55 protein-coding genes and 1 pseudogene (1 of these 56 only partly in view) are annotated in these 56,658 nt (G+C 72.0%); 23 read left to right on the forward strand and 33 right to left on the reverse strand.

Annotation, left to right across the window (positions count from 1 at the left end):
* Positions 1–324 precede the first annotated feature (324 nt).
* Positions 325–951 (reverse strand): CHAP domain-containing protein, encoded by a 627-nt coding sequence (locus tag AB0K14_RS38440; RefSeq protein WP_360460599.1) that lies wholly within the window; start codon positions 949–951, stop codon positions 325–327.
* An 82-nt stretch (positions 952–1,033) separates the two neighbouring features.
* Positions 1,034–2,713, reverse strand: coding sequence for a DUF885 domain-containing protein (locus AB0K14_RS38445; protein ID WP_360460602.1), 1,680 nt, complete (start codon positions 2,711–2,713; stop codon positions 1,034–1,036).
* 105 nt (positions 2,714–2,818) lie between these two features.
* Between AB0K14_RS38445 and AB0K14_RS38450 the strand changes: the two genes are divergently transcribed.
* Positions 2,819–3,469, forward strand: coding sequence for a DUF3153 domain-containing protein (locus AB0K14_RS38450; protein WP_360460605.1), 651 nt, complete (start codon positions 2,819–2,821; stop codon positions 3,467–3,469).
* A gap of 78 nt (positions 3,470–3,547) precedes the next feature.
* On the opposite strand, the gene AB0K14_RS38455 is transcribed toward AB0K14_RS38450, so the two are convergent.
* Together AB0K14_RS38455 and AB0K14_RS38460 are read right to left on the reverse strand one after the other, a co-directional pair.
* Positions 3,548–3,940: a VOC family protein gene (locus AB0K14_RS38455; protein WP_360460608.1), complete on the reverse strand. Its 393-nt coding sequence runs from the start codon at positions 3,938–3,940 to the stop codon at positions 3,548–3,550.
* A gap of 9 nt (positions 3,941–3,949) precedes the next feature.
* Positions 3,950–4,834 (reverse strand): methylenetetrahydrofolate reductase, encoded by an 885-nt coding sequence (locus tag AB0K14_RS38460; protein ID WP_360460611.1) that lies wholly within the window; start codon positions 4,832–4,834, stop codon positions 3,950–3,952.
* Positions 4,835–4,939: 105 nt separating this feature from the next.
* Here AB0K14_RS38460 and AB0K14_RS38465 point away from each other — a divergent pair, with 105 nt between their 5' ends.
* From AB0K14_RS38465 to AB0K14_RS38480, 4 genes are all read left to right on the forward strand, one after another.
* Positions 4,940–6,007, forward strand: a complete 1,068-nt coding sequence (locus AB0K14_RS38465) for a polyprenyl synthetase family protein (RefSeq protein WP_360460614.1) — start codon at positions 4,940–4,942, stop codon at positions 6,005–6,007.
* Between the two features lie 2 nt (positions 6,008–6,009).
* Positions 6,010–7,503 carry a phytoene desaturase family protein gene (gene crtI, locus AB0K14_RS38470; RefSeq protein WP_360460617.1) on the forward strand — a complete coding sequence of 498 codons (1,494 nt, stop codon included), beginning with the start codon at positions 6,010–6,012 and terminating at the stop codon, positions 7,501–7,503.
* Positions 7,504–7,812: 309 nt separating this feature from the next.
* Entirely contained in the window at positions 7,813–9,303 is a 1,491-nt protein-coding gene (gene mptB / locus AB0K14_RS38475; RefSeq protein ID WP_360460620.1) for a polyprenol phosphomannose-dependent alpha 1,6 mannosyltransferase MptB, read from the forward strand.
* The gene (locus AB0K14_RS38480; RefSeq protein ID WP_360460623.1) at positions 9,300–10,202 is read left to right on the forward strand and encodes a phytoene/squalene synthase family protein; all 903 of its coding nucleotides are present in this window, start codon (positions 9,300–9,302) and stop codon (positions 10,200–10,202) included. Before mptB ends, AB0K14_RS38480 begins: the two co-directional genes overlap by 4 nt.
* A 105-nt stretch (positions 10,203–10,307) precedes the next feature.
* Here the strand turns inward: AB0K14_RS38480 and AB0K14_RS38485 are convergent, their stop codons facing one another.
* The gene (locus AB0K14_RS38485) at positions 10,308–10,673 is read right to left on the reverse strand and encodes an Rv2175c family DNA-binding protein (RefSeq protein ID WP_360460626.1); all 366 of its coding nucleotides are present in this window, start codon (positions 10,671–10,673) and stop codon (positions 10,308–10,310) included.
* Between the two features lie 185 nt (positions 10,674–10,858).
* On the opposite strand from AB0K14_RS38485, the gene AB0K14_RS38490 reads away from it, so the two are divergent.
* Positions 10,859–12,907 carry a PASTA domain-containing protein gene (locus AB0K14_RS38490; protein WP_360460629.1) on the forward strand — a complete coding sequence of 683 codons (2,049 nt, stop codon included), beginning with the start codon at positions 10,859–10,861 and terminating at the stop codon, positions 12,905–12,907.
* A gap of 103 nt (positions 12,908–13,010) precedes the next feature.
* On the opposite strand, the gene AB0K14_RS38495 is transcribed toward AB0K14_RS38490, so the two are convergent.
* Complete coding sequence (locus AB0K14_RS38495) at positions 13,011–14,399, reverse strand: class II 3-deoxy-7-phosphoheptulonate synthase (protein WP_360460632.1); 1,389 nt, start codon at positions 14,397–14,399, stop codon at positions 13,011–13,013.
* Positions 14,400–14,462: 63 nt separating this feature from the next.
* Between AB0K14_RS38495 and AB0K14_RS38500 the strand changes: the two genes are divergently transcribed.
* Positions 14,463–15,482, forward strand: a complete 1,020-nt coding sequence (locus tag AB0K14_RS38500) for a DUF2891 domain-containing protein (protein ID WP_360460634.1) — start codon at positions 14,463–14,465, stop codon at positions 15,480–15,482.
* On the opposite strand, the gene AB0K14_RS38505 is transcribed toward AB0K14_RS38500, so the two are convergent.
* Positions 15,469–17,199 carry a BTAD domain-containing putative transcriptional regulator gene (locus AB0K14_RS38505; RefSeq protein WP_360460637.1) on the reverse strand — a complete coding sequence of 577 codons (1,731 nt, stop codon included), beginning with the start codon at positions 17,197–17,199 and terminating at the stop codon, positions 15,469–15,471. The two genes, AB0K14_RS38500 and AB0K14_RS38505, sit on opposite strands and share 14 nt — an antisense overlap.
* Positions 17,200–17,335: 136 nt before the next feature.
* Between AB0K14_RS38505 and AB0K14_RS38510 the strand changes: the two genes are divergently transcribed.
* Positions 17,336–17,584 (forward strand): DUF4242 domain-containing protein, encoded by a 249-nt coding sequence (locus AB0K14_RS38510; protein ID WP_360460640.1) that lies wholly within the window; start codon positions 17,336–17,338, stop codon positions 17,582–17,584.
* A gap of 22 nt (positions 17,585–17,606) precedes the next feature.
* Positions 17,607–17,963 (forward strand): cupin domain-containing protein, encoded by a 357-nt coding sequence (locus AB0K14_RS38515; protein ID WP_360460643.1) that lies wholly within the window; start codon positions 17,607–17,609, stop codon positions 17,961–17,963.
* A gap of 53 nt (positions 17,964–18,016) precedes the next feature.
* Here the strand turns inward: AB0K14_RS38515 and AB0K14_RS38520 are convergent, their stop codons facing one another.
* From AB0K14_RS38520 to AB0K14_RS38530, 3 genes are all read right to left on the reverse strand, one after another.
* A complete protein-coding gene (locus AB0K14_RS38520; RefSeq protein ID WP_360460645.1) occupies positions 18,017–19,042 on the reverse strand; it encodes a 6-phosphofructokinase in 1,026 nt (341 codons plus the stop codon).
* A gap of 80 nt (positions 19,043–19,122) precedes the next feature.
* Positions 19,123–19,635, reverse strand: a complete 513-nt coding sequence (locus AB0K14_RS38525; RefSeq protein WP_360460648.1) for a polyadenylate-specific 3'-exoribonuclease AS — start codon at positions 19,633–19,635, stop codon at positions 19,123–19,125.
* Between the two features lie 22 nt (positions 19,636–19,657).
* Positions 19,658–20,389, reverse strand: coding sequence for a lysophospholipid acyltransferase family protein (locus AB0K14_RS38530; RefSeq protein ID WP_360460651.1), 732 nt, complete (start codon positions 20,387–20,389; stop codon positions 19,658–19,660).
* A 201-nt stretch (positions 20,390–20,590) separates the two neighbouring features.
* Between AB0K14_RS38530 and AB0K14_RS38535 the strand changes: the two genes are divergently transcribed.
* Entirely contained in the window at positions 20,591–21,073 is a 483-nt protein-coding gene (locus tag AB0K14_RS38535) for a hypothetical protein (protein ID WP_360460654.1), read from the forward strand.
* A gap of 278 nt (positions 21,074–21,351) precedes the next feature.
* On the opposite strand, the gene AB0K14_RS38540 is transcribed toward AB0K14_RS38535, so the two are convergent.
* The 7 genes from AB0K14_RS38540 to AB0K14_RS38570 all read right to left on the reverse strand — a co-directional run bounded on the left by AB0K14_RS38540 (position 21,352) and on the right by AB0K14_RS38570 (position 26,586).
* Positions 21,352–22,284 (reverse strand): sensor histidine kinase, encoded by a 933-nt coding sequence (locus AB0K14_RS38540; protein WP_360460657.1) that lies wholly within the window; start codon positions 22,282–22,284, stop codon positions 21,352–21,354.
* Positions 22,285–22,396: 112 nt separating this feature from the next.
* Positions 22,397–23,368: an ROK family glucokinase gene (locus AB0K14_RS38545; protein ID WP_360460660.1), complete on the reverse strand. Its 972-nt coding sequence runs from the start codon at positions 23,366–23,368 to the stop codon at positions 22,397–22,399.
* Positions 23,362–23,730, reverse strand: a complete 369-nt coding sequence (locus AB0K14_RS38550) for a hypothetical protein (RefSeq protein WP_360460662.1) — start codon at positions 23,728–23,730, stop codon at positions 23,362–23,364. Before AB0K14_RS38550 ends, AB0K14_RS38545 begins: the two co-directional genes overlap by 7 nt.
* A gap of 5 nt (positions 23,731–23,735) precedes the next feature.
* Positions 23,736–24,944, reverse strand: a complete 1,209-nt coding sequence (locus AB0K14_RS38555) for an ArsA family ATPase (RefSeq protein ID WP_360460665.1) — start codon at positions 24,942–24,944, stop codon at positions 23,736–23,738.
* Positions 24,941–25,378 (reverse strand): SRPBCC family protein, encoded by a 438-nt coding sequence (locus tag AB0K14_RS38560; RefSeq protein ID WP_360460668.1) that lies wholly within the window; start codon positions 25,376–25,378, stop codon positions 24,941–24,943. Before AB0K14_RS38560 ends, AB0K14_RS38555 begins: the two co-directional genes overlap by 4 nt.
* A gap of 27 nt (positions 25,379–25,405) precedes the next feature.
* Positions 25,406–26,194: a metallophosphoesterase gene (locus tag AB0K14_RS38565; protein WP_360460670.1), complete on the reverse strand. Its 789-nt coding sequence runs from the start codon at positions 26,192–26,194 to the stop codon at positions 25,406–25,408.
* 11 nt (positions 26,195–26,205) lie between these two features.
* Entirely contained in the window at positions 26,206–26,586 is a 381-nt protein-coding gene (locus tag AB0K14_RS38570; protein WP_360460673.1) for a polyketide cyclase / dehydrase and lipid transport, read from the reverse strand.
* A gap of 112 nt (positions 26,587–26,698) precedes the next feature.
* Between AB0K14_RS38570 and AB0K14_RS38575 the strand changes: the two genes are divergently transcribed.
* Complete coding sequence (locus tag AB0K14_RS38575) at positions 26,699–28,507, forward strand: long-chain fatty acid--CoA ligase (RefSeq protein ID WP_360460675.1); 1,809 nt, start codon at positions 26,699–26,701, stop codon at positions 28,505–28,507.
* 323 nt (positions 28,508–28,830) lie between these two features.
* Positions 28,831–31,782, forward strand: a complete 2,952-nt coding sequence (locus AB0K14_RS38580; protein WP_360460678.1) for a BTAD domain-containing putative transcriptional regulator — start codon at positions 28,831–28,833, stop codon at positions 31,780–31,782.
* A gap of 144 nt (positions 31,783–31,926) precedes the next feature.
* On the opposite strand, the gene AB0K14_RS38585 is transcribed toward AB0K14_RS38580, so the two are convergent.
* The 4 genes from AB0K14_RS38585 to AB0K14_RS38600 form a co-directional block, all read right to left on the reverse strand.
* A complete protein-coding gene (locus AB0K14_RS38585; RefSeq protein ID WP_360460680.1) occupies positions 31,927–33,057 on the reverse strand; it encodes a glycosyltransferase family 4 protein in 1,131 nt (376 codons plus the stop codon).
* A 9-nt stretch (positions 33,058–33,066) separates the two neighbouring features.
* Positions 33,067–34,338, reverse strand: a complete 1,272-nt coding sequence (locus tag AB0K14_RS38590) for a hypothetical protein (RefSeq protein ID WP_360460683.1) — start codon at positions 34,336–34,338, stop codon at positions 33,067–33,069.
* 61 nt (positions 34,339–34,399) lie between these two features.
* A complete protein-coding gene (locus tag AB0K14_RS38595) occupies positions 34,400–35,440 on the reverse strand; it encodes an NlpC/P60 family protein (protein WP_360460686.1) in 1,041 nt (346 codons plus the stop codon).
* Between the two features lie 298 nt (positions 35,441–35,738).
* Positions 35,739–37,049 (reverse strand): NYN domain-containing protein, encoded by a 1,311-nt coding sequence (locus tag AB0K14_RS38600; RefSeq protein WP_360460765.1) that lies wholly within the window; start codon positions 37,047–37,049, stop codon positions 35,739–35,741.
* A 206-nt stretch (positions 37,050–37,255) separates the two neighbouring features.
* Here AB0K14_RS38600 and AB0K14_RS38605 point away from each other — a divergent pair, with 206 nt between their 5' ends.
* Both AB0K14_RS38605 and AB0K14_RS38610 read left to right on the forward strand, forming a co-directional pair.
* Positions 37,256–38,959, forward strand: a complete 1,704-nt coding sequence (locus AB0K14_RS38605; RefSeq protein ID WP_360460689.1) for a DEDD exonuclease domain-containing protein — start codon at positions 37,256–37,258, stop codon at positions 38,957–38,959.
* Between the two features lie 42 nt (positions 38,960–39,001).
* The gene (locus tag AB0K14_RS38610) at positions 39,002–39,286 is read left to right on the forward strand and encodes an Lrp/AsnC ligand binding domain-containing protein (protein ID WP_360460692.1); all 285 of its coding nucleotides are present in this window, start codon (positions 39,002–39,004) and stop codon (positions 39,284–39,286) included.
* Positions 39,287–39,326: 40 nt separating this feature from the next.
* Here AB0K14_RS38610 and AB0K14_RS38615 read toward each other — a convergent pair whose 3' ends face one another.
* From AB0K14_RS38615 to AB0K14_RS38635, 5 genes are all read right to left on the reverse strand, one after another.
* Positions 39,327–39,869, reverse strand: coding sequence for an HAD domain-containing protein (locus AB0K14_RS38615; protein ID WP_360460695.1), 543 nt, complete (start codon positions 39,867–39,869; stop codon positions 39,327–39,329).
* Positions 39,870–39,942: 73 nt separating this feature from the next.
* Positions 39,943–41,613, reverse strand: a complete 1,671-nt coding sequence (locus AB0K14_RS38620; RefSeq protein WP_360460698.1) for a cytochrome bc complex cytochrome b subunit — start codon at positions 41,611–41,613, stop codon at positions 39,943–39,945.
* Positions 41,610–42,734 (reverse strand): ubiquinol-cytochrome c reductase iron-sulfur subunit, encoded by a 1,125-nt coding sequence (locus tag AB0K14_RS38625; protein ID WP_360460701.1) that lies wholly within the window; start codon positions 42,732–42,734, stop codon positions 41,610–41,612. Before AB0K14_RS38625 ends, AB0K14_RS38620 begins: the two co-directional genes overlap by 4 nt.
* On the reverse strand, positions 42,731–43,540 hold the full coding sequence (locus AB0K14_RS38630) for a cytochrome c (RefSeq protein ID WP_360460704.1): 810 nt from the start codon (positions 43,538–43,540) through the stop codon (positions 42,731–42,733). Before AB0K14_RS38630 ends, AB0K14_RS38625 begins: the two co-directional genes overlap by 4 nt.
* A gap of 44 nt (positions 43,541–43,584) precedes the next feature.
* On the reverse strand, positions 43,585–44,193 hold the full coding sequence (locus tag AB0K14_RS38635; protein WP_360460707.1) for a heme-copper oxidase subunit III: 609 nt from the start codon (positions 44,191–44,193) through the stop codon (positions 43,585–43,587).
* 83 nt (positions 44,194–44,276) lie between these two features.
* Between AB0K14_RS38635 and AB0K14_RS38640 the strand changes: the two are divergent.
* The 3 genes and pseudogenes from AB0K14_RS38640 to trpD form a co-directional block, all read left to right on the forward strand.
* Positions 44,277–44,654 (forward strand): annotated as a pseudogene (locus AB0K14_RS38640) (hypothetical protein); the annotation flags it as partial.
* 67 nt (positions 44,655–44,721) lie between these two features.
* Complete coding sequence (locus AB0K14_RS38645; RefSeq protein ID WP_360460710.1) at positions 44,722–45,132, forward strand: hypothetical protein; 411 nt, start codon at positions 44,722–44,724, stop codon at positions 45,130–45,132.
* 7 nt (positions 45,133–45,139) lie between these two features.
* The gene (gene trpD / locus AB0K14_RS38650) at positions 45,140–46,192 is read left to right on the forward strand and encodes an anthranilate phosphoribosyltransferase (RefSeq protein WP_360460713.1); all 1,053 of its coding nucleotides are present in this window, start codon (positions 45,140–45,142) and stop codon (positions 46,190–46,192) included.
* A 26-nt stretch (positions 46,193–46,218) separates the two neighbouring features.
* Here trpD and AB0K14_RS38655 read toward each other — a convergent pair whose 3' ends face one another.
* Positions 46,219–47,088 (reverse strand): LysR family transcriptional regulator, encoded by an 870-nt coding sequence (locus AB0K14_RS38655; protein ID WP_360460714.1) that lies wholly within the window; start codon positions 47,086–47,088, stop codon positions 46,219–46,221.
* A 226-nt stretch (positions 47,089–47,314) separates the two neighbouring features.
* On the opposite strand from AB0K14_RS38655, the gene AB0K14_RS38660 reads away from it, so the two are divergent.
* On the forward strand, positions 47,315–48,238 hold the full coding sequence (locus tag AB0K14_RS38660; RefSeq protein WP_360460717.1) for an MBL fold metallo-hydrolase: 924 nt from the start codon (positions 47,315–47,317) through the stop codon (positions 48,236–48,238).
* A 73-nt stretch (positions 48,239–48,311) separates the two neighbouring features.
* The gene (locus AB0K14_RS38665) at positions 48,312–48,980 is read left to right on the forward strand and encodes a lysophospholipid acyltransferase family protein (protein WP_360460719.1); all 669 of its coding nucleotides are present in this window, start codon (positions 48,312–48,314) and stop codon (positions 48,978–48,980) included.
* Between the two features lie 66 nt (positions 48,981–49,046).
* On the opposite strand, the gene AB0K14_RS38670 is transcribed toward AB0K14_RS38665, so the two are convergent.
* Together AB0K14_RS38670 and coxB are read right to left on the reverse strand one after the other, a co-directional pair.
* The gene (locus AB0K14_RS38670) at positions 49,047–49,463 is read right to left on the reverse strand and encodes a cytochrome c oxidase subunit 4 (protein WP_360460722.1); all 417 of its coding nucleotides are present in this window, start codon (positions 49,461–49,463) and stop codon (positions 49,047–49,049) included.
* A gap of 12 nt (positions 49,464–49,475) precedes the next feature.
* Positions 49,476–50,408 carry a cytochrome c oxidase subunit II gene (gene coxB, locus AB0K14_RS38675; RefSeq protein ID WP_360460725.1) on the reverse strand — a complete coding sequence of 311 codons (933 nt, stop codon included), beginning with the start codon at positions 50,406–50,408 and terminating at the stop codon, positions 49,476–49,478.
* Positions 50,409–50,614: 206 nt separating this feature from the next.
* Here coxB and asnB point away from each other — a divergent pair, with 206 nt between their 5' ends.
* A complete protein-coding gene (asnB, locus tag AB0K14_RS38680; protein ID WP_360460728.1) occupies positions 50,615–52,543 on the forward strand; it encodes an asparagine synthase (glutamine-hydrolyzing) in 1,929 nt (642 codons plus the stop codon).
* Positions 52,544–52,610: 67 nt separating this feature from the next.
* On the opposite strand, the gene AB0K14_RS38685 is transcribed toward asnB, so the two are convergent.
* Positions 52,611–53,042 carry a MerR family transcriptional regulator gene (locus AB0K14_RS38685; RefSeq protein ID WP_360460730.1) on the reverse strand — a complete coding sequence of 144 codons (432 nt, stop codon included), beginning with the start codon at positions 53,040–53,042 and terminating at the stop codon, positions 52,611–52,613.
* A gap of 81 nt (positions 53,043–53,123) precedes the next feature.
* On the opposite strand from AB0K14_RS38685, the gene AB0K14_RS38690 reads away from it, so the two are divergent.
* Both AB0K14_RS38690 and AB0K14_RS38695 read left to right on the forward strand, forming a co-directional pair.
* Positions 53,124–54,299, forward strand: a complete 1,176-nt coding sequence (locus tag AB0K14_RS38690) for an MFS transporter (protein WP_360460733.1) — start codon at positions 53,124–53,126, stop codon at positions 54,297–54,299.
* Between the two features lie 76 nt (positions 54,300–54,375).
* Complete coding sequence (locus AB0K14_RS38695; protein WP_360460736.1) at positions 54,376–54,549, forward strand: hypothetical protein; 174 nt, start codon at positions 54,376–54,378, stop codon at positions 54,547–54,549.
* 16 nt (positions 54,550–54,565) lie between these two features.
* Here AB0K14_RS38695 and AB0K14_RS38700 read toward each other — a convergent pair whose 3' ends face one another.
* From AB0K14_RS38700 to AB0K14_RS38710, 3 genes are all read right to left on the reverse strand, one after another.
* Positions 54,566–54,880 (reverse strand): PASTA domain-containing protein, encoded by a 315-nt coding sequence (locus AB0K14_RS38700; RefSeq protein WP_360460739.1) that lies wholly within the window; start codon positions 54,878–54,880, stop codon positions 54,566–54,568.
* Positions 54,881–54,959: 79 nt separating this feature from the next.
* The gene (locus AB0K14_RS38705; RefSeq protein ID WP_360460741.1) at positions 54,960–55,334 is read right to left on the reverse strand and encodes an iron-sulfur cluster assembly accessory protein; all 375 of its coding nucleotides are present in this window, start codon (positions 55,332–55,334) and stop codon (positions 54,960–54,962) included.
* A 101-nt stretch (positions 55,335–55,435) separates the two neighbouring features.
* Positions 55,436–56,455 (reverse strand): glycerate kinase, encoded by a 1,020-nt coding sequence (locus AB0K14_RS38710; RefSeq protein ID WP_360460744.1) that lies wholly within the window; start codon positions 56,453–56,455, stop codon positions 55,436–55,438.
* Positions 56,456–56,497: 42 nt separating this feature from the next.
* On the opposite strand from AB0K14_RS38710, the gene AB0K14_RS38715 reads away from it, so the two are divergent.
* Positions 56,498–56,658, forward strand: partial view of a DUF3043 domain-containing protein gene (locus tag AB0K14_RS38715; protein WP_360460747.1) — the beginning only. 472 nt of this gene lie beyond the right edge of the window; 161 of the gene's 633 nt are visible here — the first part of the coding sequence; its start codon is at positions 56,498–56,500; its stop codon lies off the right edge, out of view.

The following is a 56,658-nucleotide window of genomic DNA, read 5'->3' on the forward strand; positions in this document are numbered from 1 at the left end:
CCGATGGTCCACTGGCAGGTCTTCCCTCAAAGGAGGGGTTCGTGTCATCCCGCCGACCTGGCAACGCCCAACCGCGCGTGTCAAGGGGGCACTCGGAGCCAGACCGCACCTGACGCTGGAACGGCCCCCTTGACACGTGTGGTTGCCCTTGTGGAGGTCGGCGGGATGACACGGACCCCGGCACCCGCTGGAACAGGAGCCGACCCGCAGACCCCGTCATCCTGCTGATCTGCCCGTCCGGCGAGGACGCTCTTGATCTTTAGAGCTTGGCGCTTCGCCCAGGCCCGCCCACGGCGCCACACCGTCAGGCAATCAGAAGGGCAATCAGAAGGGCGAGACGAAGCCCGACGCCTGGAGGTACCTGCCCGCGTTCAGGCCCTCGATCTTGCGCAGCTTCGAGTACACGACCCGGTCGCCGAAGTTGCCCTCGACGGTCCGAACGTGAGTGGCCTTCAGGCCGGTTCGGTCGTACTTGACCTCGACCACCAGACCGACGTGCGCGTGCATGTCCGGGTAGTTGCCGTAGACCACGGCGTCACCGGGCTCGACGTCGCGCTCCGCGATGTCCTTCCACCGGCCGTTGGCCCGGCCCCACTTCTGCCAGTACGTCGCCCAGTGCCCCTGATCCAGCACGGACGCCCCCGGTGCCGGGCGCATCGACGGCCTGTCCGGCACGCCGGCGGTCGTCCACGCCCAGTTGACGAACACGCCGCACCACTCGGCGGGCCGCAGCACGCCCTGGCCCGCCACCTGGTACTGCGGCGGGTAGAGGTTGCCGGTCCTCTCGCGCTGACCGACCTGGCGCAGGGCGTGGTCCACGATCTCCTGCCGGACGCGCCACTCTGCCTGGTCGCCGAGAGGCTGCGCCTGCGCGTGCGCCGGCGATCCGCCGACGAGCAGCGCGCCGGCCAGCACCGCACCGACCGCGGCTCGCACCGCACGTCCGGTCATCAGTTCCCCCTACGGTCGTCCGCTCACCCATCCAACACCGAAACGGGTGACCTCGGCGTGAGGCCGAGGTCACCGGATCAGGTCAGAGTTCCGCGAGCCGTTCACGAAGAGTGTCCAACCCCATGGCGCCCATCTCCAAGGCCTCCTTGTGGAAACCCTTGAGGTCGAACGCGGAACCGTGCCGGGCACGGGCGTCGTCACGGGCCGCCAGCCACAGCCGCTCGCCCAGCTTGTAGGACGGCGCCTGGCCGGGCCAGCCCAGGTAGCGGTCGATCTCGTCGTGGACGTGCGCCGGGTCGGTGATGGTCCGGGTGAGCATGAACTCCAGGCCCAGGTCCGGGGTCCACCGCTCACCCTCGTGGAAGCCGGTGCCCTTGGGGATCTCCAGCTCCAGGTGCATGCCGATGTCGATGATCACCCGCGCCGCGCGGAACAGGTGCGCGTCGAGCATGCCCAGCAGGTCGCCGTCGTCCTCGAGGTAGCCGAGCTCGCGCATCAGCCGCTCCGCGTAGAGCGCCCAGCCCTCGCCGTGCCCCGACACCCAGCACATCAGGCGCTGGAACTCGTTGAGCTTCTCCGCCTGGTACACGGCGGTGGCGACCTGGAGGTGGTGGCCCGGTACGCCCTCGTGGTAGACGGTCGAGACCTCGCGCCAGGTGGGGAACTCCTCCTTGCCGTCCGGCACGGACCACCACATGCGACCGGGGCGGGAGAAGTCCGGGGTGGGGCCGCTGTAGTAGGCGCCGACGCCACCGCCGGGCGGCGCGATGCGGCACTCCAGCTTCATCAGCTCGTCCGGCAGGTCGAAGTGCACGCCGCGCACGTCCTGCAACGCCTTGTCCGACAGCCCCTGCATCCACGACCGCAGGCCGTCCTTGCCGTGCACCAGGTAGCGCGGGTCGGCGTCCAGCGCGGCGGCGGCCTCGGCGAGGGTCGCGCCCGGCTTGATCCGGTTCGCGACCTGCTTCATCTCGGTCTCGATGCGGGTGAACTCCGCCCAGCCCCACTCGTAGGCCTCGCCCAGGTCGAGGCGGGAGCCGGTGAAGTAGCGGGACTGCAGGCGGTAGACGTCTTCGCCGACGGCGTCCTTCTTCGGCGCCTTGGGCGCGAGGTCGTCGCGCAGGAACGCGGCCAGGTCGCCGTAGGCCTCGGCGGCGGCCCTCGCGCCCGTCTCCAGCTCGGTGCGCAGCGCGCCGTCCGCGGGCGCGTCGGCGATCAGGGCGGCGAAGAACGACTTGCCGCCGGTCCGGCCCGACCACGTGTCGCACTGCTCGGCGACCTTGCCGACCTGCCGCAACGCGGCCACGTGGCCCTGGTCGGCGGCGTGGGCCAGGCCCGCGCGCAGGTTCGCCACCGCCTCCGGCACGGCGGTGAGCCGCTTGGCGATCACGGCCCAGTCGTCGGCGGTGTCGGTGGGCATCTGGTCGAACACCTCGCGCATCGACTGCACGGGGCTCGCGATGACGTTGAGGTGGCCCTCCATCTGGCCCGCCTCGTGGAGTTCGACCTCCAGGCCCACCCGCTCCAGGAACACGGCCTTCGCGTCGGCCTCCGACTTGTCCGCGGGCTCGGCGGCGTTGATCGCGGCGAGCGCGTTGCGCGCCAGTTCCTCGCGGGCGGCGTGGCCCTCCGGCGAGTAGTCGGTGAGCCGGTCGTCGTGGCCGGGCTTGCCGATGAACGTCGCGGCCAGCGGGTCCGCCGCCGCGTAATCGGCTACGAACTGGTTGCTGATGCCGTGCACGCCGGCGGTGGAGGGTGACATGAGCCGCACGTTACCTGCGGGCCGTGTCCCTCCAACAGGTAATTAGCCACGCTCACGATCGTGTACCTCCGGTCAACTTTTGACCGCGGCCGGCAGGATGGCCGCGTGCCCAGGGCCTCCGCGCTCCTCCTCCCGGTCTTCCTCCTCGCGCTGTTGTCGCTGACGGGGTGCGTTCGGCTGCACGCCGCGATGGCGCTGTCCTCCGACGACCGGGTGTCCGGCGAGATCACCGCCGCCACTCCGCCGACCAAGGACAACGACCCCGGCCCGCAGTTGAAGGTGCCGCACGAGCTGGCGGGCAAGGTCACCACCAAGCCGTACAAGGTGGACGACTACGTCGGCACGCAGCTGTCGTTCAGCGGGTTGACGTTCGACGAGGTGCAGGCGCTGTCTGCGGCGACCAGCGCCTCGTCCAGCCGGTACCAGCTGGCGTTCCGGCGGTCCGGCGACCTGGTGACGCTGTCGGGGTCGGTCGACCTCACGCAGGTGCCGCCGGAACGCGCCGACATCCAGGTGAAGATCAGCTTCCCGGGTGAAATTGTCGACACGAACGGGCGAGAGGAAGACAACGCGACCATCTCGTGGGCCCCGAAGCCCGGTCAGGCGTCGATGTTGACCGCGACGGTCCGGTACGCCGGCGCGAACTCGGTGTCGTACTTCGGCTGGACCATGCTGGTCGCCGGGCTGACCGGCGGGGCGGCGCTGATCGTGGTGGTGCTGGCCATCGTCGCCCACCGCCGCCACCGCGTCGCCTGACCACACCCAACCCGCACACGCACCACCCCGGCGAGGTCGCGTCAGGCGACCGAGCCGCCGCCTGCGGAGCAGCGGCCGTCAGACGCAGTTCAGCTGCCAGGAGACGCCGAAGCGGTCGTTGGTCCAGCCGAACTTGCGGCTGAAGCCGTAGTCGCCGAGCGGCATCAGCGGTCGGCCCCCGTCGGACAGGGCCGCGTACAGGCGGTCGATCTCGTCCTCGGTGTCGCAGTTCACGTACAACGACACCGCCGGCGTGAACGTGAAGTCGTGCTTCTGCGAGCTGTCCATGCACCCGTACGTCCGCCCGGCCAGCGTGAACGTCGCGTGCACCACGGAACCCTCCGCCCCGGGCCCGTCGGGCCCGTAGCGCGAGATGGTCAGCACCTCCGAGTCGGCGAAGAGCGACGTGTACAGCGTCATCGCCTCTTCGGCCCGGCCTTCGAACATCAACAGGGTGGTGATCTCCGACATGGCCGCAGCCTAGGCTCGGGCGGGCACCAGACCCAGGCGGCCGACGATCTCCCGAGTCGCCTTCGACCGGTTGAACGTGTAGAAGTGCAGGCACGGCACGCCTTCGGCGAGCAGCCGCTCCCCCACCTCGGTCACCAGGTCGATCCCGGCCGCGCGGAAACCCGCCGGGTCGTCGACGTACGGGTCGAGTCGGCGGGCCACCGAGTCCGGCACCGACGAGCCCGACAGCTCCACCGTCTTGGCCAACGTCCGGGGCGTGGTCAGCGGCATGAGGCCCGGGATCAGCACCGTGTCGCAGCCCAGCGCCGCCACCCGGTCGCGCAGGCGCAGGAAGTCCTCCGGCTGGAAGAACAGCTGCGCGATCGCGAAGTCCGCGCCGGCCCGCAGCTTGCGCACCAGGTACTTGGTGTCCTCGTCCAGGTCCGTTGACCGCGGGTGGCCGTACGGGGATGCCGCCACGCCGACGCAGAAGTCGCCGAGCTCGCGGCACAGCCGGACCAGCTCCTCGGCGTAGGTCAGCCCCTCCGGGTGGGGCAACCACTCGCCGTTCGGGTCGCCGGGCGGGTCGCCGCGCACGGCGAGGATGTTGCGCACGCCGACGGCCGCGTACCAGCCGATCACGTTGCGCAGCTCGGCCACGGAGTGGTTGACCAGGGTGAGGTGCGCCATCGGCAGCAGGGTCGTCTCCTGCGCCACCCGGCCGGTGGTGCGGATGGTCCGGTCGCGCGACGACCCGCCCGCGCCGTAGGTGATGGACACGAACGCCGGGTCGAGGGCTTCGAGTTCGCGGATCGCGCGCCAGAGGATGGTCTCCTCGGCCTCGTCTCGCGGCGGGAAGAACTCGACGGAGAACACGGGGGACCCCCCGCGCAGGCGCTCGACCACCGACGTCATGCCGGCCAGCCTAGAGGTACGTCCGGACAGTGGGAGATTCCTTTCACTGGATGGGACCAGCCCCCCGGTTGGGCACCCGGCGGGAGCAGAGGTGACCATAGACGGGTGCCGCCCCACCCGTTGGACCTCGAACTGCCCAAGCACGTCGACGAAGCGTTGGCAGGCTACCTCGCCGACCGCCGGGCACTGGGTGCGCGCATGGAGGAGAACTTCACCGGCGCCGTGGACGCCCTGGCCGACTTCGTCCTCGGCGGCGGCAAGCGGGTCCGGCCCACGTTCGCGTGGTGGGGCTGGCGCGCCGCCGGTGGCGACCCGGAGGGCGAGCTGGCCGGAGCCGTGCTCACGGCGGTCAGCTCGCTGGAGCTGATCCAGGCGTGCGCGCTGGTGCACGACGACCTGATGGACGCCTCCGAGACCCGCCGCGGGATGCCGACCGTGCACGTCCGGTTCGCCCGCGAGCACCGCGCCGAGGGCTGGCTGGGCGAACCCGAGCGGTTCGGGCTGGCCGCGGCGGTGCTGATCGGGGACGTGGCGCTGGCCTGGGCGGACGACATGCTGTTCGCGGCCGGCCTGCCGACCGACGCCCTCCAGCGGCTGAGCCTGCCGTGGCGGGACATGCGCACCGAGATGCTGGCGGGCCAGTACCTCGACGTGCTCACGCAGGCGCGCGGCGACAGCTCGCCGGGCGCCGCGCTGCGCATCGACCGGCTCAAGACCGCCGCGTACACCGTGGAACGGCCGCTGCACATGGGTGCGGCGATCGGCGGGGCGTCACCGGAGCTGGTGGACGGCCTGCGCTCGTTCGGCACGGACATCGGCGTGGCGTTCCAGCTGCGCGACGACCTGCTCGGCGTGTTCGGCGACCCGGCGGTGACCGGCAAGCCCGCGGGCGACGACCTGCGCGAGGGCAAGCGGACGCTGCTGGTGGCGCTGGGCATGGAGTTCGGCGCGGACGTGCTGCACGAGGCGCTGGGCAAGCCCGACCTGGACGTCGCCCTGGTGGACCAGGTGCGCGCGCGGCTGCGCGAGGTCGGCGCGGTGGACGCGGTCGAGGAGCGGATCGCCGAGCTGACCGAGTCCGCGCTGCGCGCCCTCGACCGGTCGCCGATCGCCGAACCGGCCGGTGAGCGGCTCGCGGAGCTGGCCATCAGCGCCACGAAGCGGACCTCCTGACGATGCGCACGGTCACCGGCCGCACGGACCACGTCGTCGTGGTCGGCGCGGGGCTGGCGGGGCTGTCCGCGGCGCTGCACCTGCTCGGCGCGGGCCGCCGGGTCACCGTGGTGGAGCGCGACGCCGTGCCCGGCGGCCGGGCGGGGAGGCTGGACCTGGGCGGCTACCGGTTCGACACCGGGCCGACCGTGCTGACCATGCCGGAACTGGTGGACGAGGCGCTGAACGCGGTGGGCGACTCGGTGCGCGACCGGCTGGACCTGCGCCCCGTGCACCCCGCCTACCGGGCCCGCTTCGCCGACGGCAGCACGCTGGACGTGCACTCCGACGCCGAGGCGATGGAGGCCGAGGTGCGCCGGTTCGCCGGTCCGCGCGAGGCGCAGGGGTACCGGGCGCTGCGCCGCTGGCTGACCGAGCTGTACCGGGTGGAGCGCGAGCGGTTCATCGGCTCGAACTTCGACTCGCCGCTGTCGCTGCTCACCCCGCAGCTGGCGAAGCTGGCCGCGTTGCGCGGGTTCGGGCGGCTGGGGCCGTCGGTGGCGCGGTTCCTGCACGACGAGCGGTTGCAGCGGGTGTTCTCGTTCCAGTCGCTGTACGCGGGCGTGCCGCCGCGCAAGGCCCTCGCCGCGTACGCCGTGATCGCCTACATGGACACGATCGCGGGCGTCCACTACCCCGAGGGCGGGATGCGGGCGCTGCCGGACGCGTTGGCCGCGGCGGCCCGGGACGCGGGCGCGGACCTGCGCTTCCAGACCCCGGTGGCCTGGCTGGAGCGCATCGGCGGCCGGGTCACCGCCGTGCGCACCGCGCACGGTGAGCGCATCCCGTGCGACGCGGTGGTGCTCACACCGGACCTGCCGATGTCCTACCGCCTGCTGGGCCACCGCCCGCGCCGGCCCGTGCCGATCACGTGGTCGCCGTCCGCGGTCGTGCTGCACGCGGGCGTGGACCGGACGTGGCCGGAACTGGCCCACCACACGCTGCTCTTCGGCGGGGCGTGGGAGCGCACGTTCGACGAGCTGACCCGCCGCGGCACGCTGATGAGCGACCCGTCGTTGCTGGTCACCGCGCCGCCGGGGCAGGGCATGTTCGTGCTGGCGCCCGCGCCGAACCTGCGCACCGGCCCGATCGACTGGGACCGCGTCGGCCCGGCCTACCGCGACGAGCTGGTCGGCGTGCTGGAGGCGCGCGGGCTCACCGGTTTCGGCGCCGCGATCGAGGTCGAGCACCTGGTCACGCCCCGGGACTGGGCCGCGATGGGCCTGGCCGCCGGCACCCCGTTCTCGGCCGCGCACACGTTCGCCCAGACCGGCCCGTTCCGGCCGCGCAACCTGGTGCTGGACAACGCGGTGCTGGCCGGGTGCGGCACCACGCCGGGCGTCGGCGTGCCGCCGGTGCTGATCTCGGGCCGGCTCGCCGCCCAGCGGATCACGGGCGCCACCGCCGCGAGGTCCCGGCGACCGGTGACGACGCGGCGGGCGCACACCCGGCGATGACCGGCGTCGGACGTGACGTCGCGCACGCCGCGCGGCGCCGTCCACCGCGGACAAGTGTTGAACAGTGAACCCCGACGGGGGACCCGGCGGTACTCGGCGCAGGTCGGACCGATCCCGATCAGGTGATCGAATACTCCATGTGGTCACTCCCCCGGGTGACCCGCCCGTGCGAGGATCGCTCCGGGTGTTACGAGCGTGTCACCAGACAGCGCCATCACGTGCCGGCGCGTCTTGACGTTGTGCGACGATGTTGCCGCGATGGCCGCGACCCCGTCCTTCCCACGATCGAGCGCCGCACCTGTCGGGCCGGTGCGGTCGTCGGCTACCCGGGATCGGGACGACGGGGGTCGATCGGACCGGCCGGATCCGGGCGGCATCCCCATCCGCACCATCCTGCTCGGCGTCGGCGGCGTCATGCTGATCGCCCTGGGCGGCACCGGTGCCGGCGCGATCCTCAAGCACGACCCGCTGATCGCCGACACCTCGCTGAGCTTCATCCGGTACGGCCACGGCCACGACCTGGCCACCGCGGTGCTCTACGTCGGGCTCGGCATGGTGATCTGGTCGTGGATCCGGCTGGGCCGGATGGTGCGCAACCGGCACGTCGGCAGCGCCGCGGTGCTCACCGCGATCGTGGCCTGGACGCTGCCGCTGCTGTTCGCGCCGCCGTTGTTCAGCAAGGACATCTACAGCTACCTGGCACAGGGCCAGATCGCGCTCAACGGCCTCGACCCGTACTCCGTGGGTCCCGCGGTGCTGCAGAGCCCGCTGTCGGACAACGTGAGCTGGGTCTGGCAGAACACCCCGGCGCCGTACGGGCCGCTGTTCCTGATGCTCGCCGAGGGCGTGGTGTGGGCGACCGCGGGCAGCGTCATCGGCGGCGTGGTGGCCATGCGGATGGTGCTGGCCATCGGCCTGGTGCTGCTGTGCTGGGCGTTGCCCGGGCTGACCCGCCACCTCGGCGGCCGGCCCGCGGTCGCGCTGTGGGTGGCCGTGGCGAACCCGCTGATGCTCGTGCACCTCATCGGCGGCGCGCACAACGACCTGCTGATGGTCGGCCTGCTGGCCGCCGGCGTGCTGCTGGTGCTCGACCGCAGGCACGTGCTGGGCATCGCGCTGGTGACGCTGGCGTTCGCGGTGAAGGCGACCGCCGTGGTCGCGCTGCCGTTCCTGGTGCTGGTCTGGGCGGGCAGGCTGGGCGGCACGCGGGCGGCACGGCTCGGCAAGGCCATCGCGGGCGGCCTGGTCACGTTCGTCGCCGTGTTCGCCGCGGCCACCGTGGTGTCCGGTCTCGACCTGGGCTGGATCCCGGCGCTCAGCTCGTCGTCCACGATCGTGAACTGGCTGTCGCTGCCCAGCGCGGTCGGCGACTTCGCGCACACCGTGGTCAACGCGTTCGTCCGGGTCGAGCCGGGCTGGTTCATGACCATCGCCCGCGGCCTCGGTTCGCTGCTGCTGGTCTACATCGCGTGGCGGCAGTGGCGGGCCGCGCAGGACGGCGGTCCGGAGGCGGTGCGCCGCGCCGCGATCACCATGCTGGCCGTGGCCCTGCTCTCCCCCGCCACCCTGCCCTGGTACTTCAGCTGGCCGCTGGTGATGGCCGCGGCGCTGCCGTGGACCACGACCGGGCTGAAGGCGGCGGCGTTCTTCTCCACCTGGCTGCTGCTGGTGACCTTCCCCAACGGGGACACGGCGCTGTACTCGTGGGTGTACCTGGCGATGGTCGCGGCGGTGTCGGCGCTGGCGTGCGTGTCGCTGACCAGGCCGGACCCGCTGCGGCTGTCCGGCAGGTACGGGTGACGGACCTCGCCGGACCGGACGTGGCCGCCGCCTACGCCCGGTGCCGCGAGCTGAACGCCCGGCACGGCCGCACGTTCTACCTCGCCACCCGCCTGCTCACGCCCGCGCAGCGACCCGCCGTGCACGCCCTGTACGGCTTCGCGCGGTTGGCCGACGAGATCGTGGACAGCGGCGGGTCGGCCGACCCGGCGGCCGAGTTGGAGCTGCTGGAGTCGCAGCTGCTCGACGAGCTGGCGGGACGTGCCACGGGACACCCGGTGCTCGTCGCCCTGGTGGACGCGGTGCGCCGCCACTCGATCGACCCGGCCCTGTTCACCGAGTTCCTGACGTCGATGCGGATGGACCTCACCGTCACGTCCTACCCGGACTTCCCGGCGCTGGAGCGGTACGTGCACGGCTCGGCGGCGGTGATCGGGCTGCAGCTGCTGCCCGTGTTCGGGACGGTGGTGCCGCGCGCCCTGGCCGAGCCGCCCGCCGCCGCGCTGGGCCGGGCGTTCCAGCTGACGAACTTCCTGCGCGACGTCGGGGAGGACCTCGACCGGGGCCGGGTCTACCTGCCCCAGGACGTGCTGGCGGCCCACGGCGTCGACCGGGAGCTGCTGGTGTGGTGCCGGCGGACCGGGCGGTCCGACCAGCGGGTGCGGCGGGTGATGCGGCACCTGGTCGCGCACACGTTGGCCGAGTACCGGGAGGCCGAGGTGGGTGTGCCGATGCTGCGGCCCGTGTCGCGGCCGTGCGTGCGGACCGCGCTCACGCTGTACCGGGAGATCCTGGACGAGATCGCGGCGGCCGACTACCAGGTGCTGGACCGGCGGGTGGTGGTGCCGAACGCGCGCCGGCTGGCGGTGGCCGGGCCCGGTCTCGCGCGGGCGCTGGTGGCCAGGGTCACCGGGCGTTGACCCGGAGACACGACGTCCGGACGACTCCCCGGTAGGGGAGCCACCCGGACGTCGATCGGTCGTCTGACGGTGAACGGTCGTCGGGAGGAGTGGTGCGTCGGCTCGTCAGAACGCCAGGGCCTGTGCCCTCCGCTTCACCTCACGGCCGCGGTCGCCGCGCAACGCCTCGACGGGCGTGCCGGGCAGGGTGTCGTCCTCGGTGAACAGCCACCGGAGGATCTCTTCGGTCGAGAAGCCGGAGTCGCGCAGCACCGTGATGGTGCCGGGCAGCCCCTTCACCACGCCTCCGGCGGCGAGGAACTGGGCGGGGACGACGAGGACGCCGTTCCGGCGCTCCGCGAGCAGCTGACCGTCGCGCAGCAACTGGTGGACTCGGTTGATCGGCAGGTCAAGACGCTCAGCGACCTCGGGGAGGGGCAGGACCTCCAGGTCGGGAGCCAGCACATCCGCAGCGGCAGGAATCGCACTCACCTGCGTCACGATGCCACAACGACGTGAACGACGCCCTGCGCCAACCGGGTGGTGGCGGTACACCCTCGGGTCCCCTTGCGGACACCCCCTGTTTCGCCCCGCTTTGACGCGGATCCCACAAGCGCGCGTGGGATGCTCCAGCGCACAGCGATCGGTCGGCACCACCCACCGTACGATCCACGGCTGTGGAAAGGTCGGCGACGAACGTGATCGGCGGGCTGCTCGAACAACGCTACCGGGTAGGCACCCTGGTCGCGCGGGGCGGCATGTCCACCGTGTACCGCGGTGTGGACACCCGGCTGGAGCGGACCGTGGCCATCAAGGTCATGGACCCCAGGTTCTCCGCCGACCCGCAGTTCGTGGCGCGGTTCGAGCGCGAGGCGCGGGCCGCGGCGAAGCTGCACCACCCCGGCGTGGTGCAGGTGCACGACCAGGGCGTGGACGAGGACCGGGTCTACCTGGTCATGGAGCTGGTCGAGGGCGGCACGCTGCGCGACCTGCTCAACGCGCGCGGCAAGCTGGACGTGGCGCTGGCGCTCACCGTGATCGAGAAGGTGCTCTCGCCGCTGGCCGCCGCGCACCGGGCCGACCTCGTGCACCGGGACGTGAAGCCGGAGAACGTGCTCATCGGGCCCGGCGGCACGGTGAAGGTCGCCGATTTCGGGCTGGTCCGGGCGGTCTCCACGGTCGGTGTGACCAGCGACACCATGATCCTGGGCACGGTCGCCTACCTGTCACCCGAACAGGTCACCACCGGTACCACGGACGCGCGCAGTGACGTCTACTCGGCAGGCGTGCTGCTGTACGAGATGCTGACCGGCACGCCGCCGTACGTGGGCGACAACGCCATCTCGGTGGCCTACCGGCACGTGAACGACGACGTGCCCGCGGTGCCGGACGTGCCCGCGGAGGTCGCGGAGCTGGTGCGGCGGGCGACCCGCAAGGAGCCGTTCCTGCGGCCCGCGGACGCCGAGTCGTTCCTGTCCGAGGTGGAGACCGCGCGGGCGAAGCTGGGCCTGGCCACCGTGGACGTGCCGGTGCCCGTCGCCGCCGCGCCCGCCGAGGAGGCCACCGAGCACGTGCCGCTGAGCCTGGCCGAGCAGACGTTGCGGGTGGAGCCGGTGCGGGTGGGCGCGGGCGCGCCGTTCGCCGACCCGACCGTGCCGGTGCGCCGGCCGAACCCGCTCGTGCCGCCGTCGGCGGGCCCGCAGGGCACCAGGGCGATCTCCCGGGCGGAGCTGCTCGCGCCGCCCGTGCCGGCCGTGCCGTCGCCCCCGGCGGTCCGCGCGCGCCCGAAGAGACCTCCGAAGAAGAAGACGCCCGAGCAGCTGTACGAGGAGATGCGGGCGCGCAGCAAGCGGCAGTTCATCACGTGGATCAGCGTCGTGGCGGTGGCCGCGCTCATCATCGGCATCACCAGCTGGTGGCTGGTGGTCGGCCGGGTCACCACCGTGCCGGACCTGGTCGGCAAGGACGAGACCACCGCCACCGCGCTGCTGGACGAGGCGTCGTTGAAGAGGTCGCTGCGGACCGAGAACAGCGACACCGTGCCCAGCGGCCAGGTGATCAGCACCGACCCGCCCGCCGGCACCAAGGCCAACCAGGGCGACCTGGTGCGGCTCGTGGTGTCCGCGGGCAAGCCGGTCGTGCCGCAGGTCAACGCGGGCGTCGAGGTGGCCGCGGCCGAGCAGGAGATCGCCTCGGTCGGGCTGAAGTCCCAGCTCAACCCGGCCAAGGACGCGTTCAGCGACCGCGTGCCCAAGGGCAAGGTGGTCACCCTGGAGCCCGCGCCCGGCACGCCGGTGCCGATCGGCTCCACGGTGACGATCGTGCTCAGCAAGGGCTCCCAGCCCAGGCCGGTGCCCAGCGTGACCGGCAAGACCAAGGACGAGGCGTTCGCCGAGCTGAGCGCGGCCGGGTTCGACCCGGTCGAGGGGCCGACGGAGTTCTCCGACAAGGTCGACGGGGGCAAGGTGATCCGCACCGACCCGCCGGCGGGCACGAACCTGCCACCGAACAACCGGCAGGTGACCGTCATCGTGTCGGCCGACTCGGTGACCGTGCCGCAGGTCGAGGGCAAGACGGTCAAGGAAGCGAAGAAGATCCTGGAGGACGCGGGCCTCAAGGTCGACGTCCAGTTCAACAACCGCGACCGTGCCCGCGTGGTCAACCAGTCCATCCGCGCAGGCGAGCGCGTCCCGAAGGACACAAAAATCACCATCATCGCTGTCTGACACGGCTGTGGCCCCCGACTCCGCGGAGTTGGGGGCCACTGCCGTCTTGCGCTTGCTCTGCCGCCGACCAGACCACCACGCGAGGTCGCGGAGCAGCGGCCAATTAACTCCGCAGCATCTCGGCGACGAGGAAGGCCAGTTCCAGCGACTGCTGGGTGTTCAGGCGCGGGTCGCAGGCGGTCTCGTAGCGGCCCGCCAGGTCCAGGTCGGAGATCTCCTGGGCGCCGCCCAGGCACTCGGTGACGTCCTCGCCGGTCAGCTCGATGTGGATGCCGCCGGGGTGAGTGCCCAGGCGCCGGTGCACCTCGAAGAAGCCCTGCACCTCGTCGACGATCCGGTCGAAGTGCCGGGTCTTGTAACCGGTGGACGACTCGTGCGTGTTGCCGTGCATCGGGTCGCACTGCCAGATGACCTGGTGGCCCGACGCGGTGACCTTCTCGATGATCGGCGGCAGCACGTCGCGCACCTTGCCGTTGCCCATCCGGCTGATCAGGGTCAACCGACCGGCCTGGTTGTGCGGGTCGAGGCGCTCGACGTACTCGACGGCCATCTCCGGCGTCGTCGACGGCCCGATCTTCAACCCGATCGGGTTGGACAGCAGCTCGGCGAACGCGATGTGCGCGCCGTCCAGCTGCCGGGTCCGCTCGCCGATCCACAGGAAGTGCGACGACAGGTCGTACAGCTTCGGCTGGTCACCGCTGGTGTCCAGGCGCAGCAGCGCCCGCTCGTAGTCCAGCAGCAACGCCTCGTGGGAGGCGAAGATCTCGGTGGTGTGCAGCGACGCGTCGTTCACGCCGCACGCCGACATGAACCGCAGGCCGCGGTCGATCTCGCCGGCCAGGGCCTCGTACCGCTCACCGGCGGGTGACTGGCGGACGAAGTCCTTGTTCCAGTCGTGCAGCCGGTGCAGGTCGGCCATGCCCGCGCTGGTCACCGCGCGCAGCAGATTCATCGCCGCGCCCGCGTTGGCGTAGGCGCGGATCATCCGGGACGGGTCCGGCACGCGTGCCTCGGGCGTGGCGACCAGCGAGTTGACGATGTCGCCGCGGTAGGACGGCAGGCCGAGCGCGTCGATGCCGGACGAGCGCGGCTTGGCGTACTGGCCGGCGATGCGGCCGATCTTCACCACCGGCAGGCTCGCGCCGTAGGTGAGCACGACGGCCATCTGCAGCAGGGTCCGGATGTTCGCGCGGATGTGCGGCTCGGTGTTGTCCGCGAACGTCTCCGCGCAGTCGCCGCCCTGCAGCAGGAACGCCTCGCCGCGGGCGACCTCGGCCAGGTTGTCGCGCAGCCGGTCGATCTCGGCCGGCACGGTGATCGGCGGCACGCTCTCCAGCACGGCGCGCACCCGGCGCACCTGCTCGGCGTCCGGCCACTCCGGCTGCTGGGAGGCGGGCCTGCCCAGCGCGTCGTGGAGCCGGTCGCGCAGCTCGGGCGGTAGGGGCGGAAGCTCGGGAAGCGTGTCCACGGGCACGTCCACGGTCCAGTTCACACGTTAAAGATAGCCGTCCACACTCAGAGACGGACGCGGGTCCGCCTGTGCATCATGTGGGCCATGCCTGACACCCGACTGGATGACGACACGGCGGCCAGGCTGCTGTCGACCGCGGTGGACAACCTCCAGCGCGACTACCCGGCGCACTGGTCGCACGTCGTCACCGGCGACGCCGACCTGGTGCCGCAGCGGGTGCTGCACCCGATCTTCGCGGGCTCCTTCGACTGGCACTCCTGCGTGCATCAGACCTGGTTGACGGTCCGCCTGCTGCGGTTGCGGCCCGGCGTCGAGGGTGCGGAGCAGGCCCGCCGGGTGCTGGATTCGCTGATCACCGAGGAGCACGCGCGGACCGAGGCGGCGTTCTTCGACGGCCCCAACGGCGGGTTCTGGGAGCGCCCCTACGGGTGGGCGTGGCTGCTCGTGCTCGATGCGGAACTCCGCACCTGGGACGCGCCGTGGGCGACCGCGCTGCGGCCGTTGAGCGCGGTGCTGCGTGACCGGTATCTCGCCAAGGTGGCGGGCGCGCGGCTGCCGATCCGGACCGGCACGCACGGCAACACCGCGTTCGCGACCGGGCTGGTGCTCGACGCGGCACGTGCGGTGGGTGACGAGGAGCTGGCCTCGGCGTGCGCGGCGGCGGCGCTGCGGTGGCACCGCGAGGACGTCGGGTACGGCGGGTTCGAGCCGGACGCGGCCGACTTCCTCTCCCCCGCGCTGACCGAGGCGGACCTGGTGCGCCGGGTGCTGCCCGCGGACGCGTTCACCGCCTGGTTCGAGGCGTTCCTGCCGCACCTGGAGGACTCGCGCTGGAAGGTGCTGCGCGAGCCGACGCCGGTGGACGACCCCGGTGACGCGTACGGCTCGCACCTGGTCGGCCTGGCGCTGTCGCGGGCGTGGCAGTGGGGCGCCATCGCCGACGCGCTGCCCGCGGACCACCGGTACGCCGACCTCGCCCGCACGGCCGCCGAGGAGCACCGGGAGACCGGCCTGCGGCACGTGTTCGGGCACGGCTACTACGCCGAGCACTGGCTGGGCACCTTCGCCGCCTACCTGGACCTCGGCGCGTTCACGGACCGCTGAGGCCGGTCGGCGGGCAGCCGGCCGCGGCGGCACGGCACCTGCGCTCCTCCAGGGGACGGCGCATCGCCGCGAACCGCTCGGCCGCCTCCAGGAACAACGCCGCCGCCTGCGTGCGCTGGCCCTGGGCACGCCGGACCTGCGCGCGCACCTCCCACAGGGCGGCCGACCACTGGCCGCCCTGCCACAGCCCGCTGATCCGCTCCGCCTCCACCAGGTGCGGTCGGGCCCGGCTGGGGCTGCCCGCGCACGCGCACGCCGTCGCCGCCGCGATCCGGAAGCCCATGGAGCACGGGTCGCACACGTGCGGGGCTTCGGTGAGCCACCGCTCCGCCTCCCGGATCGCGCTGAGCGCGCCGCCGAGGCTGTCGGCGGCCTGCACGCGGACCCCGTGCACGCGGATCACCAGGTGCGACGGGATGCCCGACGACCGGGCCAGCGGCAACGCGCGGTCGAGGTCGGCGCGGGCGGCGGCGCGGTTCCCGCGGCGGGACGCGGCCTCGGCGAGCCGTTCCAGCGCCAGCGACTGCGCCGAGACGCACCCGGCGCGTTCGGCCTCGCACAGGGACTCGCGCAGGGTGGCCACGGCGGTGTCGAGGTGGCCGGACAGCAGCGCGAACTCGCCCAGCAGCAGGAGGGCCAGTGCCCGGCCCGCCGCGGAACCCGCCCGTGACGCGATGTCCAGCAGGTCGCGGCCGAACGCCTCCGCGCCGTCGTGCCCCTCCGGCCCGTACAGGTAGATCTCCTGGAAGCACAGGTGGGCGTCGTAGACCTCCGGCCGCGTCGGGTGCCGCACGGAGTCGGCGAACTCCTCCCGGAACAGCCGGTGCCACGTGCCGCGGGCGTGCGCGACGAGGGCCAGCAGGGTCGAGGCCTCACCCAGCTCGTGCCCGAGGTCGGCGTCCAGCGCCAGCACCCGCACCTGCCTGGCCAGCCGCTCGGCCTCGGCGAGGTGGCGCCGCCCGAACGCGACCAGGCCGTTGGCCAGCGCCACCGCCGCCCGCTGCGACGGCGACGGCGGCTCGGCCGCGTCCACGGCCAGCGCCGACTCGTACAGCGCGATGGTCTCCGCGTCCGGCCCGACCCCGATCCGCTCCCGCAGCGTGCGGCGCAGCCGGTCGAACTGGCGCAACGCCTCCCGGCGGTTGCCCGCGGCGAGGTGCCGCCGCATCACCGCGCGGTGGGCCTGTTCGTCTGTTTCGTCCAGTTCGAGCAGCCGTGCCCAGTCGCCGGCGGCCCTGAGCAGCGCGACGTACCGGCCCTCGACCTTCTCGTGCGGCTCGGCCACCCAGCACTCGTAGCGGTCGTCGGCGAGCAGGCCGCCGCGGTACTCGGCGGCGGCGAGCGCGCAGCGGGTGGCATCCCCCGAGGCCAGCGCCGCGTCGGCGGCCCGCTCGAACCGGTCCAGGTCCACGTCGAGCACGCCGACCGGCCACAGCGTCAGCAGCCGCCCCTCGCACCGGACCGCGTCGGCCCGTCCCAGCGCACGTCGCGCGTAGTAGAGCGCCTTGCGCAGGTTCGCCCCGGCCGCGTCGACGGGCAGGTCGGGCCACAGCCGGTCCATGACCTGCTCGCGGTGCAGCCGGTGGTCCGGCTCCACCGCGAGGAGCTTCACCACGTCGGCCGCCCGGCGGTTGCGCCACACGTTGCCGGGGACGGGTCTGCCGTCGACGGAGACGGAGAACCTGCCCAGAACGCGCACCTGGCAGGTGGCCGGCATGGCGGCACCCTACGTCCGCCTTCGCCGGAGCGCCCGTGGAAAACCGGGGTGCGCCCGTGGGAACGGTTTGGGAACGCACCGCCGGCTAGCGTGGCCCGACCAACCAGGGCAGGACCGATCAGGACAGGAGGACGCGATGTTGTTCATGGACGTGCACAACAACCTCCCGGAGGGCGCCGGCGCGAAGGACGTGGCCGACGCCCACTCCGCCGACCTCCGCACCCAGGACCAGTACGGCGTCCGGTACCTCCACTACTGGGTCGACGAGAAGGACGGCAAGGCCTTCTGCCTGGTCGACGCGCCGGACGCGGAGGCGGCGCACCGGGTCCACCGGGAGGCGCACGGCCTCGTGGCGGACGAGATCTACCCCGTTGTCCAGGGCTGAGACACGACGAGAGGTGATGGAGATGTCTGTGCTTGCGTCGAAGAGCTTCACGGAGCCGGAAGAGGTCCGTGAGTTCCCGCACGGCCACGTCGACCTGGTCACCGTCGGTGGCACGACGGTCGGCAGAGCGGAGTTCGAGCCGGGCTGGCGGTGGTCGAAGGACGTGCAGCCGATCGCGGGCACGCACTCCTGCCAGGCCGCCCACACCGGCTACATCCTGTCCGGCCGGATGCACGTCGTCATGGACGACGGCGAGGAAGGCGAGGCGGGGGCCGGCGAGGCGATCATGGTGGAGCCGGGGCACGACGCCTGGATCGTCGGCGACGAACCGTGCGTGATGGTCGACTTCACCGGCCTGACCGACTACGCCAGGAAGTGACGAGGAGCCCCTGGCGTCCGGGGACACCAGGGGCTCTCACCGGAGGTCCGATCTCAGCCGAAGAAGACCTCGGCCTCGGCGTAGCGGTGCACCGGGACGGTCTTGAGCTCCGCCGTCGCCTCGGCCAGCTTCACCCGGACGATCTCCGTGCCGCGCAGCGCGACCATGACGCCGAAGTCGCCCTCGGCGACCGCGTCCACCGCGTGCAGGCCGAACCGGGTGGCGAGCACGCGGTCGTAGGCGGTGGGGATGCCGCCGCGCTGGACGTGGCCCAGCACGACCGCGCGGGACTCCTTGCCGGTCCGCTCGGCGATCTCCTCGGCCAGCCAGGTGCCGATGCCGCCCAGCCGGACGTGGCCGAACGCGTCCTTCTCACCGGAGTGCAGCACCTCGGCGCCGCCCTCGGGCATCGCGCCCTCGGCGACCACGATGATCGGGGCGAACTGGCGCTCGAAGCGCCGCTCCACCCACTCGACCACCTTGTCGACGTTGAACTGACGCTCGGGCACCAGGATCACGTTCGCGCCGCCGGCCAGGCCGGAGTGCAGCGCGATCCACCCCGCGTGGCGGCCCATGACCTCGACCACCAGCGCGCGGTGGTGCGACTCGGCCGTCGTGCGCAGCCGGTCGATCGCCTCGGTGGCGATGTGCACGGCGGTGTCGAAGCCGAACGTGTAGTCGGTCGCGCCCAGGTCGTTGTCGATGGTCTTCGGCACGCCGACGACGCCGATGCCGTCGTCGGTCAGCCGCTTCGCGACGCCGAGGGTGTCCTCACCGCCGATCGCGATCAGCGCGTCGACCTTGTTCGCGGCCAGCGTCTCGCGGATGCGGTCGACACCACCGTCGATCTTGTACGGGTTGGTGCGCGACGAGCCGAGGATGGTGCCGCCCCTGGTGAGGATGTCCTCGACGTCATCGAGCCCGATCGGCTTGGTCAGGTTCTCGATCGGTCCCTGCCACCCGTTGCGGAACCCCACGATCTCCCAACCGTGGGCCTCGATGCCCTTGCGGGCCACACCGCGGATGACCGCGTTGAGGCCGGGGCAGTCGCCACCGCCGGTGAGCACACCAATGCGCATTTGCTTAGCCAATCTCTTCTCGTGGCGTGGGTCACCCAAGACTGACACGCCCTGGATCGGTGCAGCAAGCGAGGGTCCACCTACCGGACGGAGAAGCCCCTGCGCTGCCGCTCGCTCTCGATCACCTTCCAGCGCGCGAGGTTGTGCCTGGCGTCGGCCAACGCGTCGTGCGCGTCGGCCGGAGCCTGGGGCAGCCGCGGTTTGCCCACGTCCTCCCAGCGCTGGCGCAGGTCGCGGGTGAACCGGGGCAGGCAGCGCGGCAGAGCCGGCATCGGGCCCCACAGCTGCGCCAGCGCCACGTGGTCGTAGGCCGCGAACCACGCCCACAGCTCGATGTCGTCCCGGTTGGCCTTGGGCCCGCCGACGAAGTCGAGCAGGTCGGCGCGGATCCGCTCCCGGCTGCGCCACGCCTGGTCGGCGGGCGGCGGCAGCTGGGTGAGCACGTTGGCGCGCACCCACGGACCCGCCTTGGCCGGGTCGAACTCGGTCGACACGGCGTAGAACTCACGGCCTTCCTCGTCGACCACCCCGATGGAGACGAGGTCGATCGTGACCCCGTCTTCGATGAACTCACAGTCGTAGAAGAACCGCACCCCACCAGCCTAGGGGTGCCGATCAGCCGGCCTTCGTCTCGGGCAGCCGATCGGCCGCCAACGCCTGCTTGGCCTCGCCCTGTCCCTCCTTGGCCTTGGCCGCGTAGACGTCGACGTACTCCTGGCCGGACAGCTCCATCAGGGCGTACATGATCTCGTCGGTGATGGACCGCAGCACGAACCGGTCGCCGGACAGACCCGCGTAGCGGGAGAAGTCCAACGGCTTGCCGATCTTGATCCGGATCGGGTACGGCCGCCACATCTTCGAGCCGATGGGGTTGGCCTTGTCGGTGCCGAACATCGCGATGGGGATGACCGGCGCGCCGGACTCCAGCGCGATCCACGCGACGCCGACCTTGCCCTTGTAGAGGCGTCCGTCGGGCGACCGCGTGCCCTCCGGGTAGATGCCGAGCAGCTTGCCCTCGCGCACGATCCGCACGCCGGTGTCGAGCGCGCCCTGGGCGGCCGACGCGCTGGACCGGTCGATCGGCACCTGGCCGACGCCGGAGAAGAACCAGCGCTGGAAGGCGCCCTTGAGCCCCTTGCCGGTGAAGTACTCGATCTTGGCCGGGAAGGTGACCCGGCGGGACAGCTTCAACGGGAGGAAGAACGAGTCGGAGACCGCGAGGTGGTTGCTCGCCAGGATGGCACCGCCCTCCTTGGGGATGTTCTCCGCGCCCTCGATGATCCGCGGGCGGAAGAACAGCTTCAGGAGCGGCCCGAGAAAGATGTGTTTCATCAACCAGTAGAGCACCGCTGGGAGCGCCTCCTCGACGTGCTTGATCCCCGCCGCCAGCCTACGGAGCCGATGGCGAAAGACACAACGAACACCCGCGCGGAGGCGGTACGGTCCCAAGGTCCACCGGCTGCCGTAATCCGCAACACAACGGGCTCGTGGGACGATGGAAGCTGGCAGAGGGTTGGTCTTCACGACCCGGAGGGCTGGAGCACGCCGATGAACTCGCGACGCGACTCGACCGACGGCCCGGAGGACGTGGACGCGACCTTCGCCGAGATCGTGGCGGGCCTGGAACGCGAAGGCGTGGGCAGCCAGGCCTTCCCCGACGAGGTCGAACCGGACGAAGGCGACGAGGCGGAGCCCGTGCGCCCGGTGCGGCCCGAGGGCCAACCCGCCGTGGCCACGGCCGACGACGACCCCGACGCGTACCCGGACTCGGACTCCGACGACCCGGACGACCACTACGTGCCGCCGGAGCCGCCGCCGCTGCCCGCGTTGCGGCCGGGCACGATCGCGGCGCTGCTGGTGATCGCCCTGGGCGTGGTGCTCCTGCTGGTGCCGGGCCTGTTCGGCCTGACCGGCGTGATCGGCACCCCGCTGGCGCTGATCGTGATGTGCTCGGGCGCCGGCTGGCTGATCCTGCGCATGCGCAACAACAACCCCCCGGACTCCGGCTGGGACGACGGCGCCGTCCTCTGACCTCGCGCGAGTCGAACCCCCAACCCTCGCGAGTCGAACCTCCAGGCCCCGCGTGTCCTACGTTCAGAACGCGCGTGTCCTACGTTCAGAACGCGCGTGTCCTACGTTCGCGTACCCCGAGTTCAACGCTCAGAACAGTCGATCTTGTTCGGAGCGTCCAACTCGGGGGTTCTGAGCGTTGAACTCGGGGGTCCTGAACGTAGGACACGCGCGACGCGAACGTAGGACACGCGCGGTCCGAAGGTTCGACTCGCGCGGTTTGGAGGTTCGACTCGCGGTCAGGCGGTGGCGGTCAGGCGGATGGTGTAGCCCTCGGCGTCGCGGGTCATGCTGACGTCGCTGCACGTCCGGTGGGTCAGCCAGAGGCCGACGCCGGCCGTGGCGGTGCGGTCGGTCGGGACCAGGCCCGCCGCGGGTGACGACGGGCCGTCGCCGCCGTCCGTCACCGCCACCAGCACGTGCGCCGCACCCGCCCACGCACGCAGCCGCACGGGGGGCAGCCCGTGGCACTGGGCGTTGGTCACGGCCTCACTCGCCGCGTACACGATGTCGTCCACCTGGTCGCGGCCCAGTCGGGTGGTCGCGCACGCCGTGGTCACCGCGCGCCGCGCCTCGGCCGGTGTGGGGTCGGTCAGCTCGACCATCGGCGGCCCGGCCTCGAACCCGGTGGGCCCGGCCGACGGCAGCACCCACGACGACCGGTAACGCGGGTTCGGCAGGTGCGACCCGTCCGTCCCGGCCACGTGCGGGTGCGTGCGCACCACGTCCGCCAACACCCGCGCCGGCGTGGTCCGCAGGTCGTACGGGCACAGGCTCCACAGCGGCACCTCGGCGAACACCTCGTTCACCGCCGCCTCGTAGCGCCCCCACCAGTCCCACGTCGCCCCGACACCGGGGTGCGGCACGTCGCCCACCACCCGGATCTGCGCCGCGCCCGCGTACTCGGCGAAGAGCTTCCGGTAGGCCAGGATCGCCTCGGTGGGCCGGTCGTACTGGTCGCCGCCGGACAGGAACACGATCCCGGACGCGTCGCCCACCGCGTCGCGGACCAGCCGCTCGTTGGCGGGCCGGCACGCCAGCAGCACCGGCTCACCCGCCGACACGCCCTCGTCGACGAACGGCACCACGATCGACCTGAAGTCGTCGTCGCTGCCGTAGAACGCGATCTCGTGGAAGTAGCCGACGTGCCCGCTCGCCGCACCGGTCCTCATCGGCGCACCACGGTATCGACGCGGGACACGCGGACGTCGTGGTCGCGCGGTCCCCGGATGGCGGTCACGGCGCCGGAGGTGCGCATTCCGCGATGCTACGCGGACCGGCAGATCAACGGTGGCGACCGTTGCGGGCTGTGCTCGGCGCCACGTCCCGGGCCAGGGTCGCCACCCCGACGATCCCGGCGTCGTCACCGAGCTGCGCGGTGCGGATGCGGGCCAGCGGCCGGTGCCCGGCCCCGGTCAGCACGGTCGCGTAGTGCTCACGGGCGTCGTCCAGGAACAGCGGCGCGGACTCCGACACACCGCCCCCGATCACCACGACCTCGGGGTCGTACACGTCGGCGACCAGCGCCAACCCCTCCCCCAGCCACCGGGCCAGGTCCGCCATCGCACGCTGCGCCAACGGGTCGCCGTCCCGCGCCGCGCCCGCCACCCGACGCCCGGTCACCGCCCGCGAGTCGCCCAACGCCTCACGGGCCAGCACGGTCGACTGGCCGGGGTAGCGGGCCAGCAGCTCGACCGCCGTGGTGCTCAACGCGGTACCGCTGCAGTACCGCTCCCAACAGCCGTTCTTGCCGCACGGGCACGGCCGCCCGTCGGGCACGAGCCGCAGGTGGCCCAGCTCCGGCGCCACGCCGTGCGCGCCGCGGAACACCTGGCCGTCGATGAGCAGCGCACCGCCGATACCGGTGCCGAGCGCGACCAGGGCGGCGATCTTCGCGCCACGCGCCGCGCCGAACCGGTGCTCGGCCAGCGCCGCCGCGTTCGCGTCGTGCTCCAGCACCACCGGCATGCCGACCCGCCGCGAGATCCGCTCCGCCACCGGTGCCTGCCGCCACGCCAGGTGCGGTGCGAACCGCACGGTCTGCCGGTCGGAGGCCACGAACCCGGCCACGGCCAGGCCGACGCCCGTGACGCGGTGCCGGGACGCCAGTTCGGCGACGGCCGTGCCGATCGCCTCCTCCAACGCCTCCTCGCCGCTGGGCGTGGCCGCGCGCGCCGTGTCGAGCACCGCGCCGTCGCCGTCGACCACACCCGCGCGCACGCTCGTCCCGCCGACGTCGACGCCGACAGTCAGCACTGCGACCCCTGGTCACGCCGCACAACGGGGATGTGCTGGACGCGCGGCTTCTCCGGCCGCTCCGGCTCCTCGTCCGGACCGGAACCAGGACCGGAAGCGCCGGGAGCCGACGCCGAACCCGCTGCGGGCTCGCCCAGCGCCGCCCGCAGCACCGCGATCAGCCCGGTCACGTGCTCGGCGGCCTTGGCGACCAGCTCCGACCGGTCACCGCGGGCCAGCGCCACCGCGTTGCACAACGGGCACCAGCCGCACGTCCGCGTGTCGTGCTCGCCCTCGGCGGCCATCCGGTGCAGCCACGGCTGCGCCCGCTCGGCGGCCGCGTCGAGCAGCAGGCGCAGCTCTTCGGTGAGCTTCGAGTCCACGTACCTCACCGCATCCACAGGTCGGGGTCGGGTGCGAACCGCACCGCCAACCCGGTGTCGTCCAACTCCGCACCGGTCACCAGGCAGCGCTTGAGCAGCGACGGCAGCGCGACGAGCCGGCGCCTGCCGTCCACGGTGACGGCCAGGTCGTCGCCCACCCGCGCCAGGTCGAGCGACGAGTCGCCGACCGGCAGCGCGATGCGCAACGTGTACTCCCGCTCGCCGGTCCGCTCCACTTCGAGCAGCTGCCCGTCGCCCGACTCGCCGTCCAGCGGGTCGCGGCCCTGGTAGAGGCTGTCGGCGAGGTCGAGCAACGCGGTCGTGCCGACCGGTTCGGCGGCCCGGTGCTCCACAGCGCGCACCGACCCGAGGTCGGCCAGGTCGGCGAGCACCGCGTCCTGCTCGGCCCGGCGGGTGCGCAGCCACGCGGCGGCCGCACCGCTGTCCGCGCCGGGGTCCGGCACCACCCGGTTGGCCACCACGCCGTCGACCCGGATGCCCTGCAGCGCCAGCGCCGTCACGGTCCGCCTGGTCTCCGCCGCGACCACCCGTTCGGGGGTCAGCACCAGCCGCACGCTGGTCGTCGGCGAGGTCAGCAGGCCGCGCAGCTGCTCCAGGTTCTCCGCGAGCCTGCCCAGCGCGTCGGCGGTGGCGTCCCACTTCTCCACCGTGCCGCTGCCGGCGACACCGGCCAGCAGCCCGCGCACCACCCGGCGGTGGGTGGGGAACAGCCGTTCCAGGTAGGAGGCGAACGCCTCGGGCAGCGCCAGCAGGCGCAGCGTCTCGGCGGTCGGACCGCAGTCCACGACCACCACGTCCCACGGCCCGCCGCTCGCCAGCCGCCGCACCTCCGACAGCGCCAGCAGCTCCTCGACGCCGGGCAGGACGGTCAGCTCCTCCGCGTCGAGCTCGTCCACGCCCGCGCCGGCGAGCACGGTCCGCAGGTGTCCTCGCAGGTCGCGCCACGCGTCGTCGACGAGCGCGCGGGGGTCGACCTGGGCCGCGTGCAGGCCGCCGAACGAACCGCCGGCGTCGACCTCGGCGACGTCGCCGGACAGCGGCACGCCGAACGCGTCGCCCAGTGAGTGCGCGGGATCGGTGGACACGACCAGCGCCTTGCGACCGCCGGCGGCGAGCGCGGTGGCGGTGGCGGCGGCCAGGGTCGTCTTGCCGACCCCGCCCTTACCGGTGAAGAGCAGCAGGCGGGCGCTCATCCAGCGTTTTCCACCCGCCGCTTGAGCTCCTTGAGCGCGGTATCCATGATCATCTTTTCGGCCTTGCGCCGGAACAGGCCGATCATGGGCACGACGAGCTGCACCGACAGGGTGTAGGTGACCTCGGTCGAGCCGCCCTTGGGCGTCAGCGCGTAGCTGCCCTCCTGCGACTTCTGCATCTGCCCCTTGACCAGGTGCCACGAGATCCGGCTCGGCGACCACTCGTCGTAGGCGAGCACGTACTCGTCCTTGATCGGGCCCTGGTCGATGTTGAACTTGACCTGCGCCGCGCGCCCGTCCGCCCCGGTCTCCAGCACCTCGGCGCGCTTGACCCCGTTGGCCCACTCGGGGTAGGCGTCGAAGTCGGCGATGACCGCCGCGATCTCCTCGGGCGTCGCGTCGATGACGATGGACTGGGTGGACTCGTCGGCCATGCCCGGGAGGCTACCCGGTGGTTCTGCTCACCAGCGCAACACGTGGGGCGTGCCGGTCCGCTGGAAGTGGCCGACGTTGACGCACTCGGTCCAGCCGACCCGCACCCGCCGGGCCATCGGCTGGTGCACGTGCCCGAACACCGACCAGCGCGGCCGGTCGCGCTCGATCACCTTCAGCAACGACGTCGAGCCCAGCTCCGGTCGGCGGGCGACCACGTCGTAGGTCAGCTCGGCCACCGCGGGCGGCACGTGCGTGCACAGCACGTCGACCTCGCCCAGCCCGGCCAGCGCTGCGCCGAACTCCGACTCCGTGCGCAGGTAGGGCCGCCACGGCCCGCGCCGGTTCGGCACGAAGCCGGGGTGCAGCAGCGCGCCGCCCGCGAAGCCGAACCGCAGCCCGCCGATCTCGGCGACCTGCCCGTCGAGAACGTGCACGCCGTCGCGGGCGAACATCGGCCACAGCTCGGGGCTGTCGACGTTGCCCGGCGTGGCGTAGGTGGGCGCGCTCATCACCGCGAACATCGCGGTGTACTGCTCCATGATCGCCTCTTGGACGACGTCCGCGGCGTTGTCCAGGCCCTCCCACAGCGAGCGCATGTAGCGGACCGTCTCGGCGCCGAACCGGCCGCGCCGCAGCCGGGCGAACACCTCGACCTTCTCCGCGCCGAACACCCGGCCGAGGATGCCCTTGCCGTGGTCGTAGTAGTCGACGAAGTCGACCAGGTCGCCGAGCACCACGAGCGCGTCGGCACCGTCACCGGCGCGGGCCAAGGCCTCCGCGTTGCCGTGGACATCCGAGACGACGTGAACCCGCACGAGAGCCAAATCTACGGCAGAACGGGCGGCACACCGGGCGGCCGACCGTCCTCCAAGATCATTTTGAGGCCGAGTGACACCTGCTTGGCGGCCAACTGGCGGCGGCGCACCTCCCGGCGTATCCGCTTGTCGGACGCATCGCCCGGCAAGTCGGCACGCAGGAAGTAATGCATGAGGGTGCCGTCCAGGACCGGCTCCAGCCACACCTCCATCGTTCCGACCAGCGCGCCGCCGACCGTCCAGCGCAACCCCTGGGTACCCCGATCGGCGTAGACGTCCAGGGTGAGGTCGGGCCAGAACCCGACCCACGCGGCGGGCGGGGCGAAAGCGGCGGCGACCACCGCCGGAGGCACTGCGAGGAACGTCTCGTCCACCACGTCGACACTGGGCACGGGAGGGAAGAGTGCCACGACACGGTCACGGAAACACCGCCCGGCCTGGTGTATCGCCGGAATCACAGGCTAGGTTTCCCCACCGGTAACAAACAATCGTCCGGAGGTCGACGTGCGCGAGTTCAGCGTCCCCGCCACCGCCACTGTGGCTGCCGAGGAGAACCTCACCGACATGGTGTGGGCGAACGCGGAGCGCTTCGGCAACGCCGTCAGCTTCCGCCGCCGCGTGGACGGCACGTGGGTGGACGTCACCGCCCGCGACTTCGCCGCGCAGGTCCTCGCGGTCGCCAAGGGGTTGGTCGCGGCGGGGTTGCAGCCAGGCGAACGGGTGGGGCTGATGTCCAAGACCCGCTACGAGTGGACCCTGCTCGACTTCGCCATCTGGCAGGCGGGCGGTGTCGTGGTCCCGATCTACGAGACCTCGTCGACCGAGCAGGTCGAGTGGATCCTGTCCGACTCCTCGGCCAAGGCCGTGTTCGTGGAGACCGCCGAGCACCGCGCGGCCGTGGACTCCGTGGTGGCGGGCCTGCCCGAGGTGCGGCACGTGTGGCAGATCGACGGTCCCTCCGGTGACGCGGCGGGCGCGATCGACGAGCTCACCGCGCTCGGCGCGTCGGTGTCCGACGACGACGCGCGCGCCCGGCGCAAGATGGTCGGCGCGGACGACACCGCGACCATCGTCTACACCTCCGGCACCACCGGCCGGCCCAAGGGCTGCGAGCTGACCCACCGCAACCTGCTGTCGGAGGTGCGCGGCGGCATCACCGCGTTCCCGCAGCTCATGCAGGCGGGCAACTCGCTGCTGGTGTTCCTGCCGCTGGCGCACATCCTGGCCCGCGCCCTGTCCGTGTGCGGCGTGTACACGCGGGTCACCATGGGTCACACCGCCGACGTGAAGAACCTGGTGGACGACCTCCAGTCGTTCCGGCCCACGTTCGTGGTGGCCGTGCCGCGGGTGTTCGAGAAGGTCTACAACGGCGCGAAGCAGAAGGCGCACGCGGCGGGCAAGGGCAAGATCTTCGACGCGGCCGAGGCGACCGCGGTGGCCTACAGCCAGGCGCTGGACACCGGCGGCCCGGGTCTCGGGCTCAAGCTCAAGCACGCGCTGTTCGCCAAGCTCGTCTACAGCAAGCTCCAGGCGGCGCTCGGCGGCCGCTGCACCAACGCGGTGTCCGGCGGCGCGCCGCTGGGCGAGCGGCTGGCGCACTTCTTCCGCGGCATCGGCGTGCCGGTGCTGGAGGGCTACGGCCTCACCGAGACCAGCGCGGCGGCGTGCGTGAACACGGCGGCGGCGTTCCGGGTCGGCACGGTGGGACGTCCGGTGATCGGCACGGCCATCCGCATCGCCGAGGACGGCGAGATCCTGATCAAGGGCGACATCGTGTTCCGCAGCTACTGGAACAACGACCAGGCGACGGCCGAGGCGCTGGAGGACGGCTGGTTCCACTCCGGCGACATCGGCGAGCTCGACGCCGACGGCTTCCTGAGGATCACCGGCCGCAAGAAGGAGATCATCGTCACCGCCGGCGGCAAGAACGTCTCGCCGGCCGTGCTGGAGGACCGCCTGCGCGCCCACCCGCTGATCAGCCAGTGCATGGTGGTCGGCGACGCGCAGCCGTTCATCGGCGCGCTGATCACGGTCGACCCGGAGTTCTTCCCGGCGTGGAAGGAGCAGAACGGCAAGCCCGCGTCCGCGACCGTGGCCGACCTGATCGACGACGAGACCCTGCGCGGCGAGATCCAGGCCGCCGTGGACGAGGCCAACCAGGCCGTGTCCAAGGCCGAGGCGATCAAGAAGTTCCGCATCCTGCCGGTCGACTTCACCGAGGCCGGCGGCGAGATGACCCCGAGCCTGAAGCTGCGCCGCTCCGTGGTCGCCTCGACCTACAAGCAGGACATCGAGGCCATCTACGCGGGCTGAGGGCGGGGCCGATGTTTCGGCTCCGGCGATTGTGGACAGAGTAAGACGAGTGGCCCGCACCGACGGTGCGGGCCACTCGACCCCCAGTGATCGCGTATCCGCTGACGCGGACCCGAGAAGTTTGTTGTCCCGGTCCCCCAACCGGGACGTTCATAGAGTGCCTGAGCGCGCTGTCGTATCGCTGACGCGGCGGTGACTCGTGCCGTCAGCGCCCGCCCTAGGCTGTGTGACGGGGAGGCGGAACGAGGGGACGCAAACGGATGGGCGCTGGGCCGTGGTTCGGTCTTCTCGGCCCGCTTGAAGTGCGCATACAGGGTGAACCGGTGCCCGTTCGGGCGGGCAAGCACCGGGCGCTGCTGGCTGCCCTCTCACTGCGCGCGGGTCGGGCCGTCTCAATTGGTGAACTGGTGTCCTTCCTGTGGGGAGGTGACCCACCGGCCCGCACCAGGGGCACGTTGCAGACCTACGTCATGCGCCTGAGGCAGCTGCTGGGCGACCCGTCGCTGATCCGGACCACGTCGGACGGCTACCGGTTGGTGGTGCCGCCGGAGCAGGTGGACGTGCACCGGTTCGCCACGACGGCGGGTCTGGCGCGGCAAGCGGCGCAGTCCGGGCACCTGGCGGACGCGGCCGAGCTGTACTCCGAGGCGTTGGGCCTGTGGCGCGGCCCGGCGTTGTCGGACGTGCCGTCGGAGTCGTTGCGCGACGAAGAGGTGCCGCGGCTGGCCGAACGGCTGCTGGTGGTGCACGAGGAGCGCAACGACGTCGAGCTGGCGTTGGGCAACCACGAGCGGCTGGTGCCGGTGCTGCGGTCGCTGACCACCGACCACCCGCTGCGGGAGCGGTTCTGGGCGCAGCTGATGGTGGCGCTGTACCGGGGCAGCAGGCAGGCCGAGGCGCTGGAGGCGTTCCGGCTGGTCGACCGCGAGCTGGGCGACCAGCTGGGCATCGAGCCCGGCGCGGCGCTGCGCGAGCTGCACCAGGCGATCCTGGTGGGTGACCCGAGCCTGGCCGCGCCCGCCGAACGGGTCGACCCGGACGTGCCCGACCAGCTGCCGCCGGACGTGCCGGGGTTCGTCGGGCGGGCCGAGCTGGTGGACCGGATCGCCAAGCTGATCGCGCCGGACGGACCGCGCACCGCGGTGCCGATCGTGGCGCTGACCGGCGTGCCCGGGGTGGGCAAGACGGCGTTGGCGGTGCACGTGGCGCACCGGCTGCGGGAGCGCTTCCCGGACGGCCGGCTGTACGTGGACCTGCGCGGGTACGCGTCGGGACCGGCCACGCCGGTGGTGGAGGTGCTGACCCGGTTCCTGCGGGCGCTCGGCGTGCCGCCGGAGCAGATCCCGGTGGACTCCGACGAGCAGAGCACCCTGTTCCGGTCGCTGCTGACCGGACGGCGGATGCTGCTCGTGCTGGACAACGCCGCCGCGCCGGACCAGGTGCGCCCGCTGCTGCCCGGCGCGGCCAGCTGCCCGGTGCTGGTGACCAGCCGGGACGACCTGCGCGGGCTGATCGCCGTCGACGGTGCCCGGCGGGTCGGGCTGGACGTGCTCGAACCGCACGAGTCGCTCGCCCTGCTGCACCGGTCGGGGCAGGCCGCGGCGGCACTGGCACGGCGGTGCGGGCACCTGCCGCTGACGTTGCACATCGCGGCCGCGTCGGTGGCGGGCGGTTCGGTGGCGCGGTACCTGGAGCAGCTGGGCGACCGCCGTCCGCTCGACCTGGCGCACGCCACCCTCACTCCGGGCGCACGGCGGCTGTTCGCGTTGCTGAGCGTGGTGCCGGGGCCGGACTTCACCACCGAGGCGGCGGCGAACGCGGCCGACCTGACCGTGCCGGAGGCGACCGCGCTGCTGGGCCAGTTGACCAGGGCGCGGCTGGTGGGCTCCGACGGCGGCCGGTACGCGTTCCACGACGAGCTGGCGCGGTACGCCGCGGAGATGGCCGAAGCCGGCAACGCGGACGTGGGCGCGGCGCGCGTGCGGCTGCTGGAGTTCTACGTGCGGGCGGTGGACCACTGCGCGGAGCTGCTGTACCCGGACCTGATGCGGTTGCCCGCGACCACCGGGCGGGCGGTGCGGCTGCCGCGGATCGACACGGCGGCGCAGGCGCGGGCGTGGCTGGACGCGGAGCGGGCGAACCTGACCGCGGCGATCCGGTCGGCGGCCGAACGGGGGCCGGCCGCGATGTCGTGGCGGCTGGCCGACGGGCTGCGCGGCTACCTGTGGATCGGCAAGCACGTGACCGAGTGGCTGTCGACCGCCCAGTACGGCCTGGACGCCGCGCACGAGCAGCGCGACGTGGCGGGCGAGGCGGCGATGCACCAGAACCTGGGCGCGCTGCACTGGCGGCTCGGCGACTTCGACACGTCGATGACGCACTACACGCGTGCTGTCGAGCTGCACCGGATGTCCGGTGACCTGGCGTCGGAGGCGGAGGTGCGCGGGCACCTCGGCGTGGTGCGGCTGGAGTCAGGCGACCTGACGTCGGCGCGCAACGACCTGGAGACGTGCCTGGCGTTGAAGCGCGAGTCCGGTGGGCCGCGGTCGGGTGAGACGGGCGTGCTGACCGGGTTGGGCGTCCTGGCGATCGAGACCGGTGAGCTGGCCGAGGCGGTGGACCTGCTGGGCGAGGCGCTGGCGATCAGCGTGGAGCACGGTCTGCGCGGCAGTGAGATCACCACGTTGACGCTCCTGGGTGTGGCGTCACAGCTCATGGGTGAGCCGCAGCGCGCGCTCACCCACCTCGCCGACGCGTTGCGGCTGTCGACGGAGGCGGGTTCCCACGAGGCCACCGCCCGGGTGTTGGAGAGCATCGCGTCCGTGCGCGTCGACCTGGGCGAATACGCCGAGGCGCTGGAGCTGGCCGACCGCGCGTTGGCCGCGCTGCGAGAGGACGGCGACCAGCGGATCACCACGAACGTGCTGGTGGTGATGGCGTCGGCGAACCGGGGCCTCGGCTCGCTGCGGACCGCCGACGAGCAGGTCCAGCAGGCCCTGACCAAGGCGCGTCGGATCGGCTACCTGCCGGGCGAGGCGCGTGCCCTGGTGGGCCTGGCGGGCGTTCGCAGGCTCCTGGGGCAGCCCGCCGAGGCGAAGGCGCTGGCCAGCCAGGCCGTGACGCTCACCGCCCGGCTGGGCCTGCGGATCACCGAACGCGCCGCCCGCACCGAGTTGGCCGCCGTCCACCGCGCGTTGGGCGACGAAGCCGCGGCCGCCACCGAAACCACCCGCGCCGCCGACCTCCAGGACCAGATCGGCCACCCCTCGCCCTGACCCCGAACTCTCACCCCACCCGTTCCGAACGCAGGACACGGTCGTTCCGAACGTAGGACACGCGCGCGAGTCCTACGCTCAGGTCGCGCGTGTCGTACGTTCAGGACCACCGTGTCCTACGTTCAGGTACCCCGAGTTCAACGCTCAGGTGTTGATCAAGGCGGCCAGGCGGTCGGCCAGGTCGTCCCAGCGCCAGTTCGCGGTGACCCACTCCCGGCCCGCCGCGCCCATCTTGGCCGCCGTGCCGGGATCGGCGAGCAGGGCGGCGACGGCGTCGGCGACCTCCGCCACCTCACGCCCGTCCACCACGCGCCCGGTCACGCCGTCGCGCACGGTCTCCGGCGCACCGCCCGAACGCCCCGCCACGACCGGCAGGCCGGTGGCCGACGCCTCCAGGTACACGATGCCCAAGCCCTCGACGTCCAGCCCACGCCCCCGCGTGCGGCACGGCATGGCGAACACGTCACCGGCGTTGTAGTGCGCGGGCAGCTCCTCCCACGGCACGGACCCGGTCAGCACCACGTGCTCGGACACGCCGACCGACGCGGCCAGCCGCTCCACCGTGCCGCGGTACGGCCCACCGCCCACCAGCAGCAACGCCGCGTCGGGCACCTGCCGCCGGATCTCCGGCAACGCCCGCACCAGCACGTCCTGCCCCTTGCGCGGCACGAGCCGCGACACGCACACCACCACCGGCCGGTCGCCCAGCCCGTACCGCGCGCGCACCTCCGCCCGTGCCGCCGCCGACGGCGCGAACACCGACGTGTCCACCCCGGACGGCAGGTGCTCCAACGCCGCCATCGGACCGAACGCCGCCGCGAACCGCGACCGCGTGTACCGGCTCACGAACGTCACCACGTCCGCGTCCGACCCGATGCGCCGCAACGCCTGCCGCGCGCCCGGCAGCATCGACCACCCGACCTCGTGCCCGTGCGTCGACGCGACCACCCGCGAAGCACCGGCGGCACGCAGCCGTGACGTCATCAACGCCAACGGCGCCGCCGCCCCGAACCACACGGCGTCACAGCGCGCTCCACGCAGGATGTCCGACGCACGACGCACGACGTCCGGTGTCGGCAGCATCAACGTCCCGGGGTGCCGCACCACCTCGAACGGCTGCGCCGCGTCGAACTCCGGGTGCGAGCCCGCGGCCGACTCCCACGACGGGGCGTACACCACCAACTCGGGCAACCGCACGGCCAACGCGTGCAGGTAGGCCTGGATGCCGCCGGGCCGTGGCGGGAAGTCATTGGTCACCAACAGGGTCCGACGCACGCGACCACGTTACGGGAACGACCGCCGCAGGAAGTCCTGCCACCCGCGCACCAGCGCCGCGGTGTCCTCACCGGTCACCTCGACCAGCACGGCGTCCACTTCGGACGTCCGAACCCGCGCCAACCGCCGGTACAGCCGCACCAGCCCCGGCTCGCCCAGCGACGACGCCAGGTACAGGTTCAGCGACCACGCCTGCTGGTAGGCCGACTCCATCGCGCCGCCGCGGAAGTCGGCGTCCGACGGCAACGCCGTGGGCAACCCCTCCCGCACCCGCGCGGCCAACAGCGGCGCGGCCTTGCGCAGCGGCACGTCACTGCGCCGGTAGCCCACGTAGTCCGCGAACCCCTCCAGCACCCACATCGGCGCGCCGTCCACGGTTTCCCCGCGCGCGGCGACGTGCGTGATCTCGTGCCGCAACAGCACCCGCAACGACAACGGCGACAACGCGCCCGCGCTGTCCGGGTTCAGCACCACCCGTTGGCCGCGCACCGAGCGCGTGTCCGGGTCCACCCGGTCGGCCACCGCGACGCCCGCGATCGCCCCGGTGGCGAAGCCGGGTCCGACCAGGGCGACCATCTCTTCCGCGCTCGCCGGGATCAGCACGGCCACCTGGCGCGACCACGCCTCGCCCCACACCTCGGTCACCGCCGCCACCGCGCCGTCCAGCTCCGCCAGCACCCGGGCGGCGAGCGCCTCGCCGCCGGGGTGGCTCAGCACGAACCCGCCGGTCCCGGCGAGCACCTGGCACGGTCCGAAGTCCCAGGGCCCGCGCCAGGTGCGCTTGCCCAGCGGTTCCAGCGCGGTGTCCGAGTTGAGGTACCAGCGGTCACCACGCCGGGTGAACAGGTAGGCCATGCCCTGGCTGCTCGGCTCCACGTCCACGCCGCTGAGCCGGTACGACAGCCGCACGTCCGGCGCCCACGCCTCGTCCGCGGCGGGCAGGTCCAAGCCGGAGAGGTCGGTTCCGCCGGCACTCCACTCGGCCGAGTACGCCCACTCGGCCAGCGGCACGGCGGCGAGGTTGCGGAACAGGTCGCGCTGCCGTTGCCGGAACCCGGCGTCGGCCACCGGGTCGAGGTCCGCGGTGAACGCCGTCTCGTCACGCTCCAGCAGCGCCCTCGCCCGCCGGTCCAGCAACGACCGGACGGCGTCCGCGCGGGACGAGGCGGGGTCGGCCGACGCGGACGGGCCTGACGGCGGGACCGTGACCACGGCCGTGGTCAGCCCGGCCAGGAAGGTCACGGCCACCAACGCGGCCAGCACGACCCGAAAGCGGCTCACGAGCCTCCAAAGTCATCGGCAGGGCCACCCAGTCCAGGATGGCCCTGCCGGACGACGGCTGTCAGCCCGCGATGCGGCGCATCGCGTAGATCGAGCCGGGCGCCTCCAGCGACACGACCTTGACCGGGACGCCGTCGGTGGACGCGTGCACGACCCGCGCGTTGTCCACCGCCATGCCCACGTGGTTGCCGCCGTTGTAGATGATCAGGTCACCGGCCCTGACCTCGCCGCGGCTGACCGGACGCCCGGCGCCCGCCTGGCCGCCCGAGGTGCGCGGGATGACCACGCCGGCGTGCGCGTAGGCCTTCGACGTCAGACCGGAGCAGTCCCAGACGTCCGGGCCGGTCGCGCCGTACCGGTACATGTCACCCTGCTGGTCCAGCGCGAACTGCAGGGCCACACCCGCGGCGCCCTCGGGCACGTTGGTGGTGACCTTCGGACCGGCGCTGGTCAGCGTCGTCCGCTCCTGCTGGTTGAGCTGGTTGAGCTGGTTGCGGACCTGGGTCATCTGGCCCTGCAGCTCACCCTGGCGCTTCTTGATGTCGTCGGCGATCCGGGTCGCCTCGTCGGTCGCGGCCTGCGCGCGGCCCTGGGCGTCGGCCGCCTTCTGCCGCGCGTCCTCGGCGGCGTCGACCGCACCGGAGAGCCGGACGAGGGCTTCGTTGTTGTCCGACGCGAGCACGCCGAGCGCCGACATCCGGTTCAGGAAGTCCTGCTGGGAGTCCGACACCAGCAAGGCCGACAGCTGGTTGAACCGAGCGCCCTCGAACGACGCCTCGGTCAGCTTGTCGACCTGGACGCGGAAGGTCTCCTCGTCCGACTTCGCCTGGTCGCCCGCCTGGGTCGCCTGCGCCAGGTCGGCGTTGGCCTTGTCCAGCTCGGTCTGGTTGGCGTTGCGCTGCTCTTCGGCGCGCAGCAGTTCCTCGTTGAGCTTGGTGGCCTGCTCGGCCAGCTCGTTGTACTTCTTCAGCGCCTCGGAGGCGTTCGCGGGGGTGTTCGGCTGAGCTCCGGCGGGTACGGGCAGAACGCCCACCGCGGCAGCGGCCACCGCCGTGGCCGCCATCGCCCCGCGCAGGCCGCGCTTGAGTCGTTGCGACGCCACAGTCGCGTGTGTCTCCTCACGTCTGAACCGCCTACCGACCGGGCGCATGACGCGACCCGGCAGAACCCTGCTGAGAGTGTTCCGGCTCGGCTCCCCGACAGGCCGATTCGGCGGTGAACCCGCGTCGCGGCCCAGGATGGACCACTGCCCGCCGCGAGATCTCGGCTAGGTTACGAAAAGTGAGGTCAGGAGTCCACTGGCGGGGCATGGATTTCGCCTCAGGTTCGCCGGTGTTCACGAACGGTCTAGCTGTGACCTGGTCGTGTGACCCCCGGTGGTGTTAAAAACACGATCTGTGTCACACCCGGCCCAGCCGGGCCAGGAGCACCGCGGACGGCACCGGGTGCGCACCCCGCCGACGGACGGAATCGGCCACCGCCCGATCGGACGTCACCACGACCACCGGACGCCCCTCGGGCTCGGCCGTCACCAACGCCCGGATCACGTCGTCGGCCAGCACGCCGGGATCGCTGAACAGCACCCGGACCCCGCGCGGCGCGGTCGTCGGCACGGCCACCACACCCGCGCCGTCGAACACCAGCGTCACCTCGGCACCGGTGCGCGCCGCCAGCACGGCCAACTGGTGCACCAGCCGGTCCCGCTGGTTCGACAACGAAAGCTCCGGATAACCGGTCTTCGTGACGTTGTAGCCGTCCACGATCAAGTGAACGGCGGGCAGCGCCAACAGCCGGTCCAACGCCGCCGGGTCCTCCACCCGGCCGACCGCGCCCTGCGCCGCGCTCGCGCCGCGCACGAGGTCTGCGGGTCGGGGGCCCGCGCCGCCCAGGGCCAACTCCCGACGCAGGCCGTTCACCGCGCCGTCCAGGGTGTCCACGAGCAGGGCCAACCGCACCTCGTCGGCCTGGCGGGCCTCCTTGGCGGACTGGCGCGCCACCTCCGCGTCCGACTCCGCCCGCTGCGCCTTGGCGCGCTCGTGCTCGGCGCGTTCGCGCTCACGGTCCCGTTCGGCGGTCAACCGGCGCAGGTCGGCCTCCGCCTGCACGCGCACCCGTTCGGACTCGGCCGCCGCCGACTCGGCCCGGTCCTTGGCCTCGCGCAGCCGCACGCCCTGCTCGCGCAACCGTTTGCGCAGCCGTTCGAGCTCGGCGTCGGCGTCCTGGCGGATCTTGTCCACCGCGCCGCCCGCCTCGGCCCGCTCGGCCTTCAGCCGCTCCAGCTCGACCTCAAGCCGCTGGGCCCGGTGCACGGCCAGGTCGCGCTCGGAGCGCAGCGCCGCGTCCGCCGCACGCCTGCCGACCAGCTCGATGAAGTGGGCCGCGACCTCCTCGCCCTGCAGGATCGCCGCCGCGCCCGCCGCCACCGGGTCGGGCGAGGTCACCTCCAGCACCGCCGGCCGGTTGCGCCTGAGCCACTCGACCACGGCGGCGCGGAAGGTCGTCGACGACTTCAACCCACCGAGCAGCGCCGGTCCACCCAGCCGGGCGCGCTTGGTCGGCGCGAACCGCGCCACCGCGCGCAGCGACTGCGGGATGTCCACCTTCGCCAAGTCCCCCAACGCATCCGCGCTCAACTCGGCGAGCCGGGCGCGCAGCGCTTCGGGCAACCCGCCCCAGTCCACAGTGGACTCGACGGCCTGGTCAGGTTCCAGGTCGTCGGCGCCGTCCGCGGGCTCGATCGGGTCTTGCACCCATACAGGCTAGCTGTATTGAAGTGCGCCGCCTCCGGCGTCGCGGGCGAGGTCGCCGGGAAGTCGGTCGTTCGCGCCCTCGCGTGGTGGTGCGTTCGGGGTAGTGAACGACGGTGTGGAGCAGCGGCCATCAACACTGTCGGGGTCGATCAGTACGGTGCCGCTTGATGACTACTCAGCTCACGTTCGACGAACTGGGCACACCGCTGCGCGAGACCACGTTCGTCGTGTTCGACCTGGAGACCACCGGTGGCCGGGCGGACGAGGACTCGATCACCGAGATCGGTGCCGTGAAGGTGCGCGGCGGGCGGGTGATCGGCGAGTTCGGCACCCTCATCGACCCCGAGCGGGGCATTCCGCCGCAGATCGTGGCGTTGACCGGGATCACCCAGCTGATGGTGACCGGCGCGCCCAAGCTGACCACGGTGCTGCCCGCGTTCCTGGAGTTCGCCGCCGGCTCGGTGCTGGTGGCGCACAACTCGGGGTTCGACGTGGGGTTCATCAAGGCCGCCTGCGCCCGCCACGGGTACACGTGGCCCAAGCCGCCGGTCGTGTGCACGGTGAAGCTGGCCCGCCGGGTGCTCAGCCGCGAGGAGGCGCCGACCTGCCGGCTGTCCGCGCTGGCCCAGCTGTTCGGCGTGTCCGTGCAGCCGAACCACCGGGCGCTGATCGACGCCCGCGCGACCGTCGAGGTGCTGCACCACCTGCTGGAGCGGGTCGGGTCGGTCGGGGTGCACTCGCTGGAGGAGCTGGTCGCCTACCTGCCCGAGGTGACGCCGGCGCAGCGGCGCAAGCGGACGCTCGCCGCGCACCTGCCGTCCCGGCCGGGCGTCTACCTGTTCCGCGGGCCGTCGGAGGAGGTGCTGTACGTCGGCACGGCGTCCGACCTCCGGCGACGGGTGCGGCAGTACTTCACCGCCGGCGAGGGTCGCAAGCGGCTGCGGGAGATGGTGTCGCTGGCCGTGCGGGTGGACGCGGTCGAGTGCGCGCACTCGTTGGAGGCGGAGGTGCGGGAGCTGCGGCTGCTGACCGCGCACAAGCCCGCCTACAACCGGCGGTCCAAGAACCAGGGGCAGGCGTGGTGGCTCGTGCTGACGGAGGAGGCGTTCCCGCGCCTCTCCGTGGTCCGCACGCCGCGTGAGGGGGCGTTCGGCCCGTTCCGGTCCCGCAGGCTGGCGGAGACGGCGCTGGAGGCCGTGCTGGAGGCCGTGCCGCTGCGGGCGTGCTCGATGCGGATCCCGGCGCGCAACGCCTCCGCCACGGCGTGCGCCCTGTTCGAGCTGGGCCGGTGCAAGGCGCCGTGCGCGGGACGGCAGTCGGTGGACGAGTACTCCCCCGCAGCTTCGGCGTTCCGCCGGCTGGTGGCCGGGGCGGACGTGGCGCCGCTGCTGGAGCTGACCGCGCAGATCGACGCGCTCGCCCTCGCGCACCGGTTCGAGGACGCCGCCACCCGCCGTGACCGGATGTCGTCGCTGGTGCGCTCGTTGGACCGGGCACAGCGGCTCGCGGGCCTGGCGGCGCTGCCCGAGGTGGTGGCGGCACGTCCCGACGGTGCCGGCGGGTGGGAGTTCGCCGTGGTGCGGCACGGGCGGTTGGCGTCGGCCGGGGTGGCGCGGCGGGGCACGCGGCCGATGCCGGTGGTCGACGCGCTGGTCGCGTCGGCGGAGACGGTGGTCCCGGGCGAGGGCCCGCTGTTCGGCGCGCCCGCCGAGGAGGTCGGCGTGGTGCTGCGGTGGATCGACCGGCCCGGCACGCGGCTGGTGCACTGCGAGCGGCCGTGGACGTCGCCCGCGGCCGCGGCCGGGGCGTGGCGGGAGTGGGTCGCGCGCGCCGAGGCCGGTCGCGACCAGTACCGGGTGGCGGGCCACTAGCATGTGGTCGGTCGAAACCCCGACGACTTGTGGAGGACCGCTGTGATCACCGCGATCGTGCTGATCCAGGCCGCCGCCGAGACCATTCCGGACGCGGCGCAGGCGATCGCCGACATCGAGGGCGTCACCGAGGTCTACTCGTGCGCCGGTGACGTCGACCTGATCGCCCTGGTCAAGGTCGCCCGGCACGAGGACCTCGCCGAGCTGGTGCCCGGCCACATCTCCAAGGTGCCGGGCGTGCTGAACACCGACACCCACATCTCGTTCCGGTCGTACTCGAAGCGCGACACGGACGCGGCGTTCGCCATCGGCCTCGACGACGCCTGAGCGGCGGCCTGCGCCGGCGGGACCGTGACGGGTTTCGCGGTCACCGGCGTCGCGGAGGCTCGAACGACCGCGCCGGACACCCGGCGGTGCCGTGGTCGCGCCGCGACCACTCCTCGATCGCGACGAAATCGGCGTCCGTCAGCCCCTGCCCGGGGTCGACCCGGTGCAGCAGCGCGTCGCCCCGGTGGTGCGCGGCCACCCACGCGCGGTCGGTCCGGGTGATCTCGTCGTCCACCCAGGCGAAGCAGCGCCCACCCGCCCGGTCGACCAGGGCGCGGGTCTTCCAGTGCAGACCGGCGCGTTCGTCCACCTCGGACGGTTCGGGCCACTCGACCACCGCGAGCGGCGGGAGGCCGAGGCGGGGCGCGACCGACTCGTTCGCCTCGGCCATCCACGTGGTCGCCCAGACCAAGTCGCACGGCAACGCGGCCAGCCGTCGCCCGAGCCGGGGGTCGATCCTGCTCAACAACGGATTGCCACCCGCCGGAACCGCTCCGTGGGTGGCGTACCCGCCGCCGCCGAACGGGATGAGCGGTCCATCCACGTCGAGGAAGAGCAGCGGACGCTTCTCCAGAGAGGCCACTGCCGCACCATAGCGCCCTGAACTGCGAGAAGGCCCCGCACCGGACAGGTGCGGGGCCTTCTCGGTCGAACGGTCAGTCCTCGGGCTGGGCCGGCTTCCCGGCCAGTTCGCCCGCGGGCTTGTTCTCGGCGGACAGGGAGTCCGCGGCGACACCGCGCTCGGCCCGGGCACGGCCCAGGGCGGCGGTCTCCTCCGGCGGGTCCGGGGTCAGGAAGCTGCCCGGCACCGGGTGCCCGGCCGAACCCAGCTTGTTCATCTTCTTCGGCACCGACGCGCCCTGGTAGGCCAGCGGCAGGGGGTGGCCGTGGTCGTCCACCGGGCCGAGCGGCTGGTGGACCTCGATGAACTCGCCGTGCGGCAGACGCTTGATGATGCCCGTCTCCACGCCGTGCTCCAGCACCTCGCGGTCGGCCCGCTGCAACCCGATGCAGATGCGGTAGGTGATGAAGTACGCCAGCGGCGGGACGAGGAGCATGCCGATGCGGCCCATCCACGTCATCGCGTTCAGCGAGATGTCGAACTTCATCGCGATGATGTCGTTGCCGCCCGAGAGCAGCAGCACCATGAAGTACGCGATCGCCATGGCACCCAGCGACGTCCGGACCGGCACGTCACGCGGGCGCTGGAGCAGGTTGTGGTGCGCGTAGTCCTTGGTCATCTTGCGCTCGATCCACGGGTACACCGCGGCCAGGCCGGTCAGCAGCGGCAGGCCGAGCATGAACGGCAGGAACGCCGCCGGCACCGTGTAGTTGCCCAGGTAGAGCTCCCACGCGGGCCACAGCCGGATCAGGCCGTCGGTCCAGCCCATGTACCAGTCGGGCTGCACGCCCGCCGACACCTGCGCCGCGTTGTACGGCCCGAAGTTCCAGATCGGGTTGATCTGGAAGACGCCGCCCATGATCGCGGTGACCGCCACGACCACCGCGAAGAACCCGCCGCCCTTGGCCGCGAACACCGGCATGATGCGCACGCCGACGACGTTGTTCTCCTTGCGGCCCACGCCCGGGAACTGCGTGTGCTTCTGGTACCAGACCACGCCCAGGTGCACCGCGATCAGCGCCAGGATGATGCCCGGGATGACCAGGATGTGCAGCGAGTAGAGCCGCGGGATGACCTCCGTGCCGGGGAACTCCCCGCCGAACAGCAGCCAGTTGGTCCACGTGCCGATCACCGGGATCGAGATCAGCAGCGCCGCCATCACCCGCAGGCCCGTGCCGGACAGCAGGTCGTCGGGCAGCGAGTAGCCGAGGAAGCCCTCGATCGCGCCGAGCATGAACAGCACGATGCCGATGACCCAGTTGATCTCACGCGGGCGCCGGAACGCGCCGGTGAAGAAGATCCGGAACATGTGCACCACGATCGCGCCCATGAACAGCAGCGCGGCCCAGTGGTGCACCTGGCGCACGAACAGACCGCCGCGCACCTCGAACGAGATCTGCAGGGTCGACTCGAACGCCCGGGACATCTCGATGCCCTGGAGGTTCACGAAGGCGCCGTTGTAGACGACCTCCTCCATGGAGGGGTCGAAGAACAGCGCCAGGTAGGTGCCGGACAGCAGCAGCACGATGAAGCTGTACAGCGCGATCTCGCCGAGCAGGAACGACCAGTGCGTCGGGAAGACCTTGTTCAGCTGCTTGCGCATCCCGGAGGCCATGTGGAACCGGTCATCGGCCCATTTGGCGGCGCCACCCGCCGCGCGGGCGCCTGCGCCCTGCCGCTTTGTCGGCGTGGTGATGCCGCTCATGACTTACGCTCCCAGAACGCCGGACCCACGGCCTCGATGAAGTCGCCGCGGGCAATCAAGTATCCGTCCTCGTCAACCGTGATCGGAAGCTGCGGGAGGGCGCGGGTCGCCGGGCCGAACCGGGGCTTGCCGTAGTGGAAGACGTCGAACTGCGACTGGTGGCAGGGGCACAGGAGCAGGCCGGTCTGCTGCTCGTACAGCGAGGTCGGGCACCCGAGGTGGGTGCAGATCTTCGAGTACGCGTAGTAGTCGCCGTAGTTGAAGTCCTCCTGGCCGGCCCGCTTGGTCACCGACTGGCCGGGGCGCAGGCGGATGAGCATGACCGGGCTGTCGGCCCGCTTCAGCGCGTGGACCAGGGCTTCTTCGTCGTCACGCTCCGACTCGCGGAACGGGAACACCGTTTCGAAACCACCTGCGTCGAGGTCCTCGGCACGCACCAGCGCGACCTCGTGGAAGTTGCCCGTGTGCCGGCGCAGGTAGACCTTCTCGCCGTCGTCGGACTTCCACGCGGTGTGCCACAGCGAGTCCTTCGAGTCGCTCTTCGCCCACGGGTTGCGGATCAGCCCGCCGACGCCCACGGCCAGCACGCCGAGGCCGAACACGCCGGCGCCCAGGCCCGCGGTGCGCTTGATGAGCGACCGGCGGCCGATCGTGGAGCGGTCGCCCGCGTCGGCCAGCTGGGCGAGGATCGTGGCCTTGTCGACCTCGGGCGAGCCACCGTCGTGGCGCTGCTGGACGGCCAGCTCCTCGGGGATGAACTTCTTCGTGTACAGCAGCGCGCCGACGCCGAGGCCGAGCACCGACAGACCCAGCGTCAACCCGATGACCGGCGTGTACAGGCTGTACAGGATGTGGTCGTTCGTGTGCGGCGCCTCGTACTTCCACGGCCACCAGATGAACGCCACGAGGAACGCGACGCCGGCGAGCGCGGCGATGGTGAACCACAGGGCCACCAGGCGCTCGGCGCGCTTCTCCGCGCGGGTGCCCTTGACCGGCCAGCGGTCCTCGTAGTGGACGAGTTCCACACCGTCCATGGCGGTGCCGAGCTTGACCAGCTCGTCCCGGCTCATCCCGGCGAGTTCCGCCTCGTCGGGCAGCTCGTTCGGCTTCACGCCGCTCATGCCTTGGCTCCGATCCAGAGGGTCACGCCGATCAGGGCGGCGATACCCACGATGAACGCGATCAGACCCTCCGATACCGGCCCGAGGCCGCCGAGGGGGGCGCCGCCGGGGTTGTTGTTCCCGTCGGTCACCGACTTGATGTACGCGATGATGTCTTCCTTCTCCTCCGGCGTGAGCTGCCGGTCGGAGAACTTCGGCATGTTCTGCGGGCCCGTGAGCATCGCGGTGTACAGCTGCTCTTCGGTCACGCCGTCGAGCTCGGGCGCGAACTTGCCGGACGACAGCGCCCCGCCGCGGCCGGTGAAGTTGTGGCACGCCGAGCAGTTGAGCCGGAACAGCTCGCCACCGCGGGCCGGGTCCTCGCCGCGCAGCGCCTCGCCGCGCTCCTCGGGGGTCTGCGGGCCGCCGCCGCGGGACTGGATGAACGCGCCGATCGCGTCCACCTCCTCCGGCGTGAACTTGGCGGGCTTGCGCTGCGCCTGCGCCTCCTGGCGGGCCATCGGCATGCGGCCGGAGGACACCTGGAAGTACACGGCCGCCTCGCCCACGCCGATGAGGCTGGGGCCGCGGTCCTGGACGCCGTCGAGGTTCTTGCCGTGGCAGGTGATGCAGGCGTTGTTGTAGAGCTGCTCACCCAGTCGCACCTGCGCCGGGTCGTCCTGCGCCTGCGCGGTCTGCGGCTGCGGCGCGAGGGCGCTGAACAGGAAGCCCGCGGCCAGCAGCGCGAAGCCCAGCGCGAGCAGGCCCGAGATCCGCCTGCGCAGCTTGGTGCCGCGCTTCCGGGCCCGTGTGGTGTTGGTGGTCATGTGTGCGGCAACCCTTGCTGGTGTGAGTTCGGGGTTCGAGCTGGTCAGGGCACGATGTAGATGATGGCGAACAAGCCGATCCAGACGACGTCGACGAAGTGCCAGTAGTACGACACGACGATGGCGGAGGTCGCCTGCGCGGGCGTGAACTTGCTCAGCTTCGTGCGGACCAGCAGGTAGCCGAACGCGATCAGGCCACCGATCACGTGCAGGCCGTGGAAGCCGGTCGTGAGGTAGAAGACGGTGCCGTAGGCCGAGGCCGGGATCGTCGTGCCCTCGCTCACGAGGGTGACGTACTCACCGGCCTGGCCGGCGACGAAGATGGCGCCCATGATCAGCGTCACGATGTACCAGCGGCGCAGACCGAACACGTCGCCCCGCTCGGCGGCGAACACGCCCCACTGGCACGTGAACGAGGACGCCACCAGGATGATCGTGAAGAACAGTGCGTAAGGCACGTTCAGGTGGGTCGGTGCTGGTGGCCAGGGCCCTTCGTTCTGGGCCTTCACCGTGAAGAACATGGCGAAGAGCCCCGCGAAGAACATGAGCTCACTGGACAGCCAGACGATCGTGCCGACGCTGACCATGTTCGGGCGGTTCAGCGAGTGCACGCGCTGGCCGATTGAGGGCGCTGCCGTTGTCACACGACGCATTATTGCTTGCAGGTTTTCGTCCCGCCCATCGGGTCCGGGGCACGTACGCAGGTCATCTGGGTCACACGCACGGTGAGGACGTCATGGGGTTGTTGAGCCGGTTGCGTGATCGCCGCGCGCGGCGGGGTGTACCCGCACTGGAGATCGATTCACCTGGTCTGTCGGTGGTGGTGGAGGCGTTCGACGTCGCCGAGGCCGATTCGGCCGTGCTGGCCAGGTCGCCGCGCTGGCGGGCGGGCGAGCCCGCGGTGCTGCGCCACCACCTGGTGCTGCCCCCTGACCAGGTGGAACGCGCGCGCGAGCTGCTCGCGCCGGACGGGTGGGAGCTCCGTCACGACGGGCGCTGGCAGGCGTTGCGGGTGCAGGAGCTGACCGCGCTGGCCTGCGCCCAGCAGCGGGCCCGGATGGCGAGCCTGGCGCAACGGCTCGGCGGCGACTGGATCGGGTGGGACGCACTTCAGGTCACGGGGAGCCGGCCGGATAGCATCAGCCCCACCTGGCACCCCGACCCGCCGGAGGATCGCGCCGATGAGCACGCAGACGACCAGGATCCTGGTGTTCAGCCACCGCCCCGAGGTGCGTGAGACGATCATCACTGCGGTGGGGCGCCGTCCCGCGCCCGACCTGGGTCGCGTCGAGTACGTCGAGGCGGGTGCGATCGCCGACGTCCTGTACGAGATGGACAACGGCGGCGTCGACCTGGCGATCCTGGACGGCGAGGCCCAGCCGACCGGTGGCATGGGACTGTCCCGGCAGCTGAAGAACGAGATCACCGACTGCCCCCCGATCGTGGTCGCGGTGCGTCGCAAGGACGACCGGTGGCTGGCGACGTGGTCGCAGGCGGACGCGGTGCTGGTGCACCCGCTCGACCCGCTGGCCGCCGCCGAGACCGTGGCCGAGGTGCTGCGCTCGACGGCCCTGCCCGTCGTCCGGGGCTGATGTCGCCGTGGAGCGCACCTGGCCGTTATTGCTGAACCAGCTCGTGGACCGGGTCGACCTCTCGCAGGACGACACGTCGTGGGCGATGGACCAAGTGATGTCCGGCGCCGCGACGCCCGCGCAGATCGCCGCGTTCGCGGTGGCGCTGCGGGCGAAGGGTGAGACGCCCGAAGAGGTCGACGGCATCGCCACGATGATGCTCAAGCACGCCCGCCGGTTCACCGTGGACGTGAACGCGGCCGACATCGTGGGCACGGGCGGTGACAGCTCCGGCTCGGTGAACATCTCGACCATGGCGGCGATCGTCACCTCCGCCGCCGGCGTGCCGGTGGTCAAGCACGGCAACCGCGCGGCGTCGTCCAAGTGCGGCACGGCCGACGTGCTCGAAGAGCTCGGCGTGGCCATCGACCTGCCGCCGCTGGGCGTGCAGCGGACGGTGCAGGAGCTGGGCATCGGCTTCTGCTTCGCCCCGGTGTTCCACCCCGGGTTCCGGCACGCGGGCGCGCCGCGGCGCGAGATCGGCATCCCGACCTCGTTCAACCTGCTCGGCCCGCTGACCAACCCCGCCCAGCCGAAGGTGGGCCTGGTCGGGTGCGCCCGGGTGGCGTTCGCGCCGCTGATCGCGGGTGTCTTCGCACGTCGGGGCAACACCATGCTGGTCGTGCGCGGTGACGACGGGATGGACGAGATCACCACGACCACCACGACGTCGGTGTGGGTCGCCGACGGCGGCGCGGTGCGCACCGACCGGATCGACCCGTCGGTGCTGGGCATCGCGCCGGCGCTGGCCGACGACCTCAAGGGCGGCGACGCCCCGGTGAACGCCGAGGTCGTGCGCGACCTGGTGGCGGGCAAGCCGGGTGCGGTGCGGGACGCGGTGCTGCTCAACGCGGCGGGCGCGCTCGCCACGCACGCCGGGCTCTCGGGCGACCTGCACGCGGACCTGGCGGGTGCGATGGGCCGGGCCGCGGCGGCGATCGACTCCGGTGCGGCGGCGGACCTGCTGCGGCGCTGGGCGGCGCGGTCGACGGAGCTGAAGAAGGCCCTCGCGGACGGCTGAGCCCGCCAGCGGCGGTTCGGCCGGTCTCAGCGGTCCTTCGACGTGCGGCTGCCGTACGCGGTGGCCGCGAGCCGGGCGAACGAGCGCACGAGCGGGCCGGGGTCGCCGTCCGTCCAGGCGACCACGAGGCGGCTCGGTGGCAGGTCGACCAGCGGCACCACCGTGAGCCCTCCGGGCAGCGCGTGGGCCAGCGGTGCCAACCCCACCGAGCCGTTCCACAGCACCGCCTGCAAGCACTCGTGGACCGTGCGCACGACCGGTCCGTCGCGATCCCGCCCGCCGCTCCAGTAGGCCTGCCAGACCGGGTCGGTGCCCTCCGGCAGGCGGAACCACCGGCGGTCGGCCAACTCGTCCGTGTGCACGCTCTCGCGGCCGGCCAGGGGATCGTCCGCGCGCAGGACCACGCCGACCGGGTCGCTGCGCAGGACGTGCGTGGCGATGCCCGTGTCGTCGAACGGCGCCCTGGTGAGGGCCACGTCGACCAGTCCCGCGCGCAGACCGGTGGTCGGGTCGGTGAAGTCGGCTTCGCGGATCCGGACGTGCACCTCGGGGTGGTGCGCGCGGTAGGCGGCGGCCAGCCGGGTGCCCGCTTGCTCGGCGCTGTCGGCGAGCGTGCCGATCGTGATGGTCGCCGTGCCGGCCGCGGCGGCGACCCTGGTGCGGACCTGGTCGGCCCGCGCGAGCAGCGTGCGCGCCTCGTCGTAGAGCGACGCGCCGGCCGGGGTGAGGGACACCCCGGCGGGTGAGCGGTGCAGCAGGAGGTGGCCGAGGTCGGTTTCGAGCTGCTTGATGGCGCGGCTGAGCGGGGGCTGGGTCATGTGCAGGCGTGCGGCGGCCCGTCCGAAGTGGAGTTCTTCGGCGACGGCGACGAAGTAGCGCAGCTCGCGGAGGTCCATCACCAGCGAAGATACCCGGGCGGTATCGGCGGTGCCGCATCGGGCTTGGACGGCTCCGACCGGTCCGGAGTGGACTGGTCGCATGACCGAACCCACGCTGTCCGAACCCAGGCCGACCGAACCCGCGCGGCGCGGACCAGCGCAATCCGGACCAACGCGATCCGAACCGACGCCGTCCGAACCGACGCCGTCCGGACCGACGCCGTCCGGACCAACGCCGTCCGGATTGGCGCCGTCCGGATTGGCGCTGCCCGATCCCGTCGTGCGGGTCGCCGACGCCCGTGACCTCGCCCGCGACCTCGTGGTCGTGCCGGACGGGGGTGTGCCGCTCGTGCCCAACATCGGCGTCATCGGCGGCTCGCACTCCGTGCTCGTGGTCGAGACGGGGTTGGGCGTCGGCAACGCCGAGGCCGTGCTGGAGTTCGCGGTCGAGCACGCCCGCGGGCGCAGGCTGTACCTGACCACGACCCACTTCCACCCCGAGCACGCGTTCGGCGCGCAGGTCTTCGCGGGCGAGGCGACCTTCCTGCTCAACCGCGACCAGGCCGACGACCTGGCCCGGAAGGGCCCCGGCTACCTGGAGATGTTCCGCGGCCTCGGCGAGTCGGTCGCCCGGCGGTTGGTCGGCGTCGAGCTCGCGCGGCCCGACGTCGTCTACGACCGCGAGCACGACCTGGACCTCGGTGGTCGGGTGGTGGAGCTGCGCGCCACGGGTCGGGCGCACAGCCGGGGCGACCAGGTGGTCCGGGTGCCGGACGCGGACGTGCTGTTCACCGGCGACCTGGTGGAGTCGGGCCGGTTCGCGATCTTCCCGTGGTTCCCGCCGCACGACACCGACGTCTCCGGCACCCGCTGGCTCGCGGTGCTGGAGCGCCTCGCCGCCTCCGGCGCCCGCACCGTCGTGCCCGGCCACGGCGAGGTCGGTGACGCCCGGCTGCTCACCGAGGTCCGCGAGTACCTCCGCCTGCTGCGCGACGAGACGTGGGCGCGCCGTGATTCGGCGATGGGCGAAGCGGCGATCGTCGAGGAGGTCGAGGCTCTGGTGGTGGAACGGCACCCCGAGTGGGTCGGTCGCGAGTGGATCGCGAAGGGCGTCGGCTGCCTGTGCGCGGAGCACGTCGCAGGCAACAGCGCCGACCAGGTGGGGTGAGCCGCGCCGACCGGGGTCGAGATGACGGCCACCTTTTCACCGCGGCGCAACGGTGGCCGGTCATGCTGTCAGCATGCTCTACACGGTGATGAAGCGAGTGGTGGCGCCCACGGCGCGGCTGGTCTACCGGCCGACGGTCGAGGGTCTCGAGAACGTGCCCACCGACGGTCCGGTGATCCTCGCGCCGAACCACTTGTCGTTCATCGACAGCATCGTCGTGCCGATGGTGGTGCCGCGCCGCGTCTCGTTCCTCGCCAAGGCCGAGTACTTCGACGGCAAGGGCGTCAAGGGCGCCCTCTCCCGCTACTTCTTCGGCTCCCTGGGCCACGTCCCCGTGCGCCGCGGGCTCGGTCGGGCCGCCAGGGCGTCCCTGGACACCGCCAAGGAGATCCTGGACGCCGGCGGCGCGTTCGCCATCTACCCCGAGGGCACGCGCTCGCTGGACGGCCGGTTGCACCGCGGTCGCACCGGCGTGGCCAGGATGGCGCTGGAGTCGGGCGCGCCGGTCGTCCCGGTCGGGATCATCGGCACCGACCAGGTGCAGCCGGTGGACCGCAGGCTGCCCCGCATCCGCCCGGTCACCGTCCGGTTCGGCCGGCCGCTGTGCTTCGACCGCTACGCGGGCATGCACGAGTCGCTGCCCGTGCTGCGCTCTGTCACCGACGAGATCGTCTACCGCATCCTGGAACTGTCCGAACAGGAGTACGTGGACAGCTACCAGAACTCGAACGCGGCCGCCTGACCCGCGGACGACTGAACCGAAAAAGGGGGCCACCCGAAGGTGGCCCCCTTTTTCCGGAATCCGTGCTCAGTCGTGGCTCGGACCGGTGTGGTACTCGAACACCAGGCCGCCGACGGCGATCAGCACCAGCACGACCGCGATCACCAGCAGCCAGACGTGCCAGAACGCCAGCGCCACGCCCGCCGTCGCCGCGGCCGCCGCCAGGCCGATGGGCCAGTAGCTGCCGGGGCTGAAGAAGCCCAGCTCACCGGCGCCGTCGCTGACCTCGGCGTCCGCGTTGTCCTCAGGCCGCACCTCGATGCGCCGGGCCACGAACCGGAAGTACGTGCCGACGATCAGCGCCAAGCCGCCGGTCAGCGCGAGCGCCACCGTGCCGGTCGGCTCGACGGCGTTGGTGTCCGCCCAGGTCCAGTAGCCGTACACGGCGGCCATGAGGAACGAGAACCCCATCACCAAGTCGAAAATGCGGGCTTCGACCTTCATCGCAGCGTCCTCCTACTTCCCACCGTCGGACGCCTCGCGGACAGTCCGGTCGGTGTCGAAGGGCTTGGTCGTCACGGCGTGCGGCGTGCACAGCTCACCGCAGTTCATCTCGGTCAACGCCTCGGCGGCCGTGTACGGCTGGGCGGTGTCGGGGTTCGTCTGCTTCCGCAGCTCGATGTACCGGTCGAAGTCTTCCGGCGTGAGCGCCCTGACCTCGAAGTTCATCACCGCGTGGTAGACGCCGCACAGCTCGGCGCACCGACCGACGAACGACCCGGTGCGGTCGATCTGGTCGATCTGGAACGAGTTGTCCTGGTTGTTCTTCTCCGGCTCGGGGAAGACGTCCCGCTTGAAGTGGAACTCGGGCACGAAGAACGAGTGGATGACGTCGGTCGACCGCAGGGTGAACCGGATCGACTTGCCCTGCGGCACCACCAGGAGCGGGATCTCGCCGGACGTGCCGACGGTGCTCACCGGCAGGTCGGACTCCTCGGTCTTGAACTGCGGGTACTGGAACTCCCAGTTCCACTGGAACGCGATCACGTCGACCGTGACGTCGGGGTCCTCGGACTTGTCCGTGACGTAGTTCTGCGTCACGGCGGTGAAGTAGAACAACACCGCGACGATGATCGTCGGCACGACCAGCAGCACGAGCTCCAGCGGCAGGTTGTAGGCGACCTGGCGGGGCAGTTCCTCGCTCTTCTTGCGGTGGAACGCCACCGACCACAGGATCAGGCCCCACACGATCACACCGACCGCGAGCGCCGCGACGACCGACCAGGTCCACAGCTCGCGCATCGCCTCGGCCTGCGGCGTCACGGCCACCGGCCAACCGAAGCGCAGCACCTCTTCCGTGGAGCAACCCGTGGCCCCGACGCCGACCAGGCCGACCAGCCCGCCGACCTTCGCCAGCCGGGCTGCCCTGGTGCCCTCCTTCAGGCCCACTGCTCGCCGCCTCCTCGCGCCACTGAACGTCACAAAAAGCTCGCAGGCAGGGGCGAAGTTCACCCCATGCCGGATCATGCGGGAGCGTAGCTCAGCGCACGGCACGTCACCCGCCGGGGGCTGCCCCCGTGGAGTGCAGTTTCGGTCACACAACCACCCCCCGGCATACTGGACTCTTCTCCACACGACACGAAGGGTGTTACGGCGTGTGCGGCCTGGTAGGACTGGTTTGCCCTGGCGAGAACGAGGCCGAGCGGGCGCGCTCGGCGGTGGCGGGGGCATTGCGCTGCATGCGCCACCGCGGCCCCGACGAGAGTGGCACCTGGCAGGGCGGTGAGGTCGTCTTCGGCTTCAACCGCCTCTCCATCATCGACATCGAGCACTCGCACCAACCCCTGCACTGGGGTCCGCACGACCAGCAGGGTCGGTACGCGATCCTGTTCAACGGCGAGATCTACAACTACGTCGAGCTGCGCGCGGAGCTGACCAAGCAGTTCGGCGCGGTGTTCGCCACCGACGGCGACACCGAGACGATCGTGGCGGCCTACCACTACTGGGGCCCGTCCGCGGTGGCGAAGCTGCGCGGCATGTTCGCGTTCCTGATCTGGGACAAGGCGCGCCGCGTCGTGTTCGGCGCGCGCGACCCGTTCGGCATCAAGCCGCTGTACTACGCGGCCGGTCCGGGCGGTGTGGCGTTCTCCAGCGAGAAGAAGTCGGTGCTGCAGCTGGCGCCGACGATCGGCATCACGCCGGAGGTCGACAAGAAGGCGCTGCAGCACTACCTGATCCTGCAGTACGTGCCGGAGCCGGAGTCGCTGCAGAGCGAGGTCCACCGCATCGAGTCCGGTACGTCGTTCACGCTCAAGCCGGGTGGCAGGCCCGTGGTCGAGCGGTACTTCCCGGCCACGTTCCGGCCGCGCGCGGTGCGCGGCGAGGCGGACGAGAACCGGCTGTACGACGAGATCACCGAGGCGTTGCGCGACTCGGTGGCCAAGCACATGCGCGCGGACGTGACGGTCGGCTCGTTCCTGTCCGGCGGCATCGACTCGACCGTGGTCGCGGCGCTGGCCAAGGAGCACAACCCGGACCTGATCACGTTCACCACCGGGTTCGAGCGGCAGGGCTACTCCGAGATCGACGTGGCCGCCGAGTCGGCCGCCGCGATCGGGGTGAAGCACGTGGTCAGGGCGGTGACGGCGCAGGAGATGATGGACGCCCTGCCGCTGATCACGTGGTACCTGGACGACCCGGTGGCCGACCCGGCGCTGGTGCCGCTGTGGTTCATCGCCCGCGAGGCGCGTGAGCACGTCAAGGTCGTGCTGTCGGGTGAGGGCGCGGACGAGCTGTTCGGCGGCTACACGATCTACCGGGAGCCGCTGTCGCTGGCGCCGTTCGAGAAGGTGCCGGGCGCGTTGCGCAAGGCCATGGGCAAGGTGTCGACCAAGATCCCGCAGGGCGTGCGCGGCAAGGACCTGCTGCGCCGCGGCGCGCTCACGCTGGAGGAGCGCTACTACGGCAACGCCCGGATCTTCATGGACGACCAGCTGCGGCAGGTCCTGCGCACGTACGACCCGAACGTGTCGCACAAGGACGTGACCGCGCAGCCCTACCGCGAGTCGGAGGGCTGGGACCCGGTGACGCGGATGCAGCACGTGGACCTGTTCACGTGGCTGCGCGGCGACATCCTGGTCAAGGCCGACAAGATGACGATGGCGAACTCGCTGGAGCTGCGGGTGCCGTTCCTGGACCCCGAGGTCTTCCGGATCGCGTCGCAGGTGCCGTCGGAGCTGAAGCTCACCAAGGAGACGACCAAGCACGCGTTGCGCCGGGCGATCCGCGACATCGTGCCCGCGCACGTGCTCAACCGGCGCAAGCTGGGCTTCCCGGTGCCGATCCGGCACTGGCTGAAGGACGAGATGCACGACTGGGCGGTGGAGGTCGTGCGCCAGTCGCAGACCGACCAGTACATCGACAAGGGCGCGGTGCTGCGGGTCATCGAGGAGCACCGGTCGGGGGTCGCGGACCACAGCAGGCGGATCTGGGCCCTGCTGGTGTTCATGATCTGGCACGGGATCTTCGTGGAGGGCCGGATCCGCCCGGTCGTGCCGGAGCCGCACTACCCGGTCAAGCTCTAGGGCTGTTCACCGCAGAGGCCCCCGGCGCGTGCGTGCCGGGGGCCTGCGCCGCGTGTGGGGCGTCGGCTCAGCCGGCTTCCTCCACCAGCAGGTCCCGGCAGTCGGCGACGACCTCGGGGCCCGCCTTCTCCCGGAGGATGCGGGACACGTCGCCGACCAGCTTGGTCAGGTGGGTCTTGCTGCGGGTCAGCTCCTCGATGCGGGTGTCGATGGAGGTCAGCTCCTCGTTCAGCAGCCGCAGCAGCGGCACGCAGCCCGCCTCGTCCTCGGGCAGTTCGACGTCCTGGTCGAACGCGTGCGCGAGCACCAGCCGCGCCAGCCGCACGTTCAGGCCCGCGCCGATGAGGCAGCGGACGGTGCGCACGCGCTCGACGTCGGACTCGTCGTAGACGCGGTAGTGGGAGTCCGTGCGCTGCGGCCTCAGCAGCCCGTGCTGGTCGTAGTAGCGCAGCATGCGCACCGTGGCGCCGGTCTTCTCCGCGAGTTCGCCGATCAGCACTTATTCCCACCCCTGCCGAAAAGAGCGTTCGATCACGCAACCTTGACCCTGACGTCAGTGTCACACTTTAGCGTCGTCGCCGTGATCACCTTCATCCTGATGCTCAGCGCATTCGCTGTGGGGACATCCGAGTTCATCATCGTCGGCGTGCTTCCCGAGGTCGCCACCGATCTCGGTGTGGACGTGCCGACCGCAGGCCTGCTGGTGACCGCGTACGCCGTCTCCGTCGCCCTGGGCGGTCCGGTGCTCACCGTGTTCACCGGGCGCATCGCGCGCCGCAAGCTCCTGATCTCCGTCATGGCGCTGGCCCTGGTGGCGTCGGTGGGCAGCGCCCTGGCCGACGACTACACCCTGCTCATGGTGGCGCGCATGGTGGCCGCCCTGGCCCAAGGCCTGTTCTTCGCGGTGGCGTCCCAGGTCGCCATCGCCGCCGTGCCGCCGGAGAAGCAGACCGCGGCCATCGCCAAGGTCGTCAACGGCGTCGCCCTGTCCACCATCCTCGGCATCCCGCTCGGCACGCTGATCGGTCAGAACTACGGCTGGCGGGCATCGTTCGTGCTGGTCAGCGCCCTGACCGCGATCGGGTTGGTCGGTGTCGTGCTCGGCACGCCGAAGGTGGCGCACGAGCCGGACCCCGGCGTGCGGGCCAGCCTGTTCGCGTTCGGCAAGCGGACCGTGCTGCTCGGTCTGGCCACCACGATCCTGTCGTTCACCGGCCTGATCACCGCGTTCACGTACGTCGCGCCCGCGCTGCGGGACGTGAGCGGGTTCGCGCCGGGCTGGGTGACCGGTGTGCTGCTCGTGTACGGCCTGGGGACGCTGGTCGGCAGCACGCTGGCGGGCAAGGTGCCGCCGCACCGGATCGCCCGCGTCCTGCCCGTGCCGCTCGCCGTGCTCGGCGTGATGCTGCTGGCGCAGGGGCTGATGCTGGAGAGCAAGGTGGCGGCCGTGGTGAGCGTGTTCGTGCTGGGCGCGAGCGCGTTCACCGCCGGTCCGCTGATCCACACCTACCTGATGGGGCAGGCGGGTTCGGCGGCCGGGTTGGTCGCCTCGGTGAACATCTCCGCGTTCAACGTGGCCGCGGCGCTGGGCCCGATGCTCGGCGGCGTGGTGCTGACCAGCGGACTCGGCCTGCAGTGGGTCGGGACCGTCGGCGGCGTGTCGACCATCCTCGGCGTGGGGGTGGCCCTGGTGGTCGGCAAGGTGACCGCCCGGTCGACGAGCCCGGCCCCCGTGCCGCTGGCCGCGCACGTGTGAGATGAGGCCCTACCGTGCGGCGATTACCGCCCGGTAGGGCTTTTGTCAAGGCAATGGCACGAATACGGTCGGGAAGGTGAGGAACACCGAAGCGGACACGTTGGACGAGCTGATCGAGGACTGCACCGAGCTGCCGCGCGAGCTGCGCGGCGCCGAGGGCAAGCCCCTCCAGGAACCGCGCCCCACCGCGCCGTGGCAGGTGGACGACGCCAACTACGCCCAGGTCGCGGACCTGGACGCCTACGTCTGAGACCGGCCTCGGGTGCTCACTCGGCGCGGTCGTCGACCGGGTCGGCTCGGAGCTCGTCAGGCCTGGGCAGTGGGCGGCGCGGTTCCCGGTCGCCCGCCCCACCCGCGTCCGGGTGCTCCTCGAAGTCGATGACGACAGGTGCGCCGCGGCGCACCTGTTCACCGGCCGGCGGCTCCTGCGCGGTGACGATCCAGGTGCCCGGCCAGGTCCGGGCGCCCAACCCCGGGCCGTCGACGTCACGTGACGTCACCACGACACCCGCCCGGTGTCCCCTGTCCCGGGCCTCGGGCACGGTCAACCCCACCAGGTGCGGCACGCTCGTGTGCGCCATGCGCTCCATGCTCCCGGAAACGGGAAGGGCCCCCGCCGTGTGGCGGGGGCCCTTCCCGAACTGACGTCCCAGCGGTCGATCAGTGGAACGAGTCGCCGCAGGCGCACGAACCGCCCGCGTTCGGGTTGTCGATGGTGAAACCCTGCTTCTCGATCGTGTCGACGAAGTCGATCACGGCGCCCTCGACGTACGGGGCGCTCATGCGGTCCACGGCCACCTTCATGCCGCCGAAGTCGCGCAGCGCGTCGCCGTCGAGCGTGCGCTCGTCGAAGAACAGCTGGTAACGCAGCCCCGCGCAACCACCGGGCTGGACGGCGATGCGCAGGTGCATGTCGTCGCGCCCCTCCTGGTCGAGCAGCGCCTTGGCCTTCACGGCAGCCGCGTCGGTCAGCGTCACGCCGTGGGTGGGCGGGGCTTCAGGAGTCGAGGTGACTGCGTCCTGAGCGGTCGTCATGGCTCTCCTCAGAGGTCCTTTGCGGGCATCTATTCCGGTATCTACTCCGGGCGAACACGGGAAGTACCCGCTTTGTTCCTACCCCCATGGTCGCACAGACGTCAGCGGCCTGGGTGTGACCAGTGCCTCGCCACGTGCGCGGCGAGGTCGGCCAGCGTGCCGGCCGGGTCCGCCATGCTGCGCTCCACCGACCCGGCGTGCTCGGCCACCGCGTACGACTCCTGCACGCCCGCCGCCGCGGCCTCGCGCCTGCCCACCGCGACCCGTCCCGCCAGCACCACGCACGGCACGCCGCGTTCGGCCGCGCCGCCGGCCACGGCCGTCACCAGCTTGCCCCGCAGCGACTGCCAGTCGAAGCTGCCCTCACCGGTCACGGCCAGGTCGGCGGCGTCCAGCGCCTCGTCCAGCCGGGTGAGCGAGCGGACCAGGCCCGCCCCGGACTCCACCACCGCCCCGAGCGCCATCAGCGCGGCTCCGAGGCCTCCCGCCGCACCCGCGCCGGGCAGGTCGCGAACGGCGGCCAGCTCGTCCATCGCGGCCAGCCGCGCCTCCAGCCGTTCCACCGCCTCGGACGACGCGCCCTTCTGCGGGCCGAACGTGCGCGCGGCGCCGTGCGGGCCCAGCAGCGGGTTCTCCACGTCGGAGGCGGCGACGAGCCGGGCCGTGACGGGCCGCACGGTCTCGCGCAGCCCCGCGCCGCCGTCGGTGGTCCCCGAACCGCCCAGACCGACCACGATCGTGTGCACGCGGGCGTCACCGGCCGCGTTGACGAGTTCGCCGACACCCCTGGTGGTGGCCGTCTCGGCGGTGCTCGGGCGCTGGTCGGCGGGGATGAGGTCCAGGCCGCAGGCCGCGGCGGACTCCAGGTAGGCGGTGCCGTCGTGCTCCAGCCACCGGGCCGGGACGGGCGTGCCCAGCGGGCCGGTGACGGTCGTCGTGTGCAGCGTGCCGCCCAGGGCGGCGTGCAGCACGTCCACGAAACCGGGTCCGCCGTCGGCCAGCGGGCGCAGGTGCAGTTCGTCGTCGGGAGCGGTTCGGCGCCAGCCCTCGGCCACGGCCTCGGCGACTTCCCGCGCGGTCAGCGTTCCGCCGAAGCAGTCCGGCGCAATAACAACTCGCACCTCGCGAACAGTACTTATCGGGGCATCTCCTACTCTGGTGTGGTGAGGTTCCTGCGCCGCAACGCCGACGAGACCGCCGAGACCACCGCCGATGACGCTCCCGCGGAGGTGACCTCGACGGATCCGTCGCGCACGCCCGGCAAGGGGCGACCCACGCCGAAGCGCCGAGAGGCCGAGGGCAAGAGGCGCGGTCCCGTGCCACC

It is taken from the genome of Actinosynnema sp. NPDC050801, assembly GCF_040673975.1.
Classification (GTDB): Bacteria; Actinomycetota; Actinomycetes; order Mycobacteriales; family Pseudonocardiaceae; genus Actinosynnema.

Excerpts from the sequence above, each read along its gene's own strand:
- AB0K14_RS38440 (WP_360460599.1), bottom strand. The coding sequence starts at position 951 with ATGACCGGACGTGCGGTGCGAGCCGCGGTCGGTGCGGTGCTGGCCGGC.
- AB0K14_RS38445 (WP_360460602.1), bottom strand. The coding sequence starts at position 2,713 with ATGTCACCCTCCACCGCCGGCGTGCACGGCATCAGCAACCAGTTCGTA.
- AB0K14_RS38455 (WP_360460608.1), bottom strand. The coding sequence starts at position 3,940 with ATGTCGGAGATCACCACCCTGTTGATGTTCGAAGGCCGGGCCGAAGAG.
- AB0K14_RS38460 (WP_360460611.1), bottom strand. The coding sequence starts at position 4,834 with ATGACGTCGGTGGTCGAGCGCCTGCGCGGGGGGTCCCCCGTGTTCTCC.
- crtI (WP_360460617.1), top strand. The coding sequence starts at position 6,010 with ATGCGCACGGTCACCGGCCGCACGGACCACGTCGTCGTGGTCGGCGCG.
- AB0K14_RS38500 (WP_360460634.1), top strand. The coding sequence starts at position 14,463 with ATGCCTGACACCCGACTGGATGACGACACGGCGGCCAGGCTGCTGTCG.
- AB0K14_RS38505 (WP_360460637.1), bottom strand. The coding sequence starts at position 17,199 with ATGCCGGCCACCTGCCAGGTGCGCGTTCTGGGCAGGTTCTCCGTCTCC.
- AB0K14_RS38510 (WP_360460640.1), top strand. The coding sequence starts at position 17,336 with ATGTTGTTCATGGACGTGCACAACAACCTCCCGGAGGGCGCCGGCGCG.
- AB0K14_RS38515 (WP_360460643.1), top strand. The coding sequence starts at position 17,607 with ATGTCTGTGCTTGCGTCGAAGAGCTTCACGGAGCCGGAAGAGGTCCGT.
- AB0K14_RS38520 (WP_360460645.1), bottom strand. The coding sequence starts at position 19,042 with ATGCGCATTGGTGTGCTCACCGGCGGTGGCGACTGCCCCGGCCTCAAC.
- AB0K14_RS38535 (WP_360460654.1), top strand. The coding sequence starts at position 20,591 with ATGAACTCGCGACGCGACTCGACCGACGGCCCGGAGGACGTGGACGCG.
- AB0K14_RS38540 (WP_360460657.1), bottom strand. The coding sequence starts at position 22,284 with ATGAGGACCGGTGCGGCGAGCGGGCACGTCGGCTACTTCCACGAGATC.
- AB0K14_RS38555 (WP_360460665.1), bottom strand. The coding sequence starts at position 24,944 with ATGAGCGCCCGCCTGCTGCTCTTCACCGGTAAGGGCGGGGTCGGCAAG.
- AB0K14_RS38560 (WP_360460668.1), bottom strand. The coding sequence starts at position 25,378 with ATGGCCGACGAGTCCACCCAGTCCATCGTCATCGACGCGACGCCCGAG.
- AB0K14_RS38605 (WP_360460689.1), top strand. The coding sequence starts at position 37,256 with ATGACTACTCAGCTCACGTTCGACGAACTGGGCACACCGCTGCGCGAG.
- AB0K14_RS38620 (WP_360460698.1), bottom strand. The coding sequence starts at position 41,613 with ATGAGCGGCATCACCACGCCGACAAAGCGGCAGGGCGCAGGCGCCCGC.
- AB0K14_RS38625 (WP_360460701.1), bottom strand. The coding sequence starts at position 42,734 with ATGAGCGGCGTGAAGCCGAACGAGCTGCCCGACGAGGCGGAACTCGCC.
- AB0K14_RS38630 (WP_360460704.1), bottom strand. The coding sequence starts at position 43,540 with ATGACCACCAACACCACACGGGCCCGGAAGCGCGGCACCAAGCTGCGC.
- AB0K14_RS38635 (WP_360460707.1), bottom strand. The coding sequence starts at position 44,193 with ATGCGTCGTGTGACAACGGCAGCGCCCTCAATCGGCCAGCGCGTGCAC.
- AB0K14_RS38645 (WP_360460710.1), top strand. The coding sequence starts at position 44,722 with ATGAGCACGCAGACGACCAGGATCCTGGTGTTCAGCCACCGCCCCGAG.
- AB0K14_RS38655 (WP_360460714.1), bottom strand. The coding sequence starts at position 47,088 with ATGGACCTCCGCGAGCTGCGCTACTTCGTCGCCGTCGCCGAAGAACTC.
- AB0K14_RS38665 (WP_360460719.1), top strand. The coding sequence starts at position 48,312 with ATGCTCTACACGGTGATGAAGCGAGTGGTGGCGCCCACGGCGCGGCTG.
- AB0K14_RS38670 (WP_360460722.1), bottom strand. The coding sequence starts at position 49,463 with ATGAAGGTCGAAGCCCGCATTTTCGACTTGGTGATGGGGTTCTCGTTC.
- AB0K14_RS38700 (WP_360460739.1), bottom strand. The coding sequence starts at position 54,880 with ATGGCGCACACGAGCGTGCCGCACCTGGTGGGGTTGACCGTGCCCGAG.
- AB0K14_RS38705 (WP_360460741.1), bottom strand. The coding sequence starts at position 55,334 with ATGACGACCGCTCAGGACGCAGTCACCTCGACTCCTGAAGCCCCGCCC.